General features: G+C 58.9%; 55 protein-coding genes (1 of these 55 cut by a window edge). 33 read left to right on the forward strand and 22 right to left on the reverse strand.

Annotation, left to right across the window (positions count from 1 at the left end; genetic code table 11):
* Window positions 1–62 precede the first annotated feature (62 nt).
* The 3 genes from ACYZT8_RS24245 to ACYZT8_RS24255 are packed head-to-tail and all read left to right on the forward strand — an operon-like array spanning window position 63 to window position 1,630.
* A complete protein-coding gene (locus ACYZT8_RS24245) occupies window positions 63–518 on the forward strand; it encodes a hypothetical protein (RefSeq protein ID WP_461976548.1) in 456 nt (151 codons plus the stop codon).
* A complete protein-coding gene (locus ACYZT8_RS24250; RefSeq protein WP_461976550.1) occupies window positions 518–805 on the forward strand; it encodes a hypothetical protein in 288 nt (95 codons plus the stop codon). Before ACYZT8_RS24245 ends, ACYZT8_RS24250 begins: the two co-directional genes overlap by 1 nt.
* 3 nt (window positions 806–808) lie before the next feature.
* A complete protein-coding gene (locus ACYZT8_RS24255; protein WP_461976552.1) occupies window positions 809–1,630 on the forward strand; it encodes a hypothetical protein in 822 nt (273 codons plus the stop codon).
* An 86-nt stretch (window positions 1,631–1,716) separates the two neighbouring features.
* Here ACYZT8_RS24255 and ACYZT8_RS24260 read toward each other — a convergent pair whose 3' ends face one another.
* Window positions 1,717–2,214 carry a DUF4411 family protein gene (locus ACYZT8_RS24260; protein WP_461976554.1) on the reverse strand — a complete coding sequence of 166 codons (498 nt, stop codon included), beginning with the start codon at window positions 2,212–2,214 and terminating at the stop codon, window positions 1,717–1,719.
* Entirely contained in the window at window positions 2,211–3,347 is a 1,137-nt protein-coding gene (locus ACYZT8_RS24265; RefSeq protein ID WP_461976556.1) for an ImmA/IrrE family metallo-endopeptidase, read from the reverse strand. Before ACYZT8_RS24265 ends, ACYZT8_RS24260 begins: the two co-directional genes overlap by 4 nt.
* A gap of 855 nt (window positions 3,348–4,202) precedes the next feature.
* Here ACYZT8_RS24265 and ACYZT8_RS24270 point away from each other — a divergent pair.
* From ACYZT8_RS24270 to ACYZT8_RS24285, 4 genes are read left to right on the forward strand one after another with little or no spacing between them, the layout of a single operon-like run.
* Entirely contained in the window at window positions 4,203–4,679 is a 477-nt protein-coding gene (locus ACYZT8_RS24270; protein WP_461976558.1) for a formate dehydrogenase subunit gamma, read from the forward strand.
* On the forward strand, window positions 4,676–6,238 hold the full coding sequence (locus tag ACYZT8_RS24275; protein ID WP_461976560.1) for a formate dehydrogenase beta subunit: 1,563 nt from the start codon (window positions 4,676–4,678) through the stop codon (window positions 6,236–6,238). The genes ACYZT8_RS24270 and ACYZT8_RS24275 overlap by 4 nt, the downstream gene beginning before the upstream one ends.
* Window positions 6,235–9,117 carry a formate dehydrogenase subunit alpha gene (fdhF, locus tag ACYZT8_RS24280; RefSeq protein WP_461976562.1) on the forward strand — a complete coding sequence of 961 codons (2,883 nt, stop codon included), beginning with the start codon at window positions 6,235–6,237 and terminating at the stop codon, window positions 9,115–9,117. The genes ACYZT8_RS24275 and fdhF overlap by 4 nt, the downstream gene beginning before the upstream one ends.
* Window positions 9,114–9,335: a formate dehydrogenase subunit delta gene (locus ACYZT8_RS24285; RefSeq protein WP_461976564.1), complete on the forward strand. Its 222-nt coding sequence runs from the start codon at window positions 9,114–9,116 to the stop codon at window positions 9,333–9,335. Before fdhF ends, ACYZT8_RS24285 begins: the two co-directional genes overlap by 4 nt.
* Before the next feature lie 138 nt (window positions 9,336–9,473).
* Here ACYZT8_RS24285 and ACYZT8_RS24290 read toward each other — a convergent pair whose 3' ends face one another.
* From ACYZT8_RS24290 to ACYZT8_RS24300, 3 genes are read right to left on the reverse strand one after another with little or no spacing between them, the layout of a single operon-like run.
* Window positions 9,474–9,842: a PH domain-containing protein gene (locus ACYZT8_RS24290; RefSeq protein WP_461976566.1), complete on the reverse strand. Its 369-nt coding sequence runs from the start codon at window positions 9,840–9,842 to the stop codon at window positions 9,474–9,476.
* 28 nt (window positions 9,843–9,870) lie between these two features.
* Window positions 9,871–11,211: a sensor histidine kinase gene (locus tag ACYZT8_RS24295; protein WP_461976568.1), complete on the reverse strand. Its 1,341-nt coding sequence runs from the start codon at window positions 11,209–11,211 to the stop codon at window positions 9,871–9,873.
* Window positions 11,208–11,918 carry a response regulator gene (locus ACYZT8_RS24300; protein WP_461976570.1) on the reverse strand — a complete coding sequence of 237 codons (711 nt, stop codon included), beginning with the start codon at window positions 11,916–11,918 and terminating at the stop codon, window positions 11,208–11,210. The genes ACYZT8_RS24295 and ACYZT8_RS24300 overlap by 4 nt, the downstream gene beginning before the upstream one ends.
* 168 nt (window positions 11,919–12,086) lie before the next feature.
* Here ACYZT8_RS24300 and ACYZT8_RS24305 point away from each other — a divergent pair, with 168 nt between their 5' ends.
* From ACYZT8_RS24305 to ACYZT8_RS24325, 5 genes are all read left to right on the forward strand, one after another.
* Window positions 12,087–12,878 (forward strand): MlaA family lipoprotein, encoded by a 792-nt coding sequence (locus ACYZT8_RS24305; protein ID WP_461976572.1) that lies wholly within the window; start codon window positions 12,087–12,089, stop codon window positions 12,876–12,878.
* Complete coding sequence (locus ACYZT8_RS24310) at window positions 12,868–13,131, forward strand: hypothetical protein (RefSeq protein ID WP_461976574.1); 264 nt, start codon at window positions 12,868–12,870, stop codon at window positions 13,129–13,131. Before ACYZT8_RS24305 ends, ACYZT8_RS24310 begins: the two co-directional genes overlap by 11 nt.
* A gap of 152 nt (window positions 13,132–13,283) precedes the next feature.
* Window positions 13,284–15,206 (forward strand): alkaline phosphatase D family protein, encoded by a 1,923-nt coding sequence (locus tag ACYZT8_RS24315; protein WP_461976576.1) that lies wholly within the window; start codon window positions 13,284–13,286, stop codon window positions 15,204–15,206.
* A 14-nt stretch (window positions 15,207–15,220) separates the two neighbouring features.
* Window positions 15,221–15,730, forward strand: coding sequence for a P-loop NTPase family protein (locus ACYZT8_RS24320; RefSeq protein WP_461976578.1), 510 nt, complete (start codon window positions 15,221–15,223; stop codon window positions 15,728–15,730).
* A gap of 11 nt (window positions 15,731–15,741) precedes the next feature.
* The gene (locus ACYZT8_RS24325; RefSeq protein ID WP_461976580.1) at window positions 15,742–16,167 is read left to right on the forward strand and encodes a bleomycin resistance protein; all 426 of its coding nucleotides are present in this window, start codon (window positions 15,742–15,744) and stop codon (window positions 16,165–16,167) included.
* A gap of 138 nt (window positions 16,168–16,305) precedes the next feature.
* On the opposite strand, the gene ACYZT8_RS24330 is transcribed toward ACYZT8_RS24325, so the two are convergent.
* Window positions 16,306–17,481 carry an acetylornithine/succinylornithine family transaminase gene (locus ACYZT8_RS24330; RefSeq protein ID WP_461976582.1) on the reverse strand — a complete coding sequence of 392 codons (1,176 nt, stop codon included), beginning with the start codon at window positions 17,479–17,481 and terminating at the stop codon, window positions 16,306–16,308.
* A gap of 102 nt (window positions 17,482–17,583) precedes the next feature.
* Here ACYZT8_RS24330 and ACYZT8_RS24335 point away from each other — a divergent pair, with 102 nt between their 5' ends.
* From ACYZT8_RS24335 to ACYZT8_RS24345, 3 genes are all read left to right on the forward strand, one after another.
* Complete coding sequence (locus ACYZT8_RS24335) at window positions 17,584–18,489, forward strand: LysR family transcriptional regulator (RefSeq protein WP_461976584.1); 906 nt, start codon at window positions 17,584–17,586, stop codon at window positions 18,487–18,489.
* Window positions 18,490–18,561: 72 nt separating this feature from the next.
* Window positions 18,562–19,575, forward strand: coding sequence for a sensor domain-containing diguanylate cyclase (locus tag ACYZT8_RS24340; RefSeq protein ID WP_461976586.1), 1,014 nt, complete (start codon window positions 18,562–18,564; stop codon window positions 19,573–19,575).
* A complete protein-coding gene (locus ACYZT8_RS24345; protein WP_461976588.1) occupies window positions 19,572–19,976 on the forward strand; it encodes a GNAT family N-acetyltransferase in 405 nt (134 codons plus the stop codon). The genes ACYZT8_RS24340 and ACYZT8_RS24345 overlap by 4 nt, the downstream gene beginning before the upstream one ends.
* Before the next feature lie 12 nt (window positions 19,977–19,988).
* Here the strand turns inward: ACYZT8_RS24345 and msrA are convergent, their stop codons facing one another.
* From msrA to msrB, 3 genes are read right to left on the reverse strand one after another with little or no spacing between them, the layout of a single operon-like run.
* Complete coding sequence (gene msrA / locus ACYZT8_RS24350; RefSeq protein WP_461976590.1) at window positions 19,989–20,696, reverse strand: peptide-methionine (S)-S-oxide reductase MsrA; 708 nt, start codon at window positions 20,694–20,696, stop codon at window positions 19,989–19,991.
* A 31-nt stretch (window positions 20,697–20,727) separates the two neighbouring features.
* A complete protein-coding gene (locus ACYZT8_RS24355; protein ID WP_461976592.1) occupies window positions 20,728–22,491 on the reverse strand; it encodes a cytochrome c biogenesis protein DipZ in 1,764 nt (587 codons plus the stop codon).
* 43 nt (window positions 22,492–22,534) lie between these two features.
* Window positions 22,535–23,053: a peptide-methionine (R)-S-oxide reductase MsrB gene (gene msrB / locus ACYZT8_RS24360; RefSeq protein WP_461976594.1), complete on the reverse strand. Its 519-nt coding sequence runs from the start codon at window positions 23,051–23,053 to the stop codon at window positions 22,535–22,537.
* Between the two features lie 152 nt (window positions 23,054–23,205).
* On the opposite strand from msrB, the gene ACYZT8_RS24365 reads away from it, so the two are divergent.
* The 4 genes from ACYZT8_RS24365 (at window position 23,206) to ACYZT8_RS24380 (ending at window position 27,054) form a co-directional block, all read left to right on the forward strand.
* Complete coding sequence (locus ACYZT8_RS24365) at window positions 23,206–23,922, forward strand: response regulator transcription factor (RefSeq protein WP_461976596.1); 717 nt, start codon at window positions 23,206–23,208, stop codon at window positions 23,920–23,922.
* Window positions 23,919–25,436 (forward strand): sensor histidine kinase, encoded by a 1,518-nt coding sequence (locus ACYZT8_RS24370; RefSeq protein WP_461976598.1) that lies wholly within the window; start codon window positions 23,919–23,921, stop codon window positions 25,434–25,436. The genes ACYZT8_RS24365 and ACYZT8_RS24370 overlap by 4 nt, the downstream gene beginning before the upstream one ends.
* A 53-nt stretch (window positions 25,437–25,489) precedes the next feature.
* On the forward strand, window positions 25,490–26,233 hold the full coding sequence (locus ACYZT8_RS24375) for a DUF72 domain-containing protein (RefSeq protein ID WP_461976600.1): 744 nt from the start codon (window positions 25,490–25,492) through the stop codon (window positions 26,231–26,233).
* Window positions 26,234–26,349: 116 nt separating this feature from the next.
* On the forward strand, window positions 26,350–27,054 hold the full coding sequence (locus ACYZT8_RS24380; RefSeq protein WP_461976602.1) for a hypothetical protein: 705 nt from the start codon (window positions 26,350–26,352) through the stop codon (window positions 27,052–27,054).
* A 259-nt stretch (window positions 27,055–27,313) separates the two neighbouring features.
* On the opposite strand, the gene ACYZT8_RS24385 is transcribed toward ACYZT8_RS24380, so the two are convergent.
* A complete protein-coding gene (locus tag ACYZT8_RS24385; RefSeq protein WP_461976604.1) occupies window positions 27,314–27,808 on the reverse strand; it encodes a RidA family protein in 495 nt (164 codons plus the stop codon).
* A 122-nt stretch (window positions 27,809–27,930) separates the two neighbouring features.
* On the opposite strand from ACYZT8_RS24385, the gene ACYZT8_RS24390 reads away from it, so the two are divergent.
* A complete protein-coding gene (locus tag ACYZT8_RS24390; RefSeq protein WP_461976606.1) occupies window positions 27,931–29,343 on the forward strand; it encodes an aminotransferase-like domain-containing protein in 1,413 nt (470 codons plus the stop codon).
* Between the two features lie 556 nt (window positions 29,344–29,899).
* Window positions 29,900–30,178: a DUF3077 domain-containing protein gene (locus ACYZT8_RS24395; protein ID WP_461976608.1), complete on the forward strand. Its 279-nt coding sequence runs from the start codon at window positions 29,900–29,902 to the stop codon at window positions 30,176–30,178.
* Window positions 30,179–30,257: 79 nt separating this feature from the next.
* Here ACYZT8_RS24395 and ACYZT8_RS24400 read toward each other — a convergent pair whose 3' ends face one another.
* From ACYZT8_RS24400 to hmpA, 9 genes are all read right to left on the reverse strand, one after another.
* On the reverse strand, window positions 30,258–30,710 hold the full coding sequence (locus ACYZT8_RS24400; protein ID WP_461976610.1) for a hypothetical protein: 453 nt from the start codon (window positions 30,708–30,710) through the stop codon (window positions 30,258–30,260).
* A complete protein-coding gene (locus tag ACYZT8_RS24405) occupies window positions 30,694–31,332 on the reverse strand; it encodes a DUF6036 family nucleotidyltransferase (RefSeq protein ID WP_461976612.1) in 639 nt (212 codons plus the stop codon). Before ACYZT8_RS24405 ends, ACYZT8_RS24400 begins: the two co-directional genes overlap by 17 nt.
* Window positions 31,333–31,600: 268 nt before the next feature.
* The gene (cyoE, locus tag ACYZT8_RS24410; protein WP_461976614.1) at window positions 31,601–32,488 is read right to left on the reverse strand and encodes a heme o synthase; all 888 of its coding nucleotides are present in this window, start codon (window positions 32,486–32,488) and stop codon (window positions 31,601–31,603) included.
* Window positions 32,489–32,499: 11 nt separating this feature from the next.
* Window positions 32,500–32,835 carry a cytochrome o ubiquinol oxidase subunit IV gene (cyoD, locus tag ACYZT8_RS24415; RefSeq protein ID WP_096481055.1) on the reverse strand — a complete coding sequence of 112 codons (336 nt, stop codon included), beginning with the start codon at window positions 32,833–32,835 and terminating at the stop codon, window positions 32,500–32,502.
* Window positions 32,836–33,462 carry a cytochrome o ubiquinol oxidase subunit III gene (locus tag ACYZT8_RS24420; protein WP_461955624.1) on the reverse strand — a complete coding sequence of 209 codons (627 nt, stop codon included), beginning with the start codon at window positions 33,460–33,462 and terminating at the stop codon, window positions 32,836–32,838.
* Between the two features lie 3 nt (window positions 33,463–33,465).
* A complete protein-coding gene (gene cyoB / locus ACYZT8_RS24425) occupies window positions 33,466–35,496 on the reverse strand; it encodes a cytochrome o ubiquinol oxidase subunit I (protein ID WP_461976617.1) in 2,031 nt (676 codons plus the stop codon).
* A gap of 3 nt (window positions 35,497–35,499) precedes the next feature.
* Window positions 35,500–36,444 (reverse strand): ubiquinol oxidase subunit II, encoded by a 945-nt coding sequence (cyoA, locus tag ACYZT8_RS24430; RefSeq protein WP_109634678.1) that lies wholly within the window; start codon window positions 36,442–36,444, stop codon window positions 35,500–35,502.
* An 814-nt stretch (window positions 36,445–37,258) separates the two neighbouring features.
* On the reverse strand, window positions 37,259–37,768 hold the full coding sequence (locus ACYZT8_RS24435) for a disulfide bond formation protein B (RefSeq protein ID WP_461976619.1): 510 nt from the start codon (window positions 37,766–37,768) through the stop codon (window positions 37,259–37,261).
* 285 nt (window positions 37,769–38,053) lie between these two features.
* A complete protein-coding gene (gene hmpA / locus ACYZT8_RS24440) occupies window positions 38,054–39,235 on the reverse strand; it encodes an NO-inducible flavohemoprotein (protein WP_461976621.1) in 1,182 nt (393 codons plus the stop codon).
* A 156-nt stretch (window positions 39,236–39,391) separates the two neighbouring features.
* Here hmpA and norR point away from each other — a divergent pair, with 156 nt between their 5' ends.
* The 5 genes from norR to ACYZT8_RS24465 all read left to right on the forward strand — a co-directional run bounded on the left by norR (window position 39,392) and on the right by ACYZT8_RS24465 (window position 43,956).
* Window positions 39,392–40,945, forward strand: coding sequence for a nitric oxide reductase transcriptional regulator NorR (norR, locus tag ACYZT8_RS24445; protein WP_461976623.1), 1,554 nt, complete (start codon window positions 39,392–39,394; stop codon window positions 40,943–40,945).
* A 268-nt stretch (window positions 40,946–41,213) separates the two neighbouring features.
* Window positions 41,214–42,116 carry a chemotaxis protein CheW gene (locus ACYZT8_RS24450; RefSeq protein ID WP_461976625.1) on the forward strand — a complete coding sequence of 301 codons (903 nt, stop codon included), beginning with the start codon at window positions 41,214–41,216 and terminating at the stop codon, window positions 42,114–42,116.
* Window positions 42,117–42,143: 27 nt separating this feature from the next.
* Window positions 42,144–42,602: a GNAT family N-acetyltransferase gene (locus ACYZT8_RS24455; protein WP_461976627.1), complete on the forward strand. Its 459-nt coding sequence runs from the start codon at window positions 42,144–42,146 to the stop codon at window positions 42,600–42,602.
* Window positions 42,603–42,796: 194 nt separating this feature from the next.
* Window positions 42,797–43,123 carry a hypothetical protein gene (locus ACYZT8_RS24460; protein ID WP_461976629.1) on the forward strand — a complete coding sequence of 109 codons (327 nt, stop codon included), beginning with the start codon at window positions 42,797–42,799 and terminating at the stop codon, window positions 43,121–43,123.
* 83 nt (window positions 43,124–43,206) lie between these two features.
* The gene (locus tag ACYZT8_RS24465; RefSeq protein ID WP_461976631.1) at window positions 43,207–43,956 is read left to right on the forward strand and encodes a YkgJ family cysteine cluster protein; all 750 of its coding nucleotides are present in this window, start codon (window positions 43,207–43,209) and stop codon (window positions 43,954–43,956) included.
* Window positions 43,957–44,111: 155 nt separating this feature from the next.
* On the opposite strand, the gene ACYZT8_RS24470 is transcribed toward ACYZT8_RS24465, so the two are convergent.
* A complete protein-coding gene (locus tag ACYZT8_RS24470) occupies window positions 44,112–44,369 on the reverse strand; it encodes a hypothetical protein (protein WP_028620828.1) in 258 nt (85 codons plus the stop codon).
* Window positions 44,370–44,583: 214 nt separating this feature from the next.
* Window positions 44,584–44,955, reverse strand: coding sequence for a DUF6124 family protein (locus ACYZT8_RS24475; protein ID WP_461976633.1), 372 nt, complete (start codon window positions 44,953–44,955; stop codon window positions 44,584–44,586).
* A 988-nt stretch (window positions 44,956–45,943) separates the two neighbouring features.
* On the opposite strand from ACYZT8_RS24475, the gene ACYZT8_RS24480 reads away from it, so the two are divergent.
* The 7 genes from ACYZT8_RS24480 (at window position 45,944) to ACYZT8_RS24510 (ending at window position 55,888) form a co-directional block, all read left to right on the forward strand.
* Window positions 45,944–47,104, forward strand: a complete 1,161-nt coding sequence (locus tag ACYZT8_RS24480; protein WP_461976635.1) for an efflux RND transporter periplasmic adaptor subunit — start codon at window positions 45,944–45,946, stop codon at window positions 47,102–47,104.
* A complete protein-coding gene (locus ACYZT8_RS24485; protein ID WP_461976637.1) occupies window positions 47,101–50,202 on the forward strand; it encodes a multidrug efflux RND transporter permease subunit in 3,102 nt (1,033 codons plus the stop codon). Before ACYZT8_RS24480 ends, ACYZT8_RS24485 begins: the two co-directional genes overlap by 4 nt.
* Before the next feature lie 9 nt (window positions 50,203–50,211).
* Window positions 50,212–50,889, forward strand: coding sequence for a heavy metal response regulator transcription factor (locus tag ACYZT8_RS24490; protein WP_007916978.1), 678 nt, complete (start codon window positions 50,212–50,214; stop codon window positions 50,887–50,889).
* The gene (locus ACYZT8_RS24495) at window positions 50,879–52,243 is read left to right on the forward strand and encodes a heavy metal sensor histidine kinase (protein WP_461976639.1); all 1,365 of its coding nucleotides are present in this window, start codon (window positions 50,879–50,881) and stop codon (window positions 52,241–52,243) included. Before ACYZT8_RS24490 ends, ACYZT8_RS24495 begins: the two co-directional genes overlap by 11 nt.
* Window positions 52,244–52,502: 259 nt before the next feature.
* Window positions 52,503–52,727, forward strand: coding sequence for a hypothetical protein (locus ACYZT8_RS24500; protein ID WP_461976641.1), 225 nt, complete (start codon window positions 52,503–52,505; stop codon window positions 52,725–52,727).
* Between the two features lie 195 nt (window positions 52,728–52,922).
* Complete coding sequence (locus ACYZT8_RS24505; RefSeq protein WP_461976643.1) at window positions 52,923–54,242, forward strand: OprD family porin; 1,320 nt, start codon at window positions 52,923–52,925, stop codon at window positions 54,240–54,242.
* Between the two features lie 149 nt (window positions 54,243–54,391).
* The gene (locus ACYZT8_RS24510; RefSeq protein WP_461976645.1) at window positions 54,392–55,888 is read left to right on the forward strand and encodes a diguanylate cyclase; all 1,497 of its coding nucleotides are present in this window, start codon (window positions 54,392–54,394) and stop codon (window positions 55,886–55,888) included.
* Window positions 55,889–56,060: 172 nt separating this feature from the next.
* On the opposite strand, the gene lpxC is transcribed toward ACYZT8_RS24510, so the two are convergent.
* Window positions 56,061–56,086: the final stretch of a UDP-3-O-acyl-N-acetylglucosamine deacetylase gene (lpxC, locus tag ACYZT8_RS24515; RefSeq protein WP_131059427.1), read on the reverse strand. The gene runs 886 nt beyond the window's last position; 26 of the gene's 912 nt are visible here — the last part of the coding sequence; its start codon lies off the right edge, out of view; the stop codon is at window positions 56,061–56,063.

Consider the following 56,086-nt stretch of genomic DNA (forward strand, 5'->3'; position numbering starts at 1 on the left):
TGTCCAGCTCCAGCTAGGACAGCATACCCCCAACGGTTGAAATACCTAATAAGGAACGCAGGATGTCTGATGAGAAAGGACGGAACTTACAAGTGCCCGGGCAAGGTGCCGAGGTGCCGACAGATAAGTCCCTAAAGCTAACGCAGAACGATGTAATCGACTTGAGCGGTCTAAGCGACAATCAGGTTTCTGAGCTACGTCTTCAGCACGCCAAAGGCTTGCTTTCGCTTCAACAGAAAGCACAGGAGATGAAGATAGACGTCGCGGCTCTAGATGCGTCGTTAAACTCTTTCAACGATCAAACTGCGAAGGCCACTCAAACTGGTACTTCAGCAACTATTCAGCACTCGCAGACCACGTCGATTGGGCGCACTGAGGTGATCATCGGGAATACCGACCGCGCTGCTGCAGGAAAATTGTCGCGCTCTGCGGCAGGTGAAAAGGATCGCACACTGATGATTATCGGCATAATCGCCGTGGCTGTGGTGCTTGTCGCGATGTTCATAGGAGGGAAGTAATGTTTCGGAGCAGCATTACAATCCGCGAACCCGACGATGCTGTAACTGAGCTGGAGCGATTCCAGATCGCTCTTAACAAATCAGGTTTGTCAGAAACGACTTCCATGTTTTTGTGGGATCAGGTCAAGATGGCACTTCAACAGTTCAAAGATCAGATGGCGCTTCGTCACATGCAAATGATTACTGCCGACAGGGTCTTCGAGGGGGACGACTACCGTGTCTCAATTGCCGTTCGCCAGGGACAAGAAAGCCTGTTCTCGAAGTTCATTCGCTTGATCAAGGGGTAAGCCATGGGTCGTTATCACCATGGTTCTCGCAGGGGCACCAAATATCGCCACAGTGCCGGCTCGGAAGCAGCCCGACGTCACATTCAGGAAGCGCAAGCGTTTTCGCAGGAGATTGGCGGAAATGATACAGATGTGAAGTCATATTTCTTCAGCTTATCGGGTACCGAATTTGAATCCATCCTTACGGAATACGGCGAGACGTACGGCCCTGAAGCGGAGAGTTATGCACGAAATACCATGTATAAATGGCGTTCGGGCGTGACGAAAATGTCGGGCATGGTCGCGAAGCGGTTGTTCGACCTACTGCCGCCCCGAATGCCCGAGAGAAAGAAATACGAACTAGCAGAAAGTGTGTGGTTGCACTTCGGCCCTTCTTCGCGCCACGCTTATACAGTTGGGCCACAAGCCGATGTTGCCGCCCTTGCGCATGTAGTAGTGGAAAAGTTGGATCAGGTCGTGCTTTCTTACGGGCTCCCCGAGAACGTCAAGGCCCGCTTCGCCTGGTTGGCTTCGGGAGACGTGGCAATTAAGGAGCAGCTCCTGAACCACTTCAGACAATTGCAGAAATCCATAGCGGCTGAGAAAGTCAATCTTGAAATCCCCGTCTTGCAAAAGCAGGTTCTTGATCACCCGGACACTACTGGATTGGTTCGCTCTCACATTGAAATTCATAAGCATGTGGTGAGCATTACGGTGGATAAGCGTCTGACAATAGAGGTCAACGAAGGTGACCCTGAACCGTTGAAGAGTACGGCGAGCGGAAGTCTGTGGTGGCTATGGGTTGTCGGTGCCGTGATCGTTTTGTTTCTTTTGTCTAGGCGGTAATACCGAGAAAAAAGGGGATACAGATTTATCTCCATTTACTCTGCTAAAAATTTCAAGCCCAAACGATTTTGAGCAAGTCACTTACTTCACGCAAGCAACACGAACCTCGCATCAAGCCTATGCAACAACTCAAACGTATTCAAAAAAGGAACGTTAAGCTCCTGACAGACATTAGGAATAATAAACTTCCGTTTAGTTTTGAGATCCAGTACTTCCTGAGTAACAACTGTAGCCCCCGTAGTCATCGCTTTCGCAATCAACCACGGATCAGCACCCGCTAAAAACTCCTCCATAGCGCCTATTCTCATTCTCGGCGCCTGATCAGCCACAAGCCCCACAACCTGCGCAAATGCCAGTTGCGTCTCCTGATCGGTGGTGGCGTGAAAAAAACCAGAATTGTCCTTCACCCAACCAGCCAGATCATCATTCCCTTTTGTCAGTTCATCCATTACAGGTTCAATGCTTGCTAGAGCGAACGATTTATTTTTCAGCAACAACCATTGCCAAAACCCAGGACAGATAATCATCCCGTAGTAACGATTTTTTGCCTCGATCAGTGTGTTAGCGTCGAGCAAATGATTCATTCCGTGATCCTGCTGGCGAAAGTCCTTAATTTGGCAGGCTGCACGCCGAGCAATTTTCCCGCCTCGCGTAGCAACATCCGGCCACTCATTGCTTCAGTCAGCACCGCCTTGCTTAGACGAGGGCTGTTTTTTGCGGTGGCATTGCGGTAGTAGTCACCCGCTCCACCTTCTTTATCCTGAAAGGCCCTGAGGATCATTCGATAGTAAGCGCTGTATTGCGCCTGGCTTAAATATCCAAGATCCAATGCGCGGCGACCGATCGCCAATTTACTGATGTGAAACCGAGCGGCCAGCGGGGCCAGGTTGTCTTCCCATTTCACGTCGGCGTTCCACAGTGCACGGAATTTGGCTTCGGGAGCCAGAAACTCACCTGCAACTGCATTGCAGAATCGTTCCTCGTCTCGACCATTCGCGGTGTTCCCGTCAGAAACTCCACTGCTACCAATCCAGATATGGGCCAGTTCGTGGAGCAAAGTGAACAACCGGGCGGTGGGGGCGTCGGAGCTGTTGACGAATACAACGGGGGCATAGGCATTACTGATGGCAAAACCCCGAAACTCGCTAACTTCAAGTTTTCGATGGGTGTTCCCTAGAGCAATGCCACTGCGCATAACCAAAATTCCAGCCGCTTCTGCAGCCTCTATCAAGGCACGGCTGTACTTGTCGTAATCCAAGCGAGCAATTTCAGCGTTTACGCCGAGAGTCCGGCGGATGTCGTCCACTACCTCGGTGACTTGAGATCGGCTATTGAAGCGAGCGACAAATGCCAACGGCTGATGCTCTTGGTTTTGCAGATACTCCAGGTACCAATCCTGCTTACGTATGGAATCCCTGACAGTGTCCAACAATTCCAGGCTGGGACGTTGGGGAGCAATCCCACCGACGGTCCGCAGATCAGGTAAAGGCAGTTGTTCGACGGGGGGCTGCTGAAGGAACAGAAAGCCGAAAGGGACGTGAGCGAGACTCGCCCACTTTTGAGCCTGAAGGAATGTTGGTTTGGTCTGGCCTGCCTCCCATTCCTCTACTCGATCAGGCTTCACTGGCAGCTTTTTAGCAACCTGCTCAGTGGAGAGGCCTGCACGTTCACGAGACCATGTGAGCAGACTGGGATTGACTAAGGCGGCTTGGCTCATAGGGTCGCAGGCAAATCAGATGGGGCCGGCCAACGTTCGAGAGCATCCTTGGCAGATGCATCCGACTGACGCTGGTTCCAGTGATCTGGCATTGCCTTTCTCCTTGGCTATTAAAAAGTCTGGTGGCAGCGACTACAGGTTAGTAGAGAAACAGAGCTACCGACGGTGGAAGCGCGCGAGTATGAGGTAAATACTCAACGATCCGAAGCGCAAATATGTAACCCGCAGACGGATGGCATTGCCAAGTTTCAATGTTCTTCATAACGTGATAGCCGGCACACGATCCGGGGAGTGAACTGCTTGCGATTCGGCATTGATGTTGGCTGGGCTGGCGCTTTCGCGAGCAGGCTAGCTCCCACAGGGGTTTTGTGGGCTGATTGGGATTTGGGATTGTCCTTGAGATTTTTCGGGGCTTTTTATTGTTTGGCTCAGGGTGGATGGCTTTTGGTTTACAGCGGGATAGATGAACGCATCTGCTCCCTGAATTGCCCACAGATCTGATGCTGTTTCTCACCTGCAATGCTTGCTATACATCCCCCATCGACAAGCCCTCAGGGCATTAGGCCGGTGAGTGAACACCCCACACCACACTCATCTAGACTTAATGGATAGTCGTAGGCAGAACCGAACACGTCGCTTTGGTGCAGTTCAATCAAAAGCGGCGTGGCAAGCTGCTCTTTATGCCCAGTAGAGGTGCGGCGAAGACCGTGCCGGGCACAACAAGATGCCCGCTCAGGGTGCCCTGGCCACCGGCCTGAAATTGCCACGATTCCGTGACGTGGTGTGAGGGCCGCAGCCGACACTTTCGGACGACCGACGACCATCTGGTTTGTCCGTGACCGTGAGGATTGCTGAATGCCTGATGAGAGTTTGCACCTGCCTGTGGTCAACACCCTGCTGGAGCGCCACAAGGGCTCTGCGGGTGCACTGTTGCCCATTCTTCATGATATTCAGGAACGCATCGGTTACATCCCCGATGCGGCCATCCCCGAGATTGCCCACGCCCTCAATCAGAGTCAGGCGGAGGTTCGCGGGGTGATCAGCTTTTACCATGACTTCCGTACCGCGCCGCCGGCCAAGCATATCCTGCGGCTGTGCCGGGCTGAGTCCTGCAAGAGCCGTGGTGCCGAAGCGCTTGCTGCGCAGTTGCGCGAACGTCTGCAACTGGATGACCACGGCAGCAGCGCCGATGGCAGCATCAGTTTGCGTCCGGTGTATTGCCTCGGTGCTTGTGCCTGCTCGCCGGCTCTGGAGCTGGATGGCCAGGTGCATGCGCGGCTCAGCGCTGAGCGGCTGGATGCCTTGCTCGACGCTTGCCGGGAGGACGCATGATGCCGACTCTTTATCTGCCCACTGATTCGCTGGCCCGCGCAGTGGGTGCCGATGAGGTCTCCACAGCGCTAATCACTCGGGCCAAGGAACGCAATCTGCCCCTGGAGTTGCAGCGCACCAGCTCGCGCGGTCTGTATTGGCTGGAACCGTTGCTGGAAGTGGACAGCCCGCAAGGCCGGATCGGCTTCGGCCCGTTGACCGCTGCCGATGTGCCGTCCGTGCTCGAAGCCTTGCAAGGCGAGCCGTCCGCGCATCCACTGGCCTTGGGCCTGGTGGAAGAATTGCCTTATCTGAAGACTCAACAGCGCCTGCTGTTTGCCCGCGCCGGTATTACCCAGCCGCTGTCGCTGGATGATTACCGGGCCCATGGCGGTTTCGAGGGTTTAACGAGGGCCGTGGCCGTTGGCGGTGAGCAAACCGCGACGGAAGTGTTCGATTCAGGTCTGCGTGGCCGTGGCGGCGCGGCCTTCCCCGCCGGGATCAAATGGCGGACGGTGCGCGCCACTCAGGCTGCGCAGAAATACATTGTGTGCAACGCCGACGAAGGCGACTCCGGCACCTTCGCCGATCGCATGTTGATGGAAGGCGACCCCTTCCTGCTGATCGAAGGCATGGCCATTGCCGGCATCACCGTCGGCGCCACTTACGGCTACATCTATGTGCGCTCGGAATATCCAGACGCTGTTGCAATCCTGCGCCAGGCGCTGGACATCGCCCGGACCGCCGGTTACCTCGGTGCCAATGTCGGCGGCAGCGGTCAGGCTTACGATATGGAAGTGCGGGTCGGTGCCGGCGCTTATATCTGCGGTGAGGAAACTGCGCTGCTGGACTCTCTCGAAGGCAAGCGTGGGATTGTCCGCGCCAAGCCGCCGATCCCTGCGTTGAAGGGGTTGTTCGGTCTGCCGACGCTGGTGCATAACGTGCTGACCCTGGCCTCGGTGCCGTTGATTCTGGCCAAGGGCGCGCAGTTCTATCGCGATTACGGCATGGGCCGTTCCCTCGGCACCATGCCCTTCCAGTTGGCGGGCAACATTCGTCATGGTGGTCTGGTGGAGCGGGCCTTCGGCTTGACCCTGCGGGAACTGGTGGAAGACTACGGCGGCGGCACCGCCAGTGGCCGGCCGCTGAAGGCTGCGCAGGTGGGCGGCCCGCTCGGCGCCTGGGTGCCTCCGTCGCAATTCGACACGCCGCTGGATTACGAAGCCTTCGCCGCCATCGGCGCGATGCTCGGTCACGGTGGTGTGGTGGTGGCGGATGACAGCCTGGACATGGCCCACATGGCGCGTTTCGCCATGCAGTTCTGCGCTGAAGAATCCTGTGGAAAATGCACGCCGTGCCGCATCGGCTCGACACGGGGCGTGGAGGTGATCGACCGCTTGCTGGCCGCGCCGGACCAGAACGATCGCGATGCGCAAGTGATCATCCTCAAAGACCTGTGCGACACGATGCAATACGGTTCGCTCTGCGCCTTGGGCGGCATGGCCCCCTTTCCGGTCACCAGCGCCCTCAAGTACTTCCCCGCCGACTTCGGTCTGCAAGCCTCGGAGGCCGAGCAATGATTACTCTCTTCGACCCGAAAACCGATATCGATCTGGGCACCCCGGCCCGCGACAGCGACGTGCAAGTCACGCTGAACATCGACGGTCGCAGCATCAGCGTGCCCGAAGGCACCTCGGTGATGCGCGCCGCCGCGCTGCTGGGCACCACCATTCCGAAGCTGTGCGCCACCGACAGCCTGGAAGCCTTCGGCTCCTGCCGCATGTGTCTGGTGGAGATCGACGGCATGCGCGGCTATCCCGCGTCCTGCACCACACCGGTCACTGAAGGCATGACCGTGCACACCCAGACGCCGAAACTCGCGACCCTGCGGCGCAACGTCATGGAGTTGTACATCTCCGATCACCCGCTGGATTGCCTGACCTGCTCGGCCAACGGCAACTGCGAGCTGCAAACCGTCGCCGGTCAGGTCGGTCTGCGGGAGGTGCGTTATGGCTATGAAGGCGAGAACCATCTGGCCGACGTGAAGGACACGTCCAACCCCTATTTCGATTACGACCCGAGCAAGTGCATCGTCTGCAACCGCTGCGTGCGCGCCTGCGAAGAAACCCAGGGCACCTTTGCGCTGACCATTACCGGGCGCGGTTTTGAATCCCGGGTTGCGGCGGCGGGTGGCGAGAATTTCCTCGACTCGGAATGCGTGTCTTGCGGCGCGTGTGTGCAAGCCTGCCCGACCGCGACGCTGATGGAAAAAAGCGTGGTCGAACTGGGTCAGCCCGAGCGCAGCGTGATCACCACCTGTGCCTATTGCGGCGTGGGCTGCTCGTTCCGCGCCGAGATGAAAGGCGACCAACTGGTGCGCATGGTTCCGGACAAAAACGGCCAAGCCAACCACGGCCATTCCTGCGTCAAAGGGCGCTTTGCCTGGGGCTACGCGACTCACCCGGATCGCATCACCAAGCCGATGATCCGTAAGCACATCAACGACCCGTGGCAGGAAGTCAGCTGGGATGAGGCGGTGACCTACGCCGCTAGCGAATTCCGTCGGTTGCAGCAAAAATATGGCCGCGATTCCATTGGGGGAATCACTTCCAGCCGCTGCACCAACGAAGAAACCTATCTGGTGCAGAAACTGGTGCGCGCCGCGTTCGGCAACAACAACGTCGACACCTGTGCGCGGGTCTGCCATTCGCCGACCGGGTATGGCTTGAAACAAACCCTGGGCGAGTCCGCCGGCACTCAGAGTTTCGACTCGGTGATGCAGGCCGACGTGATCCTGGTGATGGGCGCCAACCCCAGCGACGCCCACCCGGTGTTCGCCTCGCAACTCAAACGCCGCCTGCGCGAAGGCGCGCGGCTGATCGTCATCGATCCACGACGCATTGATCTGGTGGACTCGGTGCATGCCCGCGCAGAACTGCACCTTGCCCTGCGGCCGGGCACCAACGTCGCCATGCTCAATGCGTTGGCCCATGTGATCATTACCGAAGGCCTGCAAGACCAGGCCTTTATCGACGCCCGTTGCGAGGGCAGTGATTTCGCCCGCTGGAGCGAGTTCGTCAGCCGCGCGGAAAACTCGCCGGAAGTGCTTGGCGACATTTGCGGCGTAGACGCTGCCGACATCCGTGCCGCCGCCCGTCTGTACGCGGGCGCTGGCAATGCGGCGATCTATTACGGCCTGGGCATCACCGAGCACAGCCAGGGCAGCACCGCGGTCATGGGCATCGCCAACCTCGCCATGGCCACGGGCAACATCGGTCGCGAAGGCGTCGGCGTGAACCCGCTGCGTGGACAGAACAACGTCCAGGGCTCTTGCGACATGGGCTCCTTCCCCCACGAACTGCCCGGCTACCGGCACATCTCCAACGAGGTGGTAAGGACGCAGTTCGAACAGGCTTGGAACGTCACCTTGCAACCTGACCCGGGCCTGCGCATTCCCAATATGTTTGAGTCGGCCTTGGCCGGCACCTTCAAGGGTTTGTATTGCCAGGGCGAAGACATCGCCCAGAGCGATCCGAATACCCAGCACGTCACCGCAGCCCTGTCGGCCATGGAGTGCGTGGTGGTGCAGGACATTTTCCTCAACGAAACCGCCAGGTTCGCCCACGTGTTCCTGCCGGGCAGTTCGTTCCTGGAAAAAGACGGCACCTTCACCAACGCCGAGCGCCGAATTTCGCGGGTACGTAAAGTCATGGAACCGCTGGGCGGCAAGGCTGACTGGGAAGGCACCGTGGCGTTGGCCAACGCCTTGGGCTACCCGATGAACTACAAACATCCATCGGAAATCATGGATGAAATCGCCAGCCTGACGCCGACTTTCACCAACGTCAGCTACGCCGCACTGGACAGCCACGGCAGCCTGCAATGGCCGTGCAACGCCGCCGCGCCGGACGGCACGCCAACCATGCACATCGATGAATTCGTGCGCGGCAAGGGGCGCTTCATGCTCACCGGCTACGTGCCCACCGAGGAGAAGGTCAACAATCGCTATCCGCTGCTGCTGACCACCGGGCGCATCCTCAGCCAGTACAACGTCGGCGCCCAGACACGGCGTACCGAAAACGTCGCCTGGCACGATGAAGACCGCCTGGAAATCCACCCGACCGACGCCGAAAGCCGTGGCATCAACGAAGGTGACTGGGTCGGCATCGGCAGCCGCGCCGGCCAGACCGTACTGCGTGCGCGGGTCACCGAACGGGTCGCCCCGGGCGTGGTGTACACCACGTTCCACTTCCCTGAATCGGGGGCCAACGTCATCACCACCGACAACTCCGACTGGGCCACCAACTGTCCGGAGTACAAGGTCACCGCCGTGGAAGTCAGTCGCGTCTACCACCCTTCGGAGTGGCAAAAACGCTACCAGGAATTCAGCGACGAACAGGACCGTTTGCTCAAGGATCGCCGTCAGGCCCGTGGCGCTAAAGCGGAGGTACGCCGATGAGTACGGAGAACCTGATCAAGATGGTCAACCAGATCGCCCTGTATTTCGCCACCGAACCCGACCAGCAAGCGGCCGTGCTCGGTGTGCGTAATCATTTGCAGATGTACTGGACGCCGGGCATGCGCAAGGAATTGCTGGCGTGGCAGACGGAGCATCAGGGGGCGGATTTGCATCCTCTGGCGCGAGCGGCGGTCAGTGGGGCGGGTTGGGAGGCTTAGGTTCACACGAACTTGAGACTAGCTAAAAACCTGTGGGAGCGAGCCTGCTCGCGATGAGGCCAGTACATTCAGCATTGATGTTGACGGTACGGACGCTATCGCCGGCAAGCCGGTCTCGCTCCCACAGGGGTTGTGTGTTCAGAGCAGATGTTGAGAGATCAGCTTTGAAATTTCCACCATCGATGTCTTCCCGGTGAACTCGAACTTCACCTTCCCCAACGACGAAAAATAAATCTCCAACTCGGAATCCAGATCAAACGTCCCGGACGTTTCCACCGAATACGCCACGATGTTTTTGTACGGCAACGAGGTGAAGTCTTTCTTGCTGCCAGTGAGGCCCTGCACGTTCACCGCGATGATCCGCTTGTTGGTAAACACCACGCCATCGCGCATGGATTTGTAGGAGTCGATCACCTGTTCCCCATCCAATAACAGCGAAGTAACGCGTTCGGCGTATTCGTCGTTTTGCTTGAGTTTGAAGAAGCCTTTGTTGTTGAAATCAATCATCTGCCAATCCCTGTTTTCAAATGAACCTCTAAGCCGGATGCACGGGCAACACCACCAACGCCTCCAACCCGCCCTTCGACCGATTACGCAGCTTCAGTTCGCCGCCATGCTCCAACACAATAGCCCGCGCCGCCGATAATCCTAACCCGACTCCCCCGGTACTTTTGTTACGCGATCCTTCCAGGCGAAAGAACGGCGTGAATACCTGTTCATGACTCGACTCGGGAATCCCCGGCCCACGATCCAGTACTTTGATCCGCACTTCCCCACTATCCGGAATCAGTTCAATCGCCGGCTCACTGGCGTACTTGATCGCGTTATCGAGCAAGTTGGTCATCACCCGCTTAAGCCCCAACGGTCGCCCGAAATACACCAGCCGCAGCGGCCCGTTGAACGCAATGTCGACGCCCTGATCCCGATAATCATCCAGCAACGTTTGCAGCAACTCCGCCAGATCAAACTGGGTCGCCGGCTCAAGCCGGGCATCATCCCGGAAGAACTCCAGCGCCGAGTTGATCATCGCCTGCATTTCATCCACATCTCGAAACAGCCGCTGCTGTTGCTCGCTGTCTTCGATGAATTCACCGCGCAAGCGCATCCGCGTCAGGGGCGCGCGCAGATCGTGGGAGATCGCGGCGAGCATTTGGGTGCGGTCGCGGATGAAGTGTTGCAACTGGGCCTGCATGGCGTTGAAGGCGAGAATCGCCTGACGAATTTCCTGTGGGCCGACGGGCTCGATGGGCGGGGCGCGGAAGTCCACGCCGAAACGCCGGGCGCCGTCGGCGAAGTGTTGCAAGGGTGTGGCGAGGCGGCGGGTGGCGATCAGTGTGACCAGGGCGGTGGAGATGAGTACCAGAAAGATGACGATCAGGTAGCGTGGCGTATCGTCGAGGCCCCAATTGCGCGAGTGCGCGGCGAACATAATCCAGGAGGCGTCCGGTAACTCGATCAGCAGCGCGTAATGCGCGTCCGCCGAGTTTTCCGTCCAGTCGGCCGGCTCATAGACCAGGATTCGACCGGCGAATTTGAGCAACGGCTGCAGAACGGTCGAGCCGACTTCAGAATCCAGATCTTCCACTGTTGGCAGGTTGAGCTCGCGCCGATCAAGGTGCCAACTGACGGTGAAGCCTTCATCACTGACGGATTGTGCCAGTTGGCTGCGCAGTGGTGCCGGGGCGGCCTGGATGATGCGGGTGATGGCGGCCATTTTATCCAGCAACCCGGTTTCGGTCAGCGGCGGGCGCGCCCACACGCCGGCCAGTTGGATAAACAGTCCGTTGAGCGCCAGGGAAATGAGCATCGCCAGAATGATCGTCAAGGCGATCCAGCGCGCCACCGTGTCCCGGCGAATCCTCTTCAGCCAGCTCATCGCCGGGTCACGCTTGGGGTGAACAGGTAACCGCCATTGCGCACGGTGCGAATCATCGCCGGGCGTTTGCTGTCGGATTCGAGTTTGCGTCGCAGACGACTGACTTGCACATCGATGCTGCGATCGAACGCGTCATGGCAATGACCTCGCGCCAGGTCCAGCAACTGTTCTCGTGTGAGGATGCGCTGGGGGTGTTCGACGAAGACCAGCAGCAAGTCGAACTCGCCGGCCGAGAGCGGGATCATCACGTTGTCCGGCGAGCGCAGTTCACGGCGTGTGACGTCGAGGTGCCAGTCGGCGAAGTCGATCAGCGGCCGTGGACGCTCCTGCACTACCGGGCGGCGCTCGTCCACGCGGCGCAACACGGCGCGCACTCGGGCCAGCAGCTCACGGGCGTCGAAAGGTTTGGTCAGGTAATCATCGGCACCCAGTTCGAGTCCGACGACGCGGTCACTGAGTTCGCCCATGGCGGTCAGCATTATCACTGGCATTGTGTAGCGAATCCGCAATTGCTGACACAGGATCAATCCACTGTCCCCCGGCAACATCACGTCCAGAATGATCAGGTCCGGCGGCTGTCGCTCGATGGCCGCCCACAGCGACGCGCCGTCGGTGGCGACCTCGACGCTGTAGCCGTGCTGCACGAAGAATTTTTTCAGCAGATCGAGGACTTCAAGGTCGTCGTCCACAATTAAAAGGCTGTTCACCGAGGGTCACTTGAGGGGGCGAATGGAACCGTCATCTAAAACCATTCAGGGCAGCGCGTCATATATTTCAATCCTGCAATAAAACGTCAGCGCCGCAATAAACCAGACATCTTTGCGCAAGGCGCGGGGTTCAGCATCTCGGCGAATTCCTACCCGAGACTCGCGTCCATGTTGCCTTTCCAATGTGCTCCCTGGCTGGCCCGCAACACTTCGATCGCCGTGTTCGCCGCAGGGCTGGCCGGTTGCAGCAGCCAACCGCCCTCGCCCACCACCGTGACCTGCGCCGAAATCAGCCATTCGGTGTACGACCCGGCGGAACCGTTCAACCGCGGCATCTTCGCGTTCAATCGGGTGGTCGACGACTACGCCCTGGCGCCGGTCGCTCGCGGCTATCGCTACTTGCCGGACTTTTTCCAGACGGGTGTGCATAACTTCGTGGCGAACTTTGGCGAGCCGAAGGTCTTTATCAATGACCTGCTGCAAGGCAACCCGATGCGCTCGGTCAACACTTTGGGGCGTTTCGCACTCAACACCACGGTCGGTGTGGTGGGCTTGATCGACGTCTCCGGCATGGCCGGCATCCCGCGTCACGACGCGGACTTTGGCCAGACGTTTGGCGTGTGGGGCATTGGCAACGGTCCGATCGTCGAACTGCCATTGCTCGGCACCTCCAACAGCCGCGACGCCGCTGGCCGCGTACTCAGCTTTGTGGTTAACCCGTTCGGCAGCAACAGCGATACCGTCGATACGCTGTCCACCATCAACACAGTCGGGGGCATCGTCGATGGTCGCGCAGAAGCGTTACCGCTGACCGACAGCCTGCAAAAACTGCCGGATTATTACAGCGCCTTGCGCAACGTGGTCGCCGAGCATCGAGCCGCTTACGTGGTTGATGGCAAACAAGGCTCGCCGCAGAACACCAAACCTCAATGCACAGGAGCACCGGCCGATGGTTTCTGAAGGCAACAACCTGATTCTGCAACAACGGATGATCCGGGACGACGCAGCCAATCTGCACTGCCGGGAAATCACCCTGCGCCTGTCACCGGACTGTCGCCAACTGGTACTCAGCCGCTACGCAGAAAACTATGGTCCGGCGGTGGTGCGCTGGATAGAGCGCAGTCATACGGTGTCGGTGAGCGACTTGTTTCGCTGGCTCGTGGCCAATGGGGAAACGAGTGTCACGAGAGCGGACAGCCTTTCGCTGCCTTGATGAAGCGCCATCAATCCTTTTATGGGTGTGGGTGATGCCGAATCGATCATCGCTTGTTACAGATTCAGCAGAAAGCCATTGGCCATCAGATAAACCTGGGCGCTGGCTGCGCTATCATCGCGCGCTCTGTGCGCCAAGAGTCTTGAACCTGCATGCCCATGTCTTCGCCATTCCCCGACGGCCATCGCTCCCTGCCACCGGTCCTCGCCGGCCCGCTGTTGCGGCGCCTGGAGCCCACGCGCCTGGTGCTCTGGCTGGTGGGGACCCGGGCCTTGTCGCTGACCTTGCGCCTGCACGGTGTCGGCGACATTCGCCTCGATGCCGGGCAGTGCACGGTCATCCCGGTTGGCAAGCATGCCTTCGTTCATCTGATCGATGTGCCGCTGACGACCGCCCTGCCCTGCGACACCCAGATCGACTATGACCTGCTGATTGATGACGCCGCGACCGGTATTGCCGACTGGGCGCCACATCTGCTGTACGGCGAAGCCCGTTGCCCGAACTTTGTCTTGCGGTCGCGCATCGATCAGTTGATGCACGGTTCCTGCCGTAAACCGCATTATCCGGCAGCCGACGGTTTGCTGTGCGTCGATCGTTTTCTGGCGACAGCGCCTGCCGCGACAGAGCGCCCGGCCCTGCTGATGATGAGCGGCGATCAGGTGTACGCCGACGATGTCGCCGGCCCGATGTTGCGCGCGATTCATGCCCTGATCGCGCAACTGGGGCTGTTCGAAGAACACCTCGAAGGTGCGGTGGTCAGCGACAGCGCCAAGCTCTACGAGCACCCGGCCAGTTACTACCATCGTGCGGATTTGTTACCGGCGCTTGAGAGCAACAAAACCTTGCGCGAGCGATTTTTCGGCGGCGCACGTAAGCCGATTTTCACCAGCAGCAGTGCCGACAATCATCTGGTGACGTTCGCCGAAGTCATGGCCATGTACCTGCTGGTCTGGTCGCCGACACCCTGGACACTGATCGCGCCACAACCACCGGTGCTGACGCCCGAAAGACGCAAACGTTATGCCCTTGAACAAACGCGCATCGATGACTTCAAGGCCGGTCTGGGGGGTGTCGGACGGGCGATGGCGCACCTGCCGTGCCTGATGATTTTCGACGACCATGACATCACCGATGACTGGAATCTTTCTGCGCAATGGGAGGAAACGGCCTACGGCCATCCGTTCTCCAAGCGCATCATCGGCAACGCGCTGCTCGCCTACATGCTGTGCCAGGGCTGGGGCAACAACCCGGATGCGTTCGTCGGTGTCGTGGAAAAAACCCGTTTGTTGAGTGCCACGGGGCACGACCATTATCTCGACCGCGACGTCCAGGACGAGCTGATCGATGAGCTGCTCGGTTTTCAACACTGGCATTACGTGCTGCCCACGACACCGGCGCTGGTCGTCATCGACACCCGCACCCGACGCTGGCGCAGCGAGATGAACCTCAAGCAACCCTCGGGTCTGCTGGACTGGGAAGCGCTCAGCGAACTGCAACAGGAACTGCTGGATCATCCGTCGGCGATCATCGTTTCGCCGGCACCGATCTTCGGCGTCAAACTGATCGAAACCGTACAAAAAGTGTTCAGCTGGTGCGGTTATCCGCTGCTGGTCGACGCGGAAAACTGGATGGCCCATCGCGGCGCGGCCCAAGTCATCCTGAATATTTTCCGACACTCGCGTACCCCCGGTAACTACGTGGTGCTGTCAGGTGATGTGCATTATTCCTTCGTCTACGAAGTCCTGATCCGACACCGCAAGGCCGGTCCGCGAATCTGGCAAATCACCAGCAGCGGCATCAAAAACGAATTCCCACCCGCGCTGCTCGAGTGGTTCGATCGCCTCAACCGCTGGCTCTACTCACCGCGCTCGCCGTTGAACTGGCTGACCAAACGCCGACGGATGCGCATCATCCCGCACATCCCTGAACATGCTGAAGCAGGTGAACGGCTGTGGAATTCGGCGGGGATCGGCCAGGTGTTCTTCAATGAGAAAGGACAACCCCAGGAAATTTATCAGCACAACTCGAATGGTGCGCCGAAGACACGGATGGTTGCGCCTGAGAATGACGACTGAAAGTGTGAGTCACCATGAACCTCACCCGAACCCTGATCATCGGCAACTCTGGCTCAGGCAAAAGCTGGCTGGCTGAACGATTGGCCGAGCAACTTCACGTGCCGTGGACCGATCTCGATCAGGTTCACTGGACGTCAGACGAACGCAGCATCGCCCGCCCTCGCCCCGAAGCATTGGGCATGGCGCGAGTGCTGGCCGATGAAGAGTGCTGGGTGATCGAGGGGGTTTATGGCTGGATCGTCAGCGAAGTTATCCACAGAGCAACAGCGCTTGTCTGGCTGTGTGTTGACGACGAAATCTGCGTTGCCAACATTCGCCAGCGGGAAAACAGACCAGACAACGACGGGTTGTTGATGGTGTTGCTGGAATGGGCTGGCAGTTATCGGGTTCGCGAGGACTCCAGTGGGTTTTCTGCACACCGGGGCCTGTTCGAAGCGTTCAGTGGTTCAAAGATCAAACTTATGGCTCGAAGTGAAATCACGGCCTTCGTGCCCCCCCTTTTCGACTCATCTCACAGCGTTTAACAAGGATTTGTATGTTTGCACGGAGCAAGTTGGTGCCCGAACTGATGGTCACCGACATCAAGAGAAGCCTGTATTTCTGGACTTCATTAGTCGGTTTCAAGATCGCCTACGAGCGTCCGGAAGCGGGTTTCGCCTACCTCGATAAAAACGGCGTGCAAATCATGCTGGAGCAATACGCTCCGGACGAAGGCCCGTGGATGACTGGTGCATTGGAAGCGCCGTTTGGTCGGGGCATTAACTTTCAGATCACTGTTGATCTCGTCGAACCGATACTCAAGCGATTGGCAGAAGTTGAATGGCCCTTGTTCCGTCCCTGCGCCGAGGTCTGGTATCGCGCCGATGCGGTGGAAATCGGGCAACGTGAGTTTCTGGTACAGGATCTGGATGGGTATCTGGTTCGGTTGGTGGAGAGTTTGGGGGAGCGGGCGTGTTTGTAGGGCTCTGGAGGTCATAACGCACAAGATCTGTGGAGGCGACGAGTGATCGTTCCCACGCTCTGGTCTGCCCCCCAAAAGCGGACGCAGAGCGTCCATTGAGGCATTCCCACGCAGAGCGTGGGAACGATCAACACGATCTCAGGATGTTCTCACCGCCCGACAAACCCCTCTGACAATCATCTCCACTTCCCGCTCATCAATCGTCAACGGTGGCAGCAGGCGAATGGTTTTGCCCCGTGTCACATTGATCAGCAAGCCATGATCCCGTGCGGCGATCAGGGTCAGGTCGCGGATCGGCTGTTTGAGTTCGATGCCGATCATCAAGCCTTGGCCACGAATCGCCAGGACGTTCGGGTCGTCTGACAGTTCGGTGTTCAGCCTGGCCAGCAGGTGCTCGCCCTGGAGTCTGGCGTTTTCCAGCAGGCCCTGTTCTTCGATGATGTCCAGCACCGTGCAGCCGACCCGGCATGCCAGCGGATTGCCGCCGAAGGTGCTGCCATGGCTGCCCGGTGTGAACAGCTCGGCGGCTTTGCCCCGGGCCAGGCAGGCGCCGATGGGAATGCCGTTGCCGAGACCTTTGGCCAAGGTCATAACGTCCGGGACGATGCCTTCATGCTGGAAAGCGAACCACCGGCCGGTTCGACCGATGCCGGTCTGGATTTCGTCGAGCATCATCAGCCAGCCGCGCCGGTTGCACAGGTCGCGCACGGCTTTCAGGTAACCGGCAGGCGCCAACTGGACACCGCTTTCACCCTGAATCGGCTCCATCAGAATCGCCACGATGCGCGGACCATGGGCTTGCTGCACCTTTTCCAGCGCGTTGAGATCGCCGAAGGGCACTTTGACAAAGTCGCCGGGCAACTCGTTGAATCCCAAACGCACGGCCGGGCCGTCGCTGGCGGATAAAGTGCCCAACGTCCGGCCATGGAAGGCGTTTTCCATGACCACCACCAGCGGCTGCTCGACGCCTTTGTGCCAGCCGTAAAGCCGCGCGAGTTTCAGCGCGGTTTCATTGGCTTCGGCACCGGAGTTGTTGAAGAACGCCCGCTCCATACCCGACAACTTCGACAGTTTCTGCGCCAGCCTCTGTTGCCAGTCGATGCTGTAGAGGTTGGAGGTGTGCAGCAGCAGCCCGGCCTGCTCGCTGATCGCCGACACGATTTTGGGATGTGAGTGGCCGACGTTGGTCACCGCCACGCCCGCCACCGCATCCAGATACTCACGACCTGCCTGATCCCAAAGTCGGGTACCCAGGCCTTTGCTGAAACTCAGGGCCAGAGGTTGGTAAGTGGTCATCAGGCAGGCGGCGGTCATGACATCAAGCTCCATCAATTGTCGGTGTTTTTGCAGTATGGTTAGCCACCTGAGTTGGATAAACACTGCAACACTTCAATCATCTTAAAGCTGAGCTTGATAATGGATTTATTTCAGGCAATGACGGTTTACGTCAGAGTGGTAGAGGCCGGCAGCATGACGGCCGCCGCCCAACAGTGCGAAATGTCCACCACCATGGTCGGCAACCACCTTCGCGCGCTGGAGCAACGTCTGGGTGTGCGCTTGTTGAACCGAACGACTCGGCGCCAGCGACTGACGGAATTCGGCTCCGCTTATTACCAGCGCTGTCTGGAGGTGCTGGGATTGGTCGCCGATTCCGAACGCTTGGCCGAACAGAGCCACGACACGCCGAGCGGCACCTTGCACATTACGGCACCGCTGACCTTCGGCACTGAAAAGCTTGCGCCGGCGCTCAGCGAGTTCACCCTGCGTTACCCGCAAGTCAAACTGGACGTGGTGCTCACCAACGGGCGACCCGACCTTCTCGAGAACGGCCTCGATGTGGCGTTTCGCTTGGGAGCGATCGAACCGTCCAACCTGATCGCCCGTCCGCTCATCGACTACACGCTGACCATGTGCGCCTCGAAGGCCTATCTGGCACGCCGAGGAACACCGGAAAAACCCGAAGACCTGCAACATCACGACTGCTTGTCCTTTGCCTATCCGGTCGGCGATGACTGGCAATCCGTGGAAAAACAATGGCGCCTGAGCGGGCCGGAAGGCGAAGTGATGGTGGCCGTCAGAGGCCCGATGCTGATCAACAGTTCGGCCGGGCTGCATCAGGCCGCTCGAACCGGGATGGGCGTCGTGATGTTGCCCGATGCGCTGGTCGAGCAGGATTTGCTGGACGGAAAACTGGTGGCGTTGATGCAGAACTACCAACTGCCGAGCAGGCCGATGCACCTGGTGTACGCCCAGGATCGCTACCGCTTGCCGAAATTACGTCGCTTCGTCGACTTCGCCATGCAGTTGTGGGCCAAACACTAGCCGGGGCATTACGCCATGCACTAATCTCCCCAACTGACGGGTCACTTTGATATCAGTGCAGGGAGAGCGGTGATGGGTGAAGCATCGAATATCGAGCCGTTGAAATTCAATGTGTCGGATTTGAACGAGGACATGCTGCACACCATTCTGGAACTGGTCAGTGACGGCATTTGGGACTGGAACGCCAACACCGGGTTCGTCTACCGTAATCCTGGGTGGTACGAAATGCTCGGCTACGAAGTCCACTCCCTGGACAACACCGTGTTTACCTGGGAAAACGTGATTCACCCCGACGATTACCCGCGGGTGATGACGGTGTTTGATGATTACCTGAATCAACGGGTGCCGGGCTATCAAGCCGAGTATCGCTGCCGCAAGAAGGACGGCAGTTATATCTGGATTGAAGATCGCGGTTACATACTGGCACGCAATGTCGACAGATCGGTGGCGCGGATGGTCGGCGCGCACCGCAGTATCGAAGACAAGAAACGCCTCTTCGAGGAGATGGAACGGCGCAATCAATCCCTCGAAGCCATCGTCGAAGAACGTACCCGGGAGTTGTCGCGGGTCAATCAGCAGCTGCACATTCAACTTGAAGAAAACCGCAAACTGGCGGAAACCGATGCGCTGACATCGATCGCCAATCGCTATCGCCTGGAAAAGGCCCTGCCCCAGGAATGCGATCGTGCCCAGCGCTTTCGGCAGCCGCTGTCACTGATCGCCATGGACATCGATGACTTCAAGAACATCAACGATTACTACGGCCATGCGCTGGGAGATGCGGCGTTGATTCAGGTCGTCGAGAGCGTGGAACGTTGCGTGCGCGAAGGCGATCTATTGGCGCGTTGGGGCGGCGACGAGTTCATCCTCATCCTGCCCAATACCTCGCTGGCCGACGCCAGATCCATCGCCGAAAAAATCCGTCATGGCCTGTCGAGTCTGCCACCTGTGGGAGAGTTTCAGGTGACCATGAGTTTTGGCGTGGTCCAGCGCTTTGAAGAAGAGCAACAGACAGGTCTTCTGGCCAGGGCGGATCAGGCGTTGTATCGGTCGAAGATCGCGGGCAAGAATGTGATTTCGGGATGAGTGCCCTCCTGCATGTCCGCGATGTACTGGCCTCGGAAGTGGAATCCGTACGGCTTTTTCTTGAGCAGAACGGATGGGCTCACCGCCTGGGATCAACTGAACATTTTGCGCAGTTGATCGGCAACTCTCAACGTACCGCGCTTGCCGTGAAGGACGCCCACATTGTCGGGTTTGCCCGTGGCATCACCGACGGTCTGTCCAACGGTTACCTGTCGATGGTTGTCGTGTCCGGACAGCATCGACGTGAAGGTATTGGCCGAGCGCTGGTCGAGCATGTCATGGGCGAGAGCACTGACATCACCTGGGTTCTGCGCGCGGGCCGCGAGGGCGCTTCGGAATTCTTTTCGCACCTGGGCTTTGAACCGTCGAGCATCGCAATGGAGCGCCCACGCAGTCGTTAGACAAACCGCCTTTCACATCCCCGCCTTCACCAGCACCGGTTTCTCCTGATACCGGTCCGGGTAGAGCTGCTTGAGCGCCGCTACTTTCGGCAGGTCGTTGATCACGATGTACGGATACGTCGGGTGCTCGGTCAGGAAGTCCTGATGTTCCTCCTCCGCCGGGTAGAAACCGTTATAGGTTTCCAGCTTGGTCACGATGGGCTTGTTGAACGAACGGGCGGCGTCGAGCTGGGCAATGTAGGCCTGGGCGACGCGCTGCTGTTCAGTGTTCGCCGGGAAAATCGCCGACCGATACTGCGTGCCGCTGTCGGGACCCTGGCGGTTCAACTCTGTGGGGTTGTGCGCCACTGAGAAATAGATCTGCAGCAAGGTGCCGTAACTGACCTGCGACGGATCGAAGGTGACCTCGACCGACTCCGCATGACCGGTATCGCCATCGCTGACGCGCTCATACCGGGCAGTGTTCGCTTCACCGCCTGCGTAACCGGAGACGGCTTTTTTCACGCCTTTAACGTGCTGGAACACCCCTTGGACGCCCCAGAAGCAACCGCCAGCGAAGACTGCAGTTTCGCTGTGGGCCTGAGTGGTTTCATCCAGGGCAGGCGGCGGGATGATGACCGCCTCATCAGCGGCACCGAAAGAGAACGCCGAGCATTGGCTGATGACGCCGGCAGCCGCCAAACCCAACAAGGTGCGGCGCCAGGTAAAAGTGGTTTTCATGAGTCTGACTCCTGAACAAATGAAAGGGCTATCAACCGAACGTAAAGGCATATGCCGACACACCCGGATCGAGAAACTCGATGCTGAAGGTCCGGTCTGTCACGCCGCCGTTCTGGCGCACTAATTGATAAAGTCGTTGCTCGCTGACACTGCCGCTGCCGTCGGGCGCCACGTCGGTACCGTGGGCATCGCCGGGGGCTTTTCCGTCAATCAGCACTTTGAAGCGCACCGGTTTGCCGTCTGCGCCGGGGCCCAGTACCAAGTGCAAATCGCGAGCGTGGAAGCGGTAAACAATGCGGCTGGCGGGCGCAGTTGAGGTCGCGCGTTCAGAACCGACGTTCCATTGACCGTCCAGGCCCCAATCGTTGAGTGCCAGTTGCGGTGGAGTGCTGTACGCCGACACCTTGTCTGGCACCAGACCGGTTTCCGGTACGAAGTGCTCCGCACGCTGGTAGCCCACGTACGTTTCCGGCGACTGGACTTCATTCATGTCGGGGGCAAGTTGAACCCCGGTGGCGTCGGCCTTGATTAGCCCGTCGGCGACCTTTGTGGCTCCCGCCTCTCGCAGCAACTGCTGGATAACGCGCTCCGATTCGGCGTACTCGCCTTCACCGAAGTGGTGATAACGAATGCGCCCCTGCGCGTCGGCAAAATAGTGGGCCGGCCAGTACTCGTTGTTGAAAGCTCGCCAGATCTTGTAGTCGTTATCGATCGCCACCGGATAGGTGATGCCAAGGTCTTTCATGGCTTTGGTGACATTGCCCACATCACGCTCGAAGGCGAATTCGGGCGCATGAACACCGATCACCACCAAGCCCTGATCGCGGTACTTCTCGGCCCAGGCTTTCACATACGGCAAGGTGCGCAGGCAGTTGATGCAGGAGTAAGTCCAGAAATCCACCAGCACGACTTTGCCCTTCAATGCCTGTGCGGACAGAGGGGGTGAATTGAGCCACTGCACGGCGCCGTCCAGCGACGGGAGGTTGCCTTCAATCGGCAATGCGCCCGGCGCTTTCGCCGACATTTTCATCGCCCCGCCAGCGGCCATCATCGCCCCGCTGTTATTCGGCGACTTACCGGCCAACCGGCCTACCAACGCCTGCTCGATGCCGCCCGTGGAAGCTGTCGAAACCCGCGCCAGAATCCCGGTGTCCAGCCCGAGGGCAATGGCCGCCACACCAGCCAACATCGCCGCGCCCAAACCTCGACGTACCCATTCACCCGCGCCAATCGAGCGCTTCATCGCCGCAAAGACTTTACCGCCCAGCAACAACGCCACGGCGAGCGAAGTTGCGGCACCCGCGGCGTAAGCCAGCAACAGCAACGTGGTGGTGATGCTCGCCCCTTGCAGCGCCGCCCCGGTCAGCAACAGCCCCAGAATCGGTCCGGCACACGGCGCCCAAAGCAGGCCCGTGGCGACGCCGATCAGGAACGAAGCGCCGGGACGCGGACGAGCATCGGCGCCCGCGGCTTCCGACAGTCGGCTGCCGGCCGCCACCAGCGGACGAGTCAGGCGCTCGGCCAATCGAGGCAGCAGCAACGTCAGCCCGAACAGTGCCACGAACAGCAACGCGAGCCAGCGACCGTACTGATTGACTTGCACCACCCAGCCGCCGCCCACCGCCGCCAATGAGGCGACGAGCGCGAAGGTCAGCGCCATCCCCGCCAGCAGCGGCAAGCCACTTTTCATAAACGGCTGCCCGGTGCGAGCGAAGACAAACGGCAATACCGGCAGAATGCACGGGCTGACAATCGTCAGCACACCACCGAGATAAGCGAGAACCAGAAGCCACATAGCATCGACCTGCATTAAATGAGTGAAAGGAAGTGCCCATGGGTCACGCCGCCTGGGGCTCGAAGGTCATCGCCAGACCGTTCATGCAGTAACGCAGGCCGGTGGGCTTGGGCCCGTCGTCGAAGACATGGCCCAGATGACCACCGCATCGGCGGCAGTGGACTTCTTCGCGCAGCACGCCGAAGGATCGGTCTTGGCGAGTCGCCACCGCCTTCTCCAGTGGCGCCCAGAAACTGGGCCAACCGGTGCGGCTGTCGAACTTGGTGTCGGAAGAGAACAGCGGTAGATCACAACCGGCACAGGCGAAGGTCCCTTCGCGATGCTCGTTGTTCAGCGGGCTGCTGTAGGCCCGCTCGGTGCCCTCTTCCCGCAGGATTTCGTACTGCTCGGCGCTGAGCATGGCGCGCCATTCGCTGTCGCTGTGAGTCACCTCGAACACCTCCGACGCACTGGCGTCGCTGACCAGCGCAGTACGGGCGGCAAATTTTGGCAACACACCGATCACCAGGGCTGCAGCGCCCAGCCCGCCGCTCGCTGCAAGAAACTGTCGCCGTGAAAACATGGCCTTCTCCAAAATTCCAGGTGCCTGATAGGGAACACAGCCTAGGCTTGGGTTGATCGCCAAATCCTCACAGGGAGTTAAACAATTCGTGATAACTCGCCCTGAGGAAAACCCGCACAATGTGCCCATTGCGCTACAAAGGATTGAGCTTTATGGAACAGACCAAACGTGTCCTGGTGGTCGAGGACGACCTGCACATCGCCGACCTTATCTGCCTGCATCTACGCGATGAGCAGTTCGAGGTGGTGCACTGCGCCGACGGTGATGAAGGCATGCGACTGCTACAGCAAGGAAGCTGGGACGCACTGATCCTCGACCTGATGCTGCCCGGTGTCGACGGCCTGGAAATCTGCCGTCGAGCACGAGCGATGGCTCGCTACACACCGATCATCATCACCAGCGCCCGCTCCAGCGAAATGCACCGGATCCTGGGGCTGGAACTCGGAGCAGACGATTACCTCGCCAAGCCTTTTTCCATGCTTGAACTGGTCGCCCGGGTCAAAGCCCTGCTGCGACGCGTCGACGCCATGGCCCGCAACCTGAAAATGGACGCTGGGAGCCTGACCACAGATGGCCTGACCATCGACCCGATCACCCGCGACGTCTCTCTTGACGGTCGTCGCCTGGACCTGACGCCGCGGGAGTTCGACCTGCTGTATTTCTTCGTCCGACAGCCTGGCAAGGTGTTCTCGCGGATTGACCTGCTCAACGCGGTCTGGGGCTACAGCCACGAAGGCTACGAACACACGGTCAACACCCATATCAACCGCCTGCGGGCCAAGATCGAAGCCGATCCGGCACAACCCGCGCGCATCCTCACGGTGTGGGGTCGTGGCTACAAGTTCGCGGCCAAGGAGGAGCAGCCATGAGGCTGACCCTGACACAACGCCTGTCCCTGGTGTTCGCCCTCCTGTTGCTGGTGTGTTGTGGCACGTCGGCCTGGATGCAAGTGCGCTCCAACAAGATGCATGAACTGGAAGTGGTACAAGGACTGTCGCGCGATCTTGCCCAGCACATCGCCCGCGACACCGTGCTGATGGACACCAACGGCCTGATGCCCAATGCCGTGCGCGAATTGTTCAGCAAACTCATGCTGGTCAATCCCAGCGTCGAGGTCTATCTGCTCAACACCGAAGGGCAAATTGTCGGCAGCGCCGCCCCCGAAGGCCGGATACACCGGGAGCGGATCGATCTGGCACCCATCCAGCGTTTGCTCAAAGGCGATGCGCTGCCGATTCTCGGCGACGACCCACGCAGCGCCGACGGTCGCAAGGTGTTCAGTGCCGCGCCGCTGAAGGTCAACGGCAAACCGGCAGGTTATCTTTATGTGGTGTTGCTCAGTGAAGAGCACGACCGCTTTGCCGAACGCGGTGCCACCAGCGCCGCGCTCAATACCGCGCTGCTGTCCATCGGTTTGGTAGCGTTGTTGTGCCTGATCGCCGGCCTCACCGCATTTGCCCTGATCACCCGACCGTTGCGTCGATTGACCGAAAGGGTCAGCCAGTTCGACATCGACGGCGTCCCATCCACACCCCCCGCATCGGACCCGGTGGAAAAAGCGTCGAACCACGATGAAATAGCCGTACTGGACGCCGCTTTCCGCCAGATGCAAACCCGCCTTAGCGAACAATGGCGCTCGTTGACTCGCCAGGATCAGGAACGCCGCGAACTGGTGGCAAACATCTCCCACGACCTGCGCACACCGCTGGCTTCGCTGCACGGTTATCTGGAAACGCTATCGTTCAAAGACGCCACGCTGTCCCCCGCCGACCGTCGTCGCTATTTGGGCATCGCCCTGGATCAAAGCCGCAAGGTGGGCGGTCTGGCGCAATCGCTGCTCGAACTGGTGCGACTGGAACACGGTTTCGTGCAACCGGTGCTGGAGCGTTTTTCCCTGACCGATCTGGTGCAGGACATCTTCCAGAAATTCGAACTCACCGCCGAAGCGCGCCAGATCGAACTCAAAGCGACCTTCGCGCCTAACGTTTCAGCCGCCTGCGCCGACCTGGGGCTGATCGAGCGTGTGCTGACCAACCTGTTCGACAACGCCCTGCGCGATACCCCTCAGGGGGGCGAAATCGAACTGAGCCTGCGCCCTCAAGGGCCTTTTATCGAAGTTACCGTCAGCGACACCGGCCCCGGCATCGCTCCCCAATTGCGCGAAGGTTTGTTCTTGCGTCCGTTCAACATTGGCGGTGCCCGGCGCGATGGCGGGCTGGGGCTGCGGATCGTACATCGGATCCTGCAACTGCACGGCCGCGAGATCCAGTTGATCGACGTTCCGGGACGCGGTGCGACCTTCCGCTTCTCCTTGCCGGTGGATGAACAAACGGCAGAACAATGGGCCGTTCGCTCGATGAACCTGAATTCGATGGGGAAATAGCCCGGATTCGGTGGTCACAGCTTTGAACCTGATGCTGAGGCGAGAAAACGCTAATGACTGCCACGACACCCCTGTATATCGGCTGCGCCGGATGGAGCCTGCCCCGCGAACAGTGGAAGGCATTTCCCGCCGCAGGCACTCACCTGCAACGGTATGCGGCACAGTTGACTTGCGCGGAAATCAACAGCTCGTTTTATCGGCCTCACCGCCCGGCAACCTATGCACGATGGGCCGAGAGTGTGCCGGAGGGCTTTCGGTTTTCAGTCAAAGTCCCGAAGCAGATCACCCACGAAGCTCGCTTGCTGAACTGTGAAACGTTGATCGATGACTTTATCGAGCAATGCTCCCATCTGGGCCAGAAGCTTGGGTGCCTGCTGATCCAGATCCCGCCCTCCTTTTCATTCGAAGTCAAAACTGCCGAAACCTTCTTCACCACATTTCGTTCGCACTACAGAGGCTATGCGGTGCTTGAACCGAGGCATGTCAGTTGGCAAGCCTCTGAGGTGCAAGCGTTACTGATTGAGCATCGAATTGGCCAAGTAGCTGCCGATCCTTCGCCGCTACCCAATGGCGATTTACCAGGTGCCTGGCAGGGCATCCACTACTACCGACTGCACGGATCACCGCGAATCTACTACTCAAGTTACGAAATGCCATGGCTTGGGGAACTGGTTCAAAAGTTACAGACCCACGCCGATGACGCTCCCACCTGGTGCATCTTCGACAACACCGCCAGTGGCGCGGCGGCGACCAACGCGCTGGAACTTCAGCGAATGACATCTCCACGCCAAAAATGATGACCAACCGCCTGTTCATCCGTGACAACTCAGGTCAGGTCCAATAGATTAGGCGGCCTGAAAAGGCTCCGTGCTTTCTCGCCTAAACCCAAGTTAAAAGAAGTAGTGAAATTTCAATGTCCGATTCCAATACCGCTGAATCCGTAGTCACCTTGTCGTCCAAAGCGGAATACGAAAACTCCATCAATCTTTCACAGCATGTGCCGCAGGCCAAGACCATCAGCGAGATGGTCCTGGACGCTTTTCAATCCACCCGGGAAAGCGACCAGATCCGCGAACTGCGCATCGCGATTCGCCAGGCTCACGACAGCTTCGACGACGATAAAGCCTATGAACTGATGGGCGAACTCAAGCAACTGAAAGACGCCGAAGCGTCCGACATTGCCGCGCTGGAAGACCTGAGCAGCAAGTTCCCGATCAGCCGCATTCTTTCCAGCTTCAAGGACGATCCGGCCTTTCAGGAAATCGTCTACGGCCTGGCATTGAAGGTGCTGAACCAGACTCATCAGGCCATCAGCAACCCGAGCACCGGCAAGAGTAAAGTGGCTCGCGCCAAGAAAGACCTCGAAGTGTTCACCATCAGCAAGGACGGCATAAGCGTCACGCTGCCGCTGCGCACGCCACGTTCGAGCCTGAACGTAGATCGCGAAGCCCTGGAATTCCTGGGCTTGACCTTCGTCGGCGAAGGCGATGACGCGGTAATTGAAAGCGAGACGTTCCTGGACAACACCGGGGCCGAACAAGCGGTCAACCGCAAGAACATCATCACCGCACTTCAGCAGCAAACCGCGTTCGACGGCTACAGCATCGCCGCGCAGTAACACGATCGACCTGAAAGCCCCGCCTCTGAAGGGTAATGCTGTTCACTTAAGACAATCTTCGGGCGAGCAAAAAACCTGTGGCGAGGGGATTTATCCCCGTTGGGTTGCGAAGCAGCCCCCGGCGCCCGTTCAGACAGACCGAGTTGTCCGGATTTACGACTGCTTCGCAACCCAACGGGGATAAATCCCCTCGCCACAAATGTGAACGCCCGTGAACAGCATTACGCCCCCAAGCGGGGCTTTTTATTGCCCGAAAGATTTACCGCGCCAACGGATACAGGGCCGCGATCATATCCACTTCTATCGGGGCGTTTTTTGGCAGCTGGTAAACACCGACGGTCGTTCGAGTGTGTTTGCCGGCGTCACCCAACACCCGCGTGAAGACGTCAGACGCGCCGTTGGCCACGTCACTGAGGTCCACAAAATCGAACGTGGATTTCACATAGACCGTGATGCGCAGCAGTGCCTTGACGTTATCCAGCGACCCGATGGCCTCTCGGATCAGTGCAAGCCCGCGTATCGCGCTGATGCCAGCCGCCTCTTGAGCATCGGCCAGGTTGAGTTCCAGTCCCACCCGGCCGGGGTACTGGATTTTGCCATTCATCCGCGGCACCAGCCCGCTGACATACAGTTCATCATCGTGCCGAATCAGCGGCGCGTAACGCCCGCCTGCAGAGTTCTCGTCGTAGATATCAAAGCCGAGTTCTTTAGCCATCGCGAGGAAGCGTTCGTCGCGACTCATTTGATTACTCATTAACTGAACCCCTCTTAATCAATCATGCACACGCGAAGGTGATGGTAGAGAGAGATGCGTGTCTTGATCAGGGCAACTTCGTATAAGATCCAACAAACTTTACTGCCAGGGAGACCAGTAAAATGCAGCGCGCCGTCATCGCCGCCATCGAGTTCCAGCCGGGAGTGCCGCTGGTGCAGCAGATCGTCGATCAGTTGTCTGTGGCAATCAGCCAGGGTGGCTTGCCTCACGGGGCCAAGTTGCCACCGATTCGCGAACTCTCCGAGTTGATGAACGTGGGTAAATCTACGGTGGTCGACGCCCTGGACCGATTGCGGGCCCAGGGACTGGTGGTCTCACGCCAAGGCTCGGGGCATTACATTCACCGCCCAAGCAGCCAACCCCACAGTGCGACTGGCCCCGACCTGCAACCCCAAGACACCCTCAGCCGGGTCCGCCGCGCCTTGCTGCTGAACAATGGCGCGCTGCGCCCCGGCTGCGGGTTTCTGCCCGCCTCGTGGTTGCCCGCTGACGAATTGCTCAAAGCCGTGCGCAACACTCTTCGCGCGACCGCGCTGCGCATGGGCGAATACGGTGAAGTCGGTGGTTACCGACCGTTGCGCGAGGCGTTGCGAGTCAAGCTGTCGACCGTCGGCATCGAAGTGCCGGTCGAGCAGATCATCACCACCGCCAACACCGTGCAGGCCATCGACCTGCTGATGCGCCTGTTGATAAAACCTGGCGACACGGTGCTGCTCGACGATCCGTGTTACTTCAACATGCACACCAATCTGGCGCTGCACGGCGCCAAGGTCATCACCATTGCCCGCGATTGCAACGGCCTGGATCTGGACACCTTCGAGCAATTGCTGATTGCCCATCGCCCCGTGATGTATATGACCAACAGCACCCTGCACAACCCGACCGGGCACTCGTTCTCCGCAGCCCAGGTTTATCGCCTGCTCGAACTGAGCCACCGTTACGGCGTGCACATCCTCGAAGATGACTTGTACGGCGACATCCAGCAAAGGCGCACCCCGCGCCTGGCCGCGAGCGGTCTGGACAATGTCAGTTACGTATCTGGTTTCTCCAAGACCCTGACCGCCAACAGCCGGGTCAGCTATACCGCGCTATCGCCGCAACTGGCCGCACGATTGATCAACTTGAAGATGAGCTGCGGCGGCGTGACGTCGGAACTGGCGGAGCAGATCACCTGCACCATGCTGAGCAACGGCAGCTACGCCAAACACACCCGGCGCACCGTAGATCGTCTGTATGAATCGAGCAGTCGCGTGACGAGATGGCTGGTAGAGGCCGGATGCTCAGTGTCATCGATGCCGGGTGAAGGGCTGTTCATCTGGACACGATTGCCCGAAGGGCTGCATGCCGAAACGCTGGCCAGCAAAGGCCTCGAAAACGACCTCGTCCTCGCCCCCGGCACCTTGCTGAGTAAAGCCGCCGAAGCCAACAGCTTCCTGCGTTTCAACGTTGCGCATAGCGATAGCCCGCAGGTGCGCGAGCAGTTCTTTAGATTGCTCGACTATTACAAAGCGTAACCACCCACCGTCTCTGTGGCGAGGGAGCTCGCTCCCGCTGGAGCGCGAAGCGTTCCCCTGCACTTCATGAGAAATGCAGCACTGGCAGGCTTTACGACTGCTACGCAGCCGAACGGGAGCAAGCTCCCTCGCCACAAACATGCGTTCAACGAAACGTTTTCTGGCGGCATGACATTCCCAGCCACCAGATCGCTACGATTGCGGCACCTGACACCGCACGCTAACTTCAGATCGTCGCTGCCAACTCAGCGACCGGGCCTGATAACCCGGTATCATGCGCGCGTACCAGCGCCCCAGATCATGATTGCAGGCTTTTTTTGTGCCTGCAAAATCGTGCAATGGCGGCTGTGCGTGGGAGACCTTCGGGTCTGCCGGGTCGTGCATACCGGTTTATCAGCCTGCGCATAGCTGCCACCCATTCGCCTGATAACGGACGTGGCAGCTCTACTTTGATTCTGGAGTTTTTGCTCATGCACGTTATTGATCCGTCCAAAATTTGCACCCCTGCTGCACCGATCATCCCCCACCTCCACCCAACCACCGGAGGTGACACTCAATGACCAACCCTCAAGACCTTAAAACCATCGGTCTCACCCACTTCTCCTTCCACGCCAACCAATCTTTGTTCCGCATCAACGCCGGCGTCCCAGTGATCGAAGCCCTCTCTCACGCCTCCGACCTGCTCCATATCTCCAAACTCCTCGCCTCCGATGCTGCCATGGTCCGCGACACCGACAGACATGCCTGGGCGTCGCATTACTTGCAGGACATGAGCAAGGCGATTATCGATGACGTGATGAAGGTGCTTGGCGCACCGTGTAACAACCGCGCGTAAACGAAAAAGCCCCGCTCTTCGATCAGAGGCGGGGCTTTTCAATCCGATCTGCGTCGGTTTCCTGTAATTCAGCTCAAACTCAGGAAAACGTTGCGCGTTGCTCAGCCTCGTAATGTCGAGTCTGAAAAGGCATGAGGGCCTGAGCCTTTAGGCCCAGCCCTTCACTCAACCCCCAAGAGGCAGCGAGCTCATCACGGCGACGGCGAAGCGGTGCGGCTGCTTGTGGCTTTACGTCTGGCTTTAAGGTCGAGTATGCAAAAAGCTCAAGGGCATTGAAGGTTTCCAACACGCGGCTATCAGACACGCATGCAAAACGGGTGAAGCGCTCGAGCAAGTAGCCTGCACGACGAACCTCGACCTCATCTGAATGACTATTCAGAAAAGCCGAGACTTCACTTTCAAGGTTCGAGTCCGAATACCAGACAGCTTTGGCAGCGCTCACAAGCGCAACGTCATCTGCTTGATTCAAAGGGCTTTTGACCAGAGTGTCCAAAGCGGATGAGAGGACGTGGCCGCTAAGGGGCTTCGTCATCTGTATTCTCCAGATAGTTTTGCAAAATATTGTAGAGAACGGAGGTTGGTGGCTCTTTATTGCCAACATATACATCAATTGCCTGCAACGCCAGTCGGCGGAGCTCAGTGGTGAGTATGAAACCACTTCTGAGAAGCGCCATGATATCGCCAATGTCCTGATCTGTAGCTCTGCCTAGTTTAGAAATGGCAATGTCGATTGGCGATGCAATGTGAACGTGCAGAGGGGACTCAATCGGAAACTCGGCAAGTGGAAGACTTCGCTCCCAGTAGTCCTCGTGAACTGGCCCAAAGCTTGTGTTGTATTGAAGGTCGTAGTTCAGCTCCATCAATCGACCGGATCGCTCATCGACAAATTGTTCGGGAACCTCTGCGAGCATGGTTTGAAGGTGGAGACCTTTGGGGACATTTGCCTCGTAAATCTCGGCATCGACGTCCGTGGAAACACGGTGATTTGTATAGAGGTGAACTGCGCACCCACCGAACACGATAATTTTGACCGCCCCATTCTCTGCGGACTCAAGCAGCAGCTCCGCTTCAACAGACTTGAACATTGAAATCAAAGCCTGCCCTAGCGCCGTGCTCGTATTAACACGGGGAATGATTACGTCCGGCAAATCCATATGCAAACCTCTAACAACAAAACGCCAGGCAGCTATTGCAGCTGATTTGGCAGAGTCCCGAGGTTAGGAAGGCGACTTCCGACCGACAACCTGAAAGGTTTGTAGGAAGGTTCTGCAGCATGGGTAGGCTAAGCATAAACACTGGACTTCGCTTGTTCTTGCGCGCCTGTTTCGAGACCGGGCGTGCTGAACCGACTGAATCCCCCCCCAACAAAAAGCCCCGCCTCTTCTCTCGAAGGGCGGGGCTTTTCTTTACAGCATCCGACGCTTAAGGCGCGTACGTCAGCAACAACTCGCTCGGCACTTTGAAGTCCAAAGACATCATCACGCTCAACGCGGTAATGGTGAAGATCGAGAACACGAACAGCTTGCGTGCCCAGACCGTGTCATCCACTGCCTTGTAGCCGGTCCAGGCCATGTACAACCAGTACATGCCCATGGCCGCGGCGACAGCGAGGTAGCTCATGCCGGCGTAGCCGCTGAAGGTCAGCATCAAGGTCGCCACGAGGAACGCCAGGATGTAGAGCAGGATGTGCTTCTTGGCCACTTGAATCCCGCGCTTCACCGGCAGCACTGGAATCGATGCGGCCAGGTAATCGTTGAAGCGGAAGATTGCGATGGCGTAGGAATGCGGCATCTGCCACAGGCTGAACATCACCAGCAACGTCAGTGCGGCCATGTCGAAGCTGTTCGTCACAGCGACGTAGCCAATCACCGGCGGCATGGCGCCCGACAGACTGCCCACCAGCGTGCCGTGAACCGACTTGCGCTTGAGGTACAGGCTGTAGAAGCCGACGTAGATGACGAAACCGATCACCGCGAACATCGCGGCCAACGGGTTCGCCACTTTGTACAACAACGCAACGCCGACAACACCGAGGACGGTCGCGAAAATCAGTGCCAGTTTCAGGGAGATCAAGCCCTGGACCAGCACACGATTCTTGGTGCGTTCCATCTTCAAGTCGATGTCACGATCGATGCAGTTGTTGAACACGCAACCGGAAGCCACTACCAGGGAGGTGCCGATCATTGCTGCCAGGAAAATGGCCAGATCGACATGCCCTTTCGAGGCCAGGAAAAATCCGCCTGCCACAGAAAGCACGTTACCGAAAATGATCCCCGGTTTGGTGATTTGGATAAAGTGCTTCAAGGACATCCGGATTTACCTCAGTGCGCCATCATGTTGGTGTGGATGCTGAACATGATCCACAGCGACAGGCCAACCAGCAGGACAATCACGATGGCGGCGAAAACAAACGCAATCACGTTGTTACGCTGCGCGGCCGAACGGTCCAGGTGGAGGAAGTACACCAGGTGCACCAGCACCTGGATCACTGCGAAGGCCAGTACGATCCACAGGGTCATGGCTTTCGGCAGCGACGGGTACATCACCAGGCCGAAAGGAATGACGGTCAGGATCACCGACAGAATGAAACCGATAGCGTAAGACTTGACGCTGCCGTGGCCGGCGTCGTGGCTATCGTGGGAATGAGCGTTAGCCATTTACATAGTCCCCATCAGATAAACAACGGTGAATACGCAGATCCACACCACGTCCAGGAAGTGCCAGAACAGGCTCAGGCAGCTCAGACGGGTCTTGTTGGTCGCCGTCAGGCCGTTTTTCTGCACCTGATACATCATGATCGCCATCCAGATCAGACCGCTGGTCACGTGCAGACCGTGGGTGCCGACCAAGGTGAAGAACCCGGACAGGAAGCCGCTGCGGCTAGGGCCGTAGCCCTCGGAGATCAGTACATGGAACTCGTTGATCTCCATGCCGATGAAGCCGGCGCCGAACAGGAAGGTCATGCCCAGCCAACCCAGCACCTGGTTCTTCTTGCCCTTGAACAACGCCAGCATGGCGAAGCCGTAGGTGATCGAACTGAACAACAGCAGAGCGGTTTCGCCCAGCACGTAGGGCAGCTCGAAGATGTCGTGGCCCGACGGGCCACCCGCTACGTTGTTAACCAGTACCGCGTACACCGCGAAGATCGACGCAAACAGGATGCAGTCGGTCATCAGGTAGAGCCAGAAACCGAATACGGTCATCTCGCCCGAGTCGTGGTGATGGTCATCGTGCCCATGTCCATCGACATGGGTGTGTCCAGCATTGGTCACTAAGTTCGACATGGTTTAAGCCTGTTCCAACGAGGTTTCAACACGGGTGGCGGTGGCTGGGACTTTCCCGGCCGCTACCAGACGCTTGTGCTGCTCGGCTTCGATGCGTTCGATTGTCTCGACCGGCACCATGTAGCCTTGGTCATCACGTGCAGCGTGGATCACGAAGTAGACCACGGTGCCAACCAGGCCAACGATGGCCAGCCACCAGATGTGCCAGATCATTGCGAAACCGAACACGGTCAACAGAGCCCCCATGACCACACCGGTCGCGGTGTTGTTTGGCATGTGGATCGGTTCGTACCGGCTAGGCGCCTGATAGGCGGTACCGTTTTCCTTGGCTTCAGTGAACGGGTCGATGGATTCGGCTTTTGGCAGCACAGCGAAGTTGTAGAACGGTGGCGGCGACGAGGTCGACCATTCCAGCGTGTGGGCATTCCACGGGTCGCCGTGTTCGCACATGTTTTCTGGCTTGTTGCGATCACGCACGCTCACGTAGAGCTGGATCAGCTGGCAAGCGATACCCACAGCGATCATCACCGCACCGAACAGGGCCACGTACAGGTAAGGCACCCACTCAGGGTTGGTAGAGGCGTTCAGACGACGGGTCATGCCCATGAAGCCCAGTGCATAGAGCGGCATGAACGCGACGAAGAAGCCCGAGATCCAGAACCAGAACGCTGCCTTGCCCCAACCTTCGTGCAGCTTGAAGCCGAACGCTTTCGGGAAGTAGAAGGCAAAGCCTGCGATGTAACCAAATACCGCGCCGCCGATGATCACGTTGTGGAAGTGAGCGATCACGAACAGGCTGTTGTGCAGAACGAAGTCAGCACCCGGGATGGCCAGCAATACGCCGGTCATGCCGCCGATGGCGAAGGTCACCATGAAGCCCAGGGTCCACAGAACCTGGCTGGTGAAACGCAGACGGCCTTGGTAAATGGTGAACAGCCAGTTGAATAGCTTCACCCCCGTCGGGATCGAAATCAGCATCGTCGCCAGACCGAAGAAGGCGTTGACGCTGGCACCCGAACCCATGGTGAAGAAGTGGTGCAGCCAGACCATGAAGCCCAGGATCGAGATCGCACCCGATGCGTAGACCATCGAGTGGTGGCCGAACAGACGCTTGCCAGTGAAGGTCGAGATGACTTCGGAGAAGATCCCGAATGCCGGCAGAATCAGGATGTACACCTCGGGGTGACCCCAGGCCCAGAACAGGTTGACGTACATCATCGGATTGCCACCAAGTTCATTGGTGAAAATGTGGAAATCCATGTAACGGTCAAGCGTCAGCAGTGCCAGGGTAGCGGTCAGGATCGGGAACGAAGCGACGATCAAAACGTTGGCCCAGGTGCAGGTCCAGGTGAAGATCGGCATGTCCATCAGCTTCATGCCAGGGGTACGCATTTTCAGCACGGTGGCCAGGAAGTTGACCCCCGTCAGCGTCGTACCCAACCCGGATAGCTGTAGCGCCCAGATGTAGTAGTCCATCCCTACGCCAGGACTGTATTGCAGGCCCGACAGCGGCGGATAGGCAACCCAACCGGTCTTGGCGAATTCGCCGACGCCCAGGGACAGGTTGATCAGCACCACGCCCGATACCAGCAACCAGAAGCTCAGGGAGTTCAGGAACGGGTAAGCAACGTCACGCGCGCCGATCTGCAGCGGCACTGCAAGGTTCATCAGGCCGGTGAAGAATGGCATCGCCATGAAGATGATCATGATCACACCGTGAGCGGTGAAGATCTGGTCATAGTGTTCAGGTGGCAGGTAGCCAGGCGAACCCTCGGTGGCCATGGCCAACTGGGTACGCATCATGATGGCGTCGGCAAAACCGCGCAGCAGCATGACCATGGCGACGATGATGTACATCACGCCGATTTTCTTGTGGTCGACCGAGGTCAGCCATTCGGTCCACAGGTAGGTCCACTTCTTGAAGTAAGTGATCCCCGCGAACAACGCCAGACCACCGAGCGCGATCATGGCGATGGTTATCATCACGATCGGTTCGTGGAACGGGACCGCTTCCCAACTTAATTTACCAAACATCGTTTACTCCTCTGCCCCGGCAGCTGAATGCGAGTTCATGTCCATTCCTTGCGTAGCGGCCACTTCTTTCTCTTTCTTCTCGTGCTTGACCTTCGGACCCGGTTTCATGCCTTCGTACTTGTCGACGATGATCTGGAACAGGTTCGGAGTGACCGAGGAGTAGAGCTCGACTGGGTTGTTCTGGCTCGGCTTGGAAAGGGCTGCGTATTCAGCTTCTTCAAGCTGTTTAGGTGCCTTTTTGACTTCACTTACCCAGGCGTCGAAATCTTCCTGGGAAGTTGCGATAGCCTTGAATTTCATGCCAGTGAAACCAGCGCCGCTGTAGTTGGCGGAGATACCGTCCATTTCAGCGTTCTGGTTGGCGATCAGGTGCAGTTTGGTCTGCATGCCGGCCATCGCGTAGATCTGGCCGCCCAGGGCCGGGATGAAGAACGAGTTCATCACGGAGTCCGAAGTCACCTTGAAGTTGATCGGCGTGTGCGCCGGGAACACGATCTTGTTGACGGTGGCGATGCCTTGTTCCGGATAGATGAACATCCACTTCCAGTCCAGCGCGACCACTTCAATGGTGATTGGCTTGACGTCGGACTCCAGCGGCTTGTAAGGATCCAGCGCGTGGGTCGACTTGTAGGTGATGTAACCCAGGGCAATGATGATCAGTACCGGGATCGTCCACACCGCGATTTCGATCTTGGTGGAGTGCGACCACTTCGGCGTGTAGACGGCGTCCTGGTTGGACGCGCGGTATTTCCAGGCGAACAGGAAGGTCATGACGATGACCGGTACCACGACCAGAAGCATCAGCAGCGTTGCGGTGATGATCAGGTTTCGCTCATCCAGGCCAACCTGGCCCTTGGGATCGAGCAAGGTCATGTTGCAGCCTGACAGCAACAACGTGCCGAGCAGCGGCAATAAGCCTAGTAGTCTGGGGTACCTGTTTTTACTCATCTCACGACCTCTAAAGCAGCTTGCGCAATGCAGTTGGGTTTTGATCGCCAACACTTCACCCTGCCAAGGGTTGGCATTTTTCTTGGATTGAATAAGGGCTGCCCGTCGCGCGTCAGACGCTGTTCGACAAATCCTGGGCTAGCGGTAAGTTCTTATTCGAATTCGTGGTCAAAGGCCTTGTTACAGACCAATTCCATTTGGTGCGGGTAGTTGGAAGGCTCCGACACCCGGGAGTCGCACGAAGTGTTCAAGCTCCTCGACGCCCTGTTTTCCTGCTCATGGTGAGCAGTGCCGGAATTCAGTGCGGGCGATTGTAGATACGTAACGATTCATAAACCATGTCTCATCCCGAAATAATTTTTATCCATTCCAGCAACAATCATTAACGGTTTTTGCAAAAGTGCGGCATCTTATCGAAATTCATTCTCAACAAAAACACCAAAATTTGTAGGTCTACCGAGCGCAGTTCAGACAGCTATTAGAGCTCAAGCAGGCACTTCGACGATGCCCTAGCCCCTGTGACGCAAGGGCTCTGGCGATTCGCCAGCCCCTGTTAAAACTGCCTGTTTGCGTGCGATAGCCATTAAATCGGCAGACGCCTGAGTAGACCAATTTCGTTGCCAGGCTATGCACCGATCCAGCCCCGTGAAATGCCTTGCGACAGTCCCGCTGTGACAACATGTCGCACATGTGTCGCAGCCATTCTTGTCGGGCATCAAGGTCTTTTACCTGTGGACTGAAATGCAAAACGCCCCGACCTTCTCAACGAAGGCCGGGGCGTTTCAGGTTTCACTCAACGGTACGGCGAATAGCCTCAGCGCAGCGCCTTGCGGTTACGCGAAATGAGCAGCGGCACCAGCACCACGATCAGCACGAACGCCACCAGCGCCCACTGTGCCAGCGACAAACCGAGGATCGGCGGGTACGGCGTGGAGCAGAAGCCATCGACCTGGAAGCCCAACGGAAAGATCTTCGCCAGCGGCAGGCCGTCGACAATCGGTTGCAGCACATCAATGCCACAGCTGACCGCCGGGTAGAACTGGGTGTAGACGTGATGCCCGGCCACCGCGACGCCTGCGATGGCGCAAATCACCACCAGGGTTTCAAACACCGTGATGCTGCGACGGGTGCGCATCGCCGCGCCAATGAACGCAAACAGCGCAACCAACAGCAACGCATAACGTTGCAGGATGCACAGAGGGCACGGGGCCTCGCCCAGCACAATTTGCATGTACAGCGCGCCGCCGATCAGCGCCAGGCAGATGATGCCCAGCAACACCAGATAGCGCCGTTCACGTCCCAACCGCATCGTTTCCTCGCTCATCGCGTTTCCCTTGTAAAGATCGATTGCCCGGAAGTCTACACGCAGGCTCGAAGCTTTGAGAGCCTGGCGCGCTCCGCTGGTGATCGGGGAATAGACGATAAACCCGTTAAGGAGGGATTAACTTTCGAAGGATTTTTACGAATGAAGGCCGTGGTGCGGCTAATCGCGGGCAAGCCCGCTCCCACAGGTTTTGTGTTGTTCGCGCGATTGCGGGCAAACATAAAACCTGTGGGAGCGGGCTTGCCCGCGATTGAGGCGACTCGGTCTCCCGAGCCGCCACACAGCTTATTCCAACGCCGAAGCCGGGCCAAAAAACTCGTAACGGCTCTGCTTCTCCGGCACACCCAAGGCTTTGAGGTGACGTTTGATCGCCGCCATAAACCCTTTCGGCCCCAGGAAGTAAGCATCCAGGTCGCGCTGCTCTGGCAACCATTCACCCAACTGCTCGCGGCTCAACAAACCGACCTGATCCGCTGCCGGGCTCACGCCGTCATCTTCGGCGTAGCAATAGAAGCGTTTGAGTTGCGGGTGACGCTCGGCCAAACCATCGATCCAGTCGCGGAAGGCGTGAACGCTGCCGTTGCGTGCGCAGTGGATGAAGTGCACCGGCCGCTCGGTCGCCAACGCCGCTTCCAGCATCGCCAGCGTCGGGGTGATGCCCACGCCGCCACTGATCAGTACCAGCGGTTTGTCGCTGGCAGTCAGGGTGAACTCGCCCGAAGGCGGGAACAGCTCAATACTTGAGCCGACATGCAGCTGATCGTGCAAGTGGTTAGACGCGCGGCCACCGGTTTCACGTTTGACGCTGATGCGGTACTGGCCCTTGTTGGCCAACGCCGACAACGAGTAGTTACGACGAATCTCTTCACCATCGAGGATCAGTTTCATGCCGATGTACTGGCCCGGTTCAGCGGCCAGAATCGCGCCTTTGTCGGCAGGTCCGAAGTAGAACGAAGTGATTTCCGCGCTTTCCTCGACCTTGGCCGCGACGATGAATTCCCGCGCCCCGCGCCAGCCGCCGACGGCCTGTTCCTTTTGATCGTAGATGGTGGTTTCGGCACCGATCAGGATCTCGGCCAATTGACCGTAGGCCGCGCCCCAGGCGCTCATCACTTCAGGGGTGGCGATTTCTTCGCCCAGCACTTCGGAGATCGCACGCAGCAAGCAGCTGCCAACGATCGGGTAGTGCTCAGGCAGGATTTGCAGGGCCACGTGTTTGTTGATGATCTTGGCCACCAGGTCGCCCAACTGGTCGAGCTGATCGATGTGGCGCGCGTACATCAAAACGCCGTTGGCCAAGGCGCGTGGCTGATCACCGCTGGCCTGGTGGGCCTGATTGAACAGAGGGCGGACTTCCGGGTACTCGGAGAGCATCATGCGGTAGAAATGAGTGATCAGCGCTTCGCCACCGCTTTCCAGCAGCGGCACGGTGGATTTGACGATGGCACGGTCTTGAACGCTAAGCATAAAGTGACTCCTGGGCTACTTTGATTACTAACTGATAGCTCTATGCATATCACTTTCCATGCCAATAATTTAAATGTTTAAAATCAATAGCTTATAAACAGAGTAGTCATATCGACACAGACTGACTTATAGTCATACCGACTACACGGAGTCACTATGACTGCAAAATCATTGCTCACCGCCCTACTGCCGCTGGTCTCCGACCTTTCCCGCGAACTGCCCGAAGGCGAGCGCTATCGACGCCTGCTCGAAGCCATGCGCGCCCTGCTCCCTTGCGATGCCGCCGCCCTCTTGCGCCTTGATGGCGAATGGCTGGTGCCGCTGGCCGTCGACGGGTTGAGCACCGACACCCTCGGCCGACGCTTCAAAGTCAGCGAACACCCGCGCTTCGAAGCCTTGCTCAGCAGCCACGGCCCGACACGGTTCGCTGCCGACAGCGACTTGCCCGACCCTTACGACGGTTTGGTCGATGGCCTCGACGAGCATCTGGAAGTCCACGATTGCATGGGCTGCCCGTTGTTTATCGACGAGCGTCCGTGGGGTCTGCTGACCCTCGACGCCCTCGACCCGGGACAGTTTGAACCCATCGAACTGGACGCACTGGAAGCCTTCGCCAGCCTCGCCGCCGCCACCGTCAACGCTGCCGAGCGCATCGAACGCCTGGCCAATCGCGTTGAAGACGAGCATCAGCGCGCCGAGGTGTACCGTCAGGCCAGCGGCCAGCAGAACCGCGAGATGATCGGCCAGAGCAAAGCCCATAAACGCTTGGTGGAAGAGATCAGCCTGGTGGGCGGCAGCGACCTGACCGTGCTGATCACCGGTGAAACCGGGGTTGGCAAGGAACTGGTGGCGCAAGCGATTCACGCGGCATCGCTCCGGGCGGATAAACCGATCATCAGCCTCAACTGCGCGGCCCTGCCGGACACGCTGGTGGAAAGTGAATTGTTCGGCCATGTGCGCGGCGCGTTCACTGGCGCGATGAATGATCGGCGCGGCAAGTTCGAACTGGCCAATGGCGGCACGCTGTTTCTCGATGAAGTCGGTGAATTGTCGCTGACCGTGCAAGCCAAGTTGTTGCGGGTGCTGCAAAGCGGTCAGTTGCAGCGCTTGGGGTCGGATAAAGAACACCAGGTGGACGTGCGCCTGATCGCGGCGACCAACCGCGACCTGGCCGAAGAAGTGCGCAGCGGCCGCTACCGCGCCGACTTCTATCATAGGCTGAGTGTTTACCCGCTGCTGGTGCCGGCCCTGCGGGATCGCGGGCGGGATGTGTTGCTGCTCAGCGGTTACTTCCTGGAACAGAACCGTTCGCGGATGGGCCTGAACAGCCTGCGACTGAACAGCGACGCACAGGCGGCATTGCTGGCGTATGGTTGGCCGGGGAACGTGCGGGAACTGGAGCATTTGATCGGTCGCAGCGCGTTAAAAGCGCTGGGTAACTGCAAGGAACGGCCGAAGATTCTCAGTTTGGGTGCAGCGGATCTGGACTTGCTCAATGGCAGCGTTGAAATCGCCGCCCCCGAGCAACCGGTTGCGGCCCCGGTGGCGCTGGTGTCGGGGGATTTGCGTGAGGCGACCGAGAATTATCAGCGACAATTGATCAGCGCTTGCCTGGAACGGCATCACGACAACTGGGCGAGCGCGGCACGTGAGCTAGGCCTGGACCGGGCGAATCTGGGGCGGATGGCCAAGCGGTTGGGCATGAAGTGACGCAACCTATTGTGGCGAGGGAGCTTGCTCCCGCTCGGCTGCGCAGCAGTCGCAAAACCTGTAAATGCGGATAGCCTGATAGCACACAGGTCTGATTTGGGAGCGCTTCGCACTCCAGCGGGAGCAAGCTCCCTCGCCACAGGGGTTCGCCGTTGGGCCGGTAATGGGTATTTAGCCTAAAGCCTGCCCCCAACAAGTCGATAACCCGGCATCAATAGCTTTTGGCGACTTTTTACTCGCCCATCACCTTTTTCCACAGAAGGTTTTTATGTCCTCCACCAAAGCCCGCGCAGACTCACTTTCGCTTCTGCTGTTTACCTTGCGCAGTGGCAAGCTGATGGCAATCAACCTGCTGAAAGTCAGCGAAATCATCCCCTGCCCGCCGCTGACCAAGCTGCCGGAGTCGCACCCCCACGTCAAAGGCATCGCCACCCTGCGCGGCGCGTCGTTGTCAGTGATCGACCTCAGCCGTGCCATCGGCGAGCGGCCGCTGGAAGACCCGAACGGTGGCTGCCTGATCGTCACCGACGTCAGCCGCTCCAAGCAGGGCCTTCACGTTCAGGCCGTCAGCAAGATCGTCCACTGCCTGACCACCGACATCCGCCCGCCGCCCTTCGGCTCTGGCGGCGTGCGCTCGTACATCACCGGCGTGACCTCGGTCGACGGCACCCTGGTGCAAGTGCTGGACATCGAAAAGGTCATCCACGGCATCGCCCCGGCGCAGATCGAAACGGCCCCGACCGAACTGAGCATGGAAGACGCCGAAGTGCTGGGCAACGCGCGGATTCTGGTGGTCGACGACAGCCAGGTCGCACTGCAGCAATCGGTGCACACCCTGCGCAACCTCGGCCTGCAATGCCACACCGCCCGCAGCGCCAAGGAGGCCATCGACTGCCTGCTGGACCTGCAAGGCACGGCGCAGCAGATCAACCTGATCGTCTCGGACATCGAAATGTCGGAGATGGACGGCTATGCCTTCACCCGCACCCTGCGCGAGACGCCAGACTTCTCGCACCTTTATGTGCTGCTGCACACCTCTCTGGACAGTGCGATGAACAGCGAGAAAGCACGCCTGGCCGGGGCCAACGCGGTGTTGACCAAGTTCTCTTCGCCAGAACTGACCCGGTGCCTGATCGAGGCGGCCAAAGCCGTCGCCGAACAAGGTCACTGAGTCTTGGCCGAGGCATTTTGCTTTTTGATGCGGCGCAACCTCGCCGAGGCTGTGCCTGCGATCACTTGGCCTCACGGGATAGACATCGTCGAATACCGCCCCGAACTGGCCGAAGCTGTTCATCGTTTGATGGAGCTCGGTTATCAGGAAGGTGGCGGTCGTGTGCCGGCACTGGATGCCTGGCAACAGCGGTTTGAGACCGATCCTGAATACGATCCGAGCCTGTGTTTTATTGCGCTGGATGCCGAGGGTATTGTGGGTGTATGCCAGTGCTGGACCAGCGCGTATATCAAGAACCTGGTGGTGCATCCTCGGGCTCAGGGCCTTGGGCTTGGTCGTGCGCTGCTGCTGCATGCGTTCGAAGTGTTTCGGGATCGCCGGGAAGGTTTTGTGGATTTGAAGGTATTGGAAGACAACCTTCGGGCGCAGCGGTTGTATGACAGTGCCGGGATGTATGTCGTCCGCCGGGAACCGGTTCCGGCCTGACCCACCGCCATCGTCGGAACGCCGCCCGGAGCAAGCTCGCTCCCACAATGGATCTTCGTCGAACACAAAATCTGTGCCCTGTGCAGAACCAATGTGGGGCCCAGCCTGCTGGCGATGAGGCCGACACATTCAACCCAAAACCATCAGGCATACTCCTCCCCTCGGCCAACTCAATGCCCAAGGATGCCCGACCCATGAAAGCCACAACCCTGACCTTCCTCTGCCTCTCCGCCCTCGCCACCCAGGCCCACGCCTCCAGCCCCGACGCCTGGGCCGCCTACGACAAAGCCGTGCTCGCCAGCTGCACCAAAGCCAGCGGCCTGAAAAACGCCAAACCCGTCGGCAAAGCCGCGCAGTTCGACGACCGCGTCGACTACACCGCACTCCTGCTGCAAGGCCAATACCCGCAAAAACACATGAAAGGCCAGCAAGGCACCGAGTTGTGTCTCTACAACAAAAAGACCAAAACCGCCTACGTCACCGAATGGGACTCCATCCGCCCCACTGCCAAAGCCCAGTGACTGGCGCATAACTTGCTTCGAATCGCGCCTTTGCGGTGTCTTTCTGGCGCCGTTTCACGCCCTCGGAAGCGACCGATCGCTCAATGAATACGACTTTTTCCTGCGTAGGTTGCGGCAAATGCTGCAACGATCACCACGTGCCCCTGACCCTGGCCGAAGCCCGCATGTGGGCCGCCGACGGCGGTCAGGTGATCGTGCTGGTGGAAGGTTTTCTGGGCAATGGCTTGGGCCTGCCGGTGCAGCAACGCGAACACGCCGAACGCCGTTCAGTGGTGGTTCGAAGCGGCACGTCCGAGGCTTACGTGGCGATCACTTTTGCCGCCTACAACGTCGGTCCCTGCCGGAATCTTGACGAAGACAACCTCTGCCGCATCTACGAACGCCGACCACTGGTGTGCCGCATCTACCCGATGGAAATCAACCCGCACATCTCACTGAACACTGCGGTGAAGGAATGCCCGCCCGAGTCATGGGAAAAGGGCCCTGACTTGATCATCGGTGGTGAGCTGGTGGATCAGGAACTGGCAGGATTGATCCAGCGCTCACGTCAAGCGGATCGCGATGACATTCAGACCAAGGATGCGATTTGCGGGTTGCTGGGGATTCGGACGACAGCGTTGAAGGGCGATGGGTTTACGGCTTATCTGCCGGATATGAATGCGTTTGCCACGGTCATTGATCAGCTTGCCGGGAAACCGCTGGCGGGCGCAGGCAGTGATTGGCAGTTTCATGTGTCTGGCGACGATATCGCCGGGCAAGTGCAGGCGGCTGGGGCGCAAGTGGCGACTGAAGCGCCGGTGAACTATGCGTTTATATCGTTGCGGGCGGCTTGATCCAGAAGATATGTCGCCTGTTATGGCCCCATCGCGGGCAAGCCCGCTCCCACAGGTGATCTCTATAGGACACAGATTTTGTGTACGACGAACATCCACTGTGGGAGCGGGCTTGCCCGCGATGAGGCCATTACAGGCACCGCAGAAGCTGAGACTCAGCGCTTACCCATCGAACGACGAGTGCCCGGAGGCGCAGCCCCCGGCGTCTTGGTATGGCCATTCTTCGCGCCATTCTTGTACCAAGGCTGGCTGGCGTTCTTCGCGGCGGCCAAATCACCCGGTTTGAACGGGAACTTGAACGCCGGGATCGCGGCTTTGGCTTCGCTGTCTGCGCTGGAGTCGACGCTGTCTGGCAGGTCTGCCTGGTCGTCGCTCAAAGCGTCGGCAACCGGCGGTTGTGTCGGGGAAGTCATGAAAGCTCCGGGTGATGCAAAAGAGTCGGGCCCGGTCAGCGAGCCGCGAAAGGCGGCAGTATACCTGTCTCGAGAGCAGCAAGCTTCACGCCGCAAGCGAGTCCGTCGGGTTTTGTGCAACGGACACACCGTAAATCGCGAGCAACCCCCGCACCCGTAGGAGCGAGGCTTGCCCGCGAAGAACGATTACGCGGTCAACCTGACCGAACGCCATCTACGCCGGAAGCTCAACCCTATCCAACACCCGATTCACCGCCAACTCCGCCAGCATGATGACCTGCTGAATCGCCAACACCGTATGGCGCTGCGGCCCCACCAGATTCGCCGCAAAATCACTGCTCATCACACTCGCCGACGCCAAAGACTCACAGGCATGGGCCAACAGGCTTTCTGAATCAATATCGGGAACCACCATAAACATGGTGCTGGGGCAGCGGGGTTTTGCGGCGTATTGCTCGGGTGGATCGAGGTAGTAATCGAGAGCGCGTTTTATGGCTTCGCGGTCTTTGATGAGCGCTTCGGTGTGGGTGGACTCGTCGCTGGGAGTGGTGGTGTCGATGGGTGGATCGGGGATTAACTTATCCATACAAACTCCTACTGAAATGGGTGCCACCATTCGCCGGATCTCACGCGGCGAATAGGAGGCAGCTATGTGCAGTGTGAGATCACCGGTAGTAGGCACCCGGCCAGACCGAAGTCTGCCCGCACACAGCCGCCATAACGCATTTGCAGGCAGCGGATAAGCTGGCGCCAATTATGGTGGCATTGGCGCTAGATGCATACTAATAGCCGGGGATCTCACGCCCGGTCGCTGAATTTGCAGCGACAGCCAAAGGTTAGAGAACACGCTTCCTACCCGGCAACCTGAAAAATGCGTGGGAAAACGCTGTGTTTTTTACACATCTTTCAACACACAAAAATGGAACGCGGAGCGTCCCGGGCGGCATTCCCACGCGGAGCGTAGGGAACGATCAATCGGGGACAGCAGAAAGAAATTGGTCGGCTGTCAGGCCGCCATCGCTGGCAGGCCAGCTCCCACAATGGATCGGCGTACACCGGTCGCTTTTCACCACTCAATAGGCCGAGCGTTAGCTCGCCTGCAGCTCTTGATCTTGATCTACCCGCCCCTTTCGGGAGGCTGAGTGGAGGTGTTCATCCGGGGAGTGGCGCGCAGCGCCGTTCGACGCAGTCGAACACGCTGCATGTAGGTGCAGCGAAGCCAACCGGAGGGCAGTGTCCCCGGATGGATACCGGAGCGAAGGTACGCCGAGCCTTAGCGAGGGGCCGGACGCTTGGGGCGAGCGTTTTTTTGCTTACTTTTTTTAGGCGTTTGTAAAAAAAGTGAGTCGCCGTAAGGGCGAAACCATAAGCGGCCGTTACCGCAGAAATGGATATGTACACCCGAAAGAGCCTGGTCGGCTGTCAGGCCGCCAAGGTCAAAAACATCACAGACTAAAGCCCCAAACTGTCAGCGCCGTCAGTTAGCAGTCACCTTCCTGACCAGCGAACAGGTTTATAAAGGAAGGTACAAACCTGACCCCACTCCCGACCACCCAGCCCGGCGCCCCACTCGCATGCGAATTCAGAAAAAAACCGCCTTCATCGCAGGTCTGCTGATCGCCTTGGCAGCGCTGGGCACCTGGTACCTCACCAAACCCGCCACCGCCAAACTCGCCGCGCCCACAGCAATCCCGGTCCGAGTGGTCAGCGTCACCGAAAAAGACGTCCCCCGCTACGTCAGCGGCATCGGCTCAGTCCTGTCCCTGCACAGCGTAGTGGTCCGCCCGCAAATCGACGGCATCCTCACCAAAATCCTGGTCAAAGAAGGCCAACTGGTGAAACAAGGCGACCTGCTCGCCACCATCGACGACCGCTCGATCCGCGCCAGCCTCGACCAGACCCGGGCACAACTCGGCGAAAGCCAGGCACAACTGCAAGTCGCGCTGGTCAACCTCAAGCGCTACAAACTGCTGAGCGTCGACGACGGCGTATCCAAACAGACCTACGACCAGCAACAAGCCCTGGTCAACCAACTCAAAGCCACCGCCCAAGGCAATCAGGCGTCAATCGACGCTGCCCAGGTGCAACTCTCCTACACACAGATTCGCTCCCCGGTCACCGGTCGCGTCGGTATTCGTACAGTCGACGAAGGCAACTTCCTGCGCATGACCGACACCCAGGGTTTGTTCACCGTGACCCAGATCGACCCGATCGCCGTGGAGTTCTCCCTGCCGCAGCAAATGCTGCCGACCCTGCAAGGCCTGATCGGCGACCCCGAGCGCGCACAAGTGAAGGCCTACATCGGCGCCGACACCGACGGCGAAACCGGCAACCTGCTGGGCGAAGGGCACCTGACCCTGATCGACAACCAGATCAATGCCAACACCGGGACCATCCGCGCCAAGGCTGAATTCAATAATGCCGGGCAGAAACTCTGGCCGGGCCTGCTGGTGACGGTAAAAATTCAGACAGCGTTGGATAAAGATGCACTGGTGGTCCCGCCCACCGTCGTTCAGCGTGGCCTCGATCAACATTTTGTGTACCGGGTCAACGGCGACAAAGTTGAAACCGTCACTGTACAAATGGTTTACCAAGGCAGCGGTCAGGACATCATCAAAGGCGTCAAACCGGGCGACGTGCTGGTCAGTGACGGCCAATCGCGGCTCAAACCCGGTTCGACCGTGCAGGTGCTGACCGAACCGCCGCAAGTGGTGCAATCGGAGTCGAAGCCATGAAGGGCCACGGTTCTGTCTCGGCCTGGTGCATCGATCATCCGGTAGCGACGATCCTGCTGACCTTTGCCCTGGTATTGCTCGGCGTCATCGCCTTCCCGCGCCTGCCGATTGCGCCGTTGCCGGAAGCTGAGTTCCCGACTATCCAGGTCGCCGCGCAATTGCCCGGCGCCAGCCCCGAAACCATGGCGTCATCGGTGGCCACGCCGCTTGAAGTGCAATTCAGCGCCATCCCCGGCGTGACCCAGATGACCTCGAGCAGCGCCCTCGGCTCGACCAACCTGACCCTGCAATTCACCCTCGACAAAAGCATCGACACCGCCGCCCAGGAAGTGCAGGCCGCGATCAACACCGCCGCCGGCAAACTGCCGAAAGACATGCCGAACCTGCCGACATGGCGCAAGGTCAACCCGGCCGACAGCCCGGTGCTGATTCTCAGCATCAACTCGACGCAAATGCCCGGCACTGAACTCAGCGATCTGGTGGAAACCCTGCTCTCGCGTCAGATCAGTCAGATCGACGGCGTAGGCCAAATCAACATCACCGGTCAGCAACGTCCGGCGATCCGTGTTCAAGCCTCCGCTGACAAACTCGCGGCCATCGGCCTGACCCTGGCGGACATTCGTCTGGCGATCCAGAACACCAGCCTCAACCTGGCCAAAGGTGCGTTGTACGGTGAGTCGAGCATTTCGACACTGTCGACCAACGACCAGCTGTTCCACCCCGAGGAATACAGCCAACTCATCGTTTCCTACAAGGACGGTGCGCCGGTTCATCTCAAGGATGTCGCCAAAGTCGTCAACGGTTCGGAAGATGCCTACGTGCAAGCCTGGGCCGGTGATAAACCGGGGGTGAACCTGGTGATTTCCCGGCAACCGGGGGCCAACATCGTCGAAACCGTGGACCGGATTCAAGCCGCCCTGCCCGGCCTCGAAGCCATGCTGCCGGCCTCGGTGCAGGTCAAGGTGCTGGTCGACCGCACCCAGACCATCCGTGCCTCGCTGCATGAAGTGGAAATCACCCTGCTGATAGCGATCATGTTGGTGGTGGCGGTGATGGCGCTGTTCCTGCGCCAGTGGTCGGCGACGCTGATTGTTTCCGCCGTGCTGGGTGTTTCGCTGGTCGCCAGTTTTGCCCTGATGTACATCATGGGCTTCAGCCTGAACAACCTGACGCTGGTGGCGATCGTGGTGGCCGTGGGGTTTGTGGTCGACGATGCGATTGTGGTGGTGGAGAACATTCACCGTCACCTGGAGGCCGGCGACGGCATGCGCGAGGCGGCGATCAAAGGCGCCGGCGAGATTGGTTTTACCGTGGTCTCGATCAGTTTTTCGCTGGTGGCGGCGTTCATTCCGCTGCTGTTCATGGGCGGCGTGGTCGGGCGGCTGTTCAAGGAATTCGCCCTGACCGCGACGTCGACGATCATGATTTCGGTGGTGGTGTCGCTGACGTTGGCGCCAACCCTGGCCGCGCTGTTCATGCGTGCGCCAGTGCATCACGCCCACAGCAAACCCACGTTCGGCGAACGCTTGCTGGCCGGCTATGAAAAACTGCTGCGCCGCGCCCTCGCCCACCAGAAATTGATGATCGGCGTGTTCTGCCTGTCCCTGGGCCTGGCGATTGCCGGTTACATCTTTATCCCCAAGGGTTTCTTCCCGGTGCAGGACACCGGTTTTGTCCTCGGCACCACCGAAGCCGCTGCTGATATTTCCTACGGCGACATGGTGAAAAAACACTTGGCGATGGCCGAAATCGTCGCCGCAGATCCAGCGGTCGCGGCGTTTTCCCACTCGGTCGGCGTGTCGGGCAGTAACCAGACCATCGCCAACGGCCGCTTCTGGATTTCCCTGAAAAAACGCGGCGACCGCGACGTCTCGGCCAGCCAGTTCATCGACCGGATCCGTCCGCAACTGATGAAAGTCCCGGGCATCGTGCTCTACCTGCGCGCAGGCCAGGACATCAACCTCAGCTCTGGCCCGAGCCGCGCGCAGTACCAATACGTGCTCAAGAGCAACGACGGTGCGACGCTCAGCACCTGGACCCAGCGCCTGACGGAAAAACTGCGCGCCAACCCTGCATTCCGCGACATTTCCAACGACCTGCAACTGGGCGGCAGCATCACCCACATCAGCATCGACCGCAGCGCCGCCGCGCGTTTCGGCCTGACGGCCAGTGATGTCGATGAAGCGCTGTACGACGCCTTCGGCCAACGCCAGATCAATGAATTCCAGACCCAAATCAACCAGTACAACGTGATTCTGGAACTGGACACCAAGCAACGCGGCAAAGCCGAAAGCCTCAATTATTTCTACCTGCGCTCACCGCTGAGCGGGGAAATGGTGCCGCTGTCGGCGCTGGCCAAGTTCGATGCGCCAACGGTCGGCCCGCTGTCCATTGCCCATGACGGCATGTTCCCGGCCGCCAACTTGTCGTTCAACCTGGCGCCCGGCGTCGCGTTGGGTGATGCGGTGATCATGCTCAACCAGGCCAAGGTCGATATCGGCATGCCGGCGGCCATGAGCGGCAACTTCCAGGGGGCGGCGCAAGCGTTCCAGAGTTCGCTGGCCAGTCAGCCGTGGCTGATTCTGGCGGCGCTGGTGGCGGTGTACATCATTCTCGGCGTGCTCTACGAGAGCTTCGTCCATCCGCTGACCATCATCTCGACCCTGCCCTCGGCGGGGCTCGGGGCGGTGATCATGCTGTGGATTTGCGGCCAGGATTTTTCAATCATGGCGCTGATCGGGCTGGTGTTGCTGATCGGCATCGTCAAGAAAAACGGCATTCTGATGATCGACTTCGCCCTCGACGCCCAGCGCAATCGTGGCCTGCCGCCGGAAGAGGCGATTTACCAGGCCTGTATCACGCGGTTCCGACCAATCATCATGACCACCCTCGCCGCCCTGCTCGGCGCGCTGCCGCTGATGCTCGGTTACGGCACCGGCGCCGAATTGCGCCAACCACTGGGGATCGCAGTGGTCGGCGGCTTGCTGGTGAGCCAGGCGCTGACGCTATTCACCACTCCGGTCATATACTTGTGGCTTGAGCGGCTGTTCCATAAGCCCAAACCCGCACCGATGCCGGCGCTGGCAACCACAGACTGAGGCGGGGTCATGCGCGTTCTGATTATCGAAGACGAAGAAAAAACCGCGGACTATTTGCACCGCGGCCTGACGGAACAGGGTTACACCGTGGACCTCGCGCGCGACGGCGTCGAAGGCCTGCACCTGGCGCTGGAAAGCGACTACGCGGTGATCGTCCTCGACGTAATGCTGCCGGGCCTCGACGGCTTCGGCGTACTGCGCGCCTTGCGTGCGCGCAAGCAAACCCCGGTGATCATGCTCACTGCCCGCGAGCGTGTCGAAGACCGCATCAAAGGCCTGCGTGACGGCGCCGACGATTACCTCGGCAAACCGTTTTCGTTCCTCGAACTGGTGGCGCGCCTGCAAGCGCTGACCCGGCGCAGCGGCGGCCATGAACCGGTGCAAGTCAGCATCGCCGACCTGTGGATCGATTTGATCAGCCGCAAGGCCACCCGCGCCGGCACCCGGCTGGACCTGACCGCGAAGGAGTTCTCGCTGCTCAGCGTACTGGCCCGTCGGCAGGGTGAAATCCTTTCGAAAACGGCGATTGCCGAGATGGTCTGGGACATCAATTTCGACAGCGACGCCAACGTCGTCGAAGTCGCGATCAAACGCCTGCGGGCCAAACTCGACGGGCCGTTCGACGAAAAACTGCTGCACACGATTCGTGGCATGGGTTATGTGCTGGAGAGCCGCGGTGTCCAGTAATTCGATTGCCCTGCGCCTCAGTGGAATGTTCACGCTGGTGGCGCTGCTGGTGTTTCTGTTGATCGGCTGGGCCTTGTACCAGCAGGTCGATAAAGGCCTGGGTCTGTTGCCCGAGGCTGAGCTGGACGCGCGTTACAGCGTGCTCGAATCCACGGTCGGGCGTTACGGCACGCCTGAGCATTGGGTGAAGATCAACAACAAACTCAAGCTGCTGGGTGAAGAAGACAAGCGCATCAGTTTCTGGATCATCAGCGGCGATCCGCACTACGAATACGGCAACCTGACGCCGCAGATCCGCGCCTTTGCCGAAGGGCCGCTGGGCATGCGCGACATGACGTTGCCGGACCAGCCTTATCCGCTGAAAGTGCTGGTCAGCCAGTTCCCGGCCAAGGATCAACGACCGCCGCTGCGCTTCATGATCGGCATCGACACCGAGACGTTTTTACAGACGCAGCATCATTTGCTGATCGCGCTGATCAGCCTGGCGATTGTCGGTGTGCTGCTGGCGTCGGCGCTGGGTTATTGGGTGGCGCGGATTGGTCTCAAACCCTTGATCAAGTTGTCGCAGGAAGCCCAGCGACTGGCGCCGCCCTTGCGTTCCGGGCGCTTGCGCTTATCGCCGTTGCCGCCGGAGCTCAATCAGTTCGTCAATTCGTTCAACTCGACGCTGGAGCGGGTCGAGCAGGCCTATTCGCGCCTTGAGTCGTTCAACGCCGACGTCGCCCACGAACTGCGCTCACCCCTGACCAACCTGATCGGCCAGACCCAGGTCGCGCTGACCCGCGGACGCTCGGCGGAACACTACTTCGAAGTGCTGCAATCGAACCTCGAAGAGCTGGAGCGGCTGCGTTCGATCATCAATGACATGCTGTTTCTTGCCAGTGCGGATCAGGGCAGCAAGGCGACCAAACTGACTTCCACCTCGCTGGCCGATGAAGTGGCAACGACTCTGGAATATCTGGATTTCATTCTTGAAGATGCGCAGGTTCAGGTGCAAGTCAGTGGTGATGCGCAGGTGCGCATCGAGATTGCTCATCTGCGCCGGGCGTTGATCAATTTGCTGAGTAACGCGGTGCAGCACACCGAGCCCGGGCAAGTGATTGAGGTGCGGATCGAGGTTGAGGAGCATCAGGTGAGCATCGGGGTTGCGAACCCTGGATCGCCGATTGCCAGCGAGCATTTGTCGCGGTTGTTCGAGCGGTTTTATCGGGTGGATGCGTCGCGCAGCAACAGCGGGAACAACCATGGGCTGGGGCTGGCAATCGTCAAGGCGATTGCGTTGATGCATGGCGGGGATGTGTTTGTACGCAGCGACCACGGCATGAACACTTTCGGCATCCACCTCCCCGTTTAACCCTTTCCCTGTGGCGAAAGGGCTTTAGATCGTTCCCACGCTCCGCGTGGGAATGCCTCAACGGACGCTCCGCGTTCGGCTTTGGATGGGACGCGGAGCGTCCCGGACTGCATTCCCACGCGGAGCGTGGGAACGATCAGTGCGCAACTGTTGCTTTTAGCGCAACAGTCCTTTCATGAATCCGCTCTTTTTCCCCTCTCCAATCCCCCTTATCTTTGCCCGCACCAAACAGCACTTGCCAAGCAAGAAGGTTTTAAAGATGTCCAACACTATGGGTATTGCCAGCGCTTTCGTTTTGTCCTCTTTGTTCCTGTCTCCGTTCGCCGTGGCTGAAGAGTCGCCGGCCTTCGTCGCGCAAAATGCCGCACGCGCCGCCGCATACGAACAGTATCAGAGCGAAATGACGGCCAAGGCCCAGGATGCTGCGCAAACCCCTCAAGCGTCCACGTCTGCAACCCAGCCTCGGGTTGAGAAAGACAGCTGATTCCTCGTATCCGCTCCGTTTCCCTCGACACTTTTCATCGGCTCTTTCCTTTGAAAAGTTGTCTTCAAAGCCGCTGCTATCAGCGGCTTTTTTTCGTTGTGGTTTAAACAACGTCCGGTTCGTCTTCCCTAACAAGAAACATTTTGTGCTTCAGGACTATGAAGTGCTTAGTTGACCCAAGGAGCTTTACCGCAAGTGCGTTTCCCTCTCAGATTCAGCCCGCTGTTCATTGCAATCGCTGCAACGATGCCCCCCGCCGCCCACGCCGACGACGAATCCAGCCACGAAGGTTTTGTGGAAGGTTCTAGCCTCAACCTTAATGCCCGCAACTACTACATGAACCGTAACCGTCTGCAGCAGACGGATGACAACATCGAATGGGGTCAGGGTTTCCTTGGCATTTTCGAATCGGGATTCACCCAGGGCACCGTCGGGTTCGGCGTTGATGCCCACGCCATGCTCGGGCTCAAGCTCGATGGCGGTGGCGGCACGGACGGCTCAAGCATCCTGCCGATCAGCGATGGCAACGGCAAAGCGCCGGGCTCGTTCTCGACGGCGGGCGGCACACTGAAAATGCGCGCCTTTGATACCGAGTTGAAGGCCGGCGACCTGTTTCTCGCCAACCCGGTGATTGCGGGCGGCGAGACCCGCATGCTGCCGCAGACTTTTCGTGGCGTCAGCCTGACCAACCACAGCTTCGACGGCTTCCTGATCGAGGGTGGCCAGGCGAGTTTCACCAAGCCTTACAACCAGAGCGGTCACACCCGCATCGGCACCTCCTACGGCAGCCTGGCAGACGGTGACGACAGTCAGCACCTGAACTGGGCCGGCGTGGCCTGGAGCGGTCTGCCAGGGCTGACCAGCAGCCTGTACGCGTCCGAACTCAAGGACATCTGGAACCAGTACTACTACGACCTGGATTACACCTACGCGCTGAACGACCTGGTCAGCCTCAACCCGGGCCTGCACTTCTATCACACGCAAGACACCGGCGATGCGCTGCTGGGCAACATCGACAACAACACGTACAGCCTGCATTTCACTGTCGGCGTGGGCAATCACAGCGTTACCGCGGCGTATCAACGGGTCAACGGCAACACGCCGTTCGACTACATCAGCCAGGGCGACAGCGTCTTCCTCGACAACTCCCAGCAGTATTCGGACTTCAACGGCCCGAACGAGCGCTCGTGGAAACTCAAGTACGCCTACGACTTTGCCGGCCTCGGCCTGCCCGGCCTGACCTCGGCGCTGTCCTACTCCCGGGGTGAACTGGACCTGACCAAGGTCGATCCGGACAGCCGCGGTTATGCCTCGTGGTACAGCGCCGACGGCAAAAACGCCAAGCACTGGGAACGTGACATCGATCTTAAGTACGTGGTGCAGGGCGGCAAGGCCAAGGATCTGGCAATACGCCTGCAATGGGCCACCAACCGTGGCGGCAATGGCTACGGGGCGCTGGACCAAGACACCGATGAATACCGGGTCATCGTCGACTACCCGCTCAATGTCTTCTAAGCTTGAAATAGACATAAGGCCAGCACGTTTTGCTGGCCTTTTGTTTATCAGGGACTTATACAAGCGCTCTGAACGCAAACGGCTCCCGGAATTCTGCCCGATGCTTGCAACCGTACTTTCATAACGCCTTATCAGCAGAAGCCAGAGCCATGAGTGTGAGCAACACAAAACCTCACGATCCGATCCGTTCGACCCGGTCGGAGCGGCTTCTGGTTCTCGGCAGTTTGCTGCTGGTGATCGCGATTCTGAGCATCGTCGCGTTCCTGCTGGTCCGTGAGCGTGCCAACGCTGAATTGTCTGCCACGCGCTCGGCGACCAACATCGTGCAATTGATCGAAGCCGACGTGCTGCGCAATGTCGAACTCTATGACCTGTCCTTGCTCGGCTTGATCGCGGCCTCGCAGCGAGAAGACCTCAAGCTCGTTTCCCCCGCCATCCGCCATCTGGCCTTGTTTGACCGCGCCACTGCCGCCCCGTACAAGGGCGACATTTTGTTGCTGGACAACAAGGGCGACGTGATCGCCGACTCGGCCTCGGTGGAGCCCAGAAAGGGCAATTATGCCGACCGTGAATACTTTCAGTCCCACGTAAACAATCGCGACCCGAACATGTTCATCAGCCGTCCCTTCCGCTCCAGGCTGGCTGAACATGAATGGCGCATCAGCTTCAGTCGCCGGGTCAGCGGCTCACAGGGCGAATTCCTCGGCGTGGCCGAAGCCGCCATGCGCTTGAGTTACTTCGATCAATTGTTCAACAGCTTGAGTATCGGTCGTGACAGTTCGGTCAACCTGATCAGCTCGGACGGTATTCTCCTGGCCCAGGAACCCCGTCTGGCCGAAGAACTGGTCGGCAAGGACTTCAGCAACCGGCCTAACTTCCAGCGCATCGTCAAAGAAGGCAACGGCAGCTTCACCGGTATTTCAAGCAGCTACAAAGACGAACGTCTGTACACGTTCTCCAAGGTGGGCAACTTGCCGCTGATCGTCATCGTTGCCCTTTCCAGTGATGAAGTGTTCGCGTCGTGGAAGCGTACGGCGGTGGTGGTCAGCGTTGCGACCATTGCGCTGTGCATCAGCCTGCTTTGGCTGACCTGGCTGTTCTGCCGTGAACTGCGCCTGCGCCACAACGCCGAGCAGGAACTGGCGCAACTGGCGGCCACCGATGCCTTGACCGGCCTGGCCAACCGCCGAACGCTGGATCAGGCCCTGCGCCATGAATGGTTTCGAGCGCAACGGTCGGGCCAGCCGTTGTCGCTGCTGATGATCGACGCCGATCACTTCAAGGCGTTCAACGACCGCCATGGCCATCAGGCGGGTGACGAAGCGCTGCGCTCGTTGGCCAATGTCATCACCGCTCACGTCCGACGACCGGCGGACCTGGCTGCTCGTTATGGTGGTGAGGAGTTTTCGGTAATCCTGGCGGAAACCGATAGCGCGGGTGCGCGGCAGATTGCCGAAAAAATCCGCGAGGCTGTCGAGGAGTTGCCTTTGGTCGAGGGTGCCGATTTGCCGATGACTGTCAGTATCGGGATCAGCACCTGGACGACAGCGACGGATATCAGCCTGGAGAGTTTGCTGTTTGCGGCGGATAAAGCGTTGTATCAGGCGAAGGAAGGTGGGCGCAATCGTGTGGTTGCTTCTGCCTGACGTTGATCGTTCCCACGCTCTGCGTGGGAATGCAGCCCGGGACGCTCCGCGTCCCATCCAGAGCCGAACGCAGAGCGTCCGTTGAGGCATTCCCACGCAGAGCGTGGGAACGATCGAGCATAAAAAAAGGCCACCCGAAGGCAGCCTTTAAAAACTAGAGAGGTTTTTTTACTTACACGGCCGCAACGGGACGCATGT

Source organism: Pseudomonas sp. LB3P93 (assembly GCF_054898025.1).

Excerpts from the sequence above, each read along its gene's own strand:
- ACYZT8_RS24405 (WP_461976612.1), bottom strand. The coding sequence starts at position 31,332 with ATGGATTTGCCGGACGTAATCATTCCCCGTGTTAATACGAGCACGGCG.
- cyoB (WP_461976617.1), bottom strand. The coding sequence starts at position 35,496 with ATGTTTGGTAAATTAAGTTGGGAAGCGGTCCCGTTCCACGAACCGATC.
- ACYZT8_RS24455 (WP_461976627.1), top strand. The coding sequence starts at position 42,144 with ATGCGGCGCAACCTCGCCGAGGCTGTGCCTGCGATCACTTGGCCTCAC.
- cyoE (WP_461976614.1), bottom strand. The coding sequence starts at position 32,488 with ATGTCCTTGAAGCACTTTATCCAAATCACCAAACCGGGGATCATTTTC.
- ACYZT8_RS24260 (WP_461976554.1), bottom strand. The coding sequence starts at position 2,214 with ATGAATCATTTGCTCGACGCTAACACACTGATCGAGGCAAAAAATCGT.
- msrA (WP_461976590.1), bottom strand. The coding sequence starts at position 20,696 with ATGAAAACCACTTTTACCTGGCGCCGCACCTTGTTGGGTTTGGCGGCT.
- msrB (WP_461976594.1), bottom strand. The coding sequence starts at position 23,053 with ATGTTTTCACGGCGACAGTTTCTTGCAGCGAGCGGCGGGCTGGGCGCT.
- ACYZT8_RS24470 (WP_028620828.1), bottom strand. The coding sequence starts at position 44,369 with ATGACTTCCCCGACACAACCGCCGGTTGCCGACGCTTTGAGCGACGAC.
- ACYZT8_RS24490 (WP_007916978.1), top strand. The coding sequence starts at position 50,212 with ATGCGCGTTCTGATTATCGAAGACGAAGAAAAAACCGCGGACTATTTG.
- ACYZT8_RS24345 (WP_461976588.1), top strand. The coding sequence starts at position 19,572 with ATGAGTGCCCTCCTGCATGTCCGCGATGTACTGGCCTCGGAAGTGGAA.
- ACYZT8_RS24305 (WP_461976572.1), top strand. The coding sequence starts at position 12,087 with ATGTTGCCTTTCCAATGTGCTCCCTGGCTGGCCCGCAACACTTCGATC.
- ACYZT8_RS24340 (WP_461976586.1), top strand. The coding sequence starts at position 18,562 with ATGGGTGAAGCATCGAATATCGAGCCGTTGAAATTCAATGTGTCGGAT.
- ACYZT8_RS24385 (WP_461976604.1), bottom strand. The coding sequence starts at position 27,808 with ATGAGTAATCAAATGAGTCGCGACGAACGCTTCCTCGCGATGGCTAAA.
- fdhF (WP_461976562.1), top strand. The coding sequence starts at position 6,235 with ATGATTACTCTCTTCGACCCGAAAACCGATATCGATCTGGGCACCCCG.
- ACYZT8_RS24375 (WP_461976600.1), top strand. The coding sequence starts at position 25,490 with ATGACTGCCACGACACCCCTGTATATCGGCTGCGCCGGATGGAGCCTG.
- ACYZT8_RS24510 (WP_461976645.1), top strand. The coding sequence starts at position 54,392 with ATGAGTGTGAGCAACACAAAACCTCACGATCCGATCCGTTCGACCCGG.
- ACYZT8_RS24475 (WP_461976633.1), bottom strand. The coding sequence starts at position 44,955 with ATGGATAAGTTAATCCCCGATCCACCCATCGACACCACCACTCCCAGC.
- ACYZT8_RS24320 (WP_461976578.1), top strand. The coding sequence starts at position 15,221 with ATGAACCTCACCCGAACCCTGATCATCGGCAACTCTGGCTCAGGCAAA.
- ACYZT8_RS24335 (WP_461976584.1), top strand. The coding sequence starts at position 17,584 with ATGGATTTATTTCAGGCAATGACGGTTTACGTCAGAGTGGTAGAGGCC.
- ACYZT8_RS24290 (WP_461976566.1), bottom strand. The coding sequence starts at position 9,842 with ATGATTGATTTCAACAACAAAGGCTTCTTCAAACTCAAGCAAAACGAC.
- ACYZT8_RS24295 (WP_461976568.1), bottom strand. The coding sequence starts at position 11,211 with ATGAGCTGGCTGAAGAGGATTCGCCGGGACACGGTGGCGCGCTGGATC.
- cyoA (WP_109634678.1), bottom strand. The coding sequence starts at position 36,444 with ATGAGTAAAAACAGGTACCCCAGACTACTAGGCTTATTGCCGCTGCTC.
- ACYZT8_RS24500 (WP_461976641.1), top strand. The coding sequence starts at position 52,503 with ATGTCCAACACTATGGGTATTGCCAGCGCTTTCGTTTTGTCCTCTTTG.
- hmpA (WP_461976621.1), bottom strand. The coding sequence starts at position 39,235 with ATGCTTAGCGTTCAAGACCGTGCCATCGTCAAATCCACCGTGCCGCTG.
- ACYZT8_RS24275 (WP_461976560.1), top strand. The coding sequence starts at position 4,676 with ATGATGCCGACTCTTTATCTGCCCACTGATTCGCTGGCCCGCGCAGTG.
- ACYZT8_RS24325 (WP_461976580.1), top strand. The coding sequence starts at position 15,742 with ATGTTTGCACGGAGCAAGTTGGTGCCCGAACTGATGGTCACCGACATC.
- ACYZT8_RS24380 (WP_461976602.1), top strand. The coding sequence starts at position 26,350 with ATGTCCGATTCCAATACCGCTGAATCCGTAGTCACCTTGTCGTCCAAA.
- ACYZT8_RS24265 (WP_461976556.1), bottom strand. The coding sequence starts at position 3,347 with ATGAGCCAAGCCGCCTTAGTCAATCCCAGTCTGCTCACATGGTCTCGT.
- ACYZT8_RS24365 (WP_461976596.1), top strand. The coding sequence starts at position 23,206 with ATGGAACAGACCAAACGTGTCCTGGTGGTCGAGGACGACCTGCACATC.
- ACYZT8_RS24400 (WP_461976610.1), bottom strand. The coding sequence starts at position 30,710 with ATGACGAAGCCCCTTAGCGGCCACGTCCTCTCATCCGCTTTGGACACT.
- ACYZT8_RS24395 (WP_461976608.1), top strand. The coding sequence starts at position 29,900 with ATGACCAACCCTCAAGACCTTAAAACCATCGGTCTCACCCACTTCTCC.
- ACYZT8_RS24310 (WP_461976574.1), top strand. The coding sequence starts at position 12,868 with ATGGTTTCTGAAGGCAACAACCTGATTCTGCAACAACGGATGATCCGG.
- ACYZT8_RS24390 (WP_461976606.1), top strand. The coding sequence starts at position 27,931 with ATGCAGCGCGCCGTCATCGCCGCCATCGAGTTCCAGCCGGGAGTGCCG.
- ACYZT8_RS24435 (WP_461976619.1), bottom strand. The coding sequence starts at position 37,768 with ATGAGCGAGGAAACGATGCGGTTGGGACGTGAACGGCGCTATCTGGTG.
- ACYZT8_RS24330 (WP_461976582.1), bottom strand. The coding sequence starts at position 17,481 with ATGACCGCCGCCTGCCTGATGACCACTTACCAACCTCTGGCCCTGAGT.
- ACYZT8_RS24420 (WP_461955624.1), bottom strand. The coding sequence starts at position 33,462 with ATGTCGAACTTAGTGACCAATGCTGGACACACCCATGTCGATGGACAT.
- ACYZT8_RS24450 (WP_461976625.1), top strand. The coding sequence starts at position 41,214 with ATGTCCTCCACCAAAGCCCGCGCAGACTCACTTTCGCTTCTGCTGTTT.
- ACYZT8_RS24370 (WP_461976598.1), top strand. The coding sequence starts at position 23,919 with ATGAGGCTGACCCTGACACAACGCCTGTCCCTGGTGTTCGCCCTCCTG.
- ACYZT8_RS24485 (WP_461976637.1), top strand. The coding sequence starts at position 47,101 with ATGAAGGGCCACGGTTCTGTCTCGGCCTGGTGCATCGATCATCCGGTA.
- norR (WP_461976623.1), top strand. The coding sequence starts at position 39,392 with ATGACTGCAAAATCATTGCTCACCGCCCTACTGCCGCTGGTCTCCGAC.
- ACYZT8_RS24270 (WP_461976558.1), top strand. The coding sequence starts at position 4,203 with ATGCCTGATGAGAGTTTGCACCTGCCTGTGGTCAACACCCTGCTGGAG.
- ACYZT8_RS24315 (WP_461976576.1), top strand. The coding sequence starts at position 13,284 with ATGCCCATGTCTTCGCCATTCCCCGACGGCCATCGCTCCCTGCCACCG.
- ACYZT8_RS24245 (WP_461976548.1), top strand. The coding sequence starts at position 63 with ATGTCTGATGAGAAAGGACGGAACTTACAAGTGCCCGGGCAAGGTGCC.
- ACYZT8_RS24460 (WP_461976629.1), top strand. The coding sequence starts at position 42,797 with ATGAAAGCCACAACCCTGACCTTCCTCTGCCTCTCCGCCCTCGCCACC.
- ACYZT8_RS24250 (WP_461976550.1), top strand. The coding sequence starts at position 518 with ATGTTTCGGAGCAGCATTACAATCCGCGAACCCGACGATGCTGTAACT.
- ACYZT8_RS24480 (WP_461976635.1), top strand. The coding sequence starts at position 45,944 with ATGCGAATTCAGAAAAAAACCGCCTTCATCGCAGGTCTGCTGATCGCC.
- ACYZT8_RS24355 (WP_461976592.1), bottom strand. The coding sequence starts at position 22,491 with ATGTGGCTTCTGGTTCTCGCTTATCTCGGTGGTGTGCTGACGATTGTC.
- ACYZT8_RS24255 (WP_461976552.1), top strand. The coding sequence starts at position 809 with ATGGGTCGTTATCACCATGGTTCTCGCAGGGGCACCAAATATCGCCAC.
- ACYZT8_RS24465 (WP_461976631.1), top strand. The coding sequence starts at position 43,207 with ATGAATACGACTTTTTCCTGCGTAGGTTGCGGCAAATGCTGCAACGAT.
- ACYZT8_RS24285 (WP_461976564.1), top strand. The coding sequence starts at position 9,114 with ATGAGTACGGAGAACCTGATCAAGATGGTCAACCAGATCGCCCTGTAT.
- cyoD (WP_096481055.1), bottom strand. The coding sequence starts at position 32,835 with ATGGCTAACGCTCATTCCCACGATAGCCACGACGCCGGCCACGGCAGC.